Source organism: Pseudomonas sp. NPDC090755, assembly GCF_044769005.1.
Classification (GTDB): domain Bacteria; phylum Pseudomonadota; class Gammaproteobacteria; order Pseudomonadales; family Pseudomonadaceae; genus Aquipseudomonas.
The window spans coordinates 1-57,671 of sequence record NZ_JBIVXC010000023.1 but is presented as its reverse complement, the minus strand read 5'-3'; the positions used below and the strand labels follow the sequence as shown (position 1 = coordinate 57,671).

At 65.8% G+C, this 57,671-nt stretch carries 36 protein-coding genes, 1 tRNA gene and 1 pseudogene (1 of these 38 running past the window's edge); 17 read left to right on the top strand and 21 right to left on the bottom strand.

Annotation, left to right across the window (positions count from 1 at the left end):
- Both ACIQUS_RS24315 and ACIQUS_RS24310 read right to left on the bottom strand, forming a co-directional pair.
- On the bottom strand, positions 1 to 668 hold the 5' portion of the coding sequence (locus ACIQUS_RS24315) for a branched-chain amino acid aminotransferase (RefSeq protein ID WP_403052708.1). It extends 352 nt beyond the left edge of the window; 668 of the gene's 1,020 nt are visible here — the first part of the coding sequence; the start codon lies at positions 666 to 668; its stop codon lies off the left edge, out of view.
- A gap of 133 nt (positions 669 to 801) precedes the next feature.
- Positions 802 to 1,437, bottom strand: coding sequence for a LysE family translocator (locus ACIQUS_RS24310; protein ID WP_403052705.1), 636 nt, complete (start codon positions 1,435 to 1,437; stop codon positions 802 to 804).
- A gap of 143 nt (positions 1,438 to 1,580) precedes the next feature.
- Here ACIQUS_RS24310 and ACIQUS_RS24305 point away from each other — a divergent pair, with 143 nt between their 5' ends.
- A complete protein-coding gene (locus tag ACIQUS_RS24305) occupies positions 1,581 to 2,057 on the top strand; it encodes an Lrp/AsnC family transcriptional regulator (RefSeq protein ID WP_403052750.1) in 477 nt (158 codons plus the stop codon).
- A gap of 172 nt (positions 2,058 to 2,229) precedes the next feature.
- On the opposite strand, the gene ACIQUS_RS24300 is transcribed toward ACIQUS_RS24305, so the two are convergent.
- Positions 2,230 to 2,595, bottom strand: a complete 366-nt coding sequence (locus ACIQUS_RS24300) for a glyoxalase superfamily protein (protein ID WP_403052702.1) — start codon at positions 2,593 to 2,595, stop codon at positions 2,230 to 2,232.
- A gap of 241 nt (positions 2,596 to 2,836) precedes the next feature.
- Between ACIQUS_RS24300 and ACIQUS_RS24295 the strand changes: the two genes are divergently transcribed.
- From ACIQUS_RS24295 to ACIQUS_RS24285, 3 genes and pseudogenes are all read left to right on the top strand, one after another.
- On the top strand, positions 2,837 to 4,549 hold the full coding sequence (locus tag ACIQUS_RS24295) for an amidase (RefSeq protein ID WP_403052699.1): 1,713 nt from the start codon (positions 2,837 to 2,839) through the stop codon (positions 4,547 to 4,549).
- Positions 4,550 to 4,611: 62 nt separating this feature from the next.
- A pseudogene (locus ACIQUS_RS24290) lies at positions 4,612 to 5,175 on the top strand (HD domain-containing protein); the annotation flags it as partial.
- Positions 5,173 to 5,679 carry a GNAT family N-acetyltransferase gene (locus ACIQUS_RS24285; RefSeq protein WP_403052747.1) on the top strand — a complete coding sequence of 169 codons (507 nt, stop codon included), beginning with the start codon at positions 5,173 to 5,175 and terminating at the stop codon, positions 5,677 to 5,679. The pseudogene ACIQUS_RS24290 and the gene ACIQUS_RS24285, both read left to right, overlap by 3 nt.
- 170 nt (positions 5,680 to 5,849) lie before the next feature.
- On the opposite strand, the gene ACIQUS_RS24280 is transcribed toward ACIQUS_RS24285, so the two are convergent.
- Positions 5,850 to 6,749, bottom strand: coding sequence for a LysR substrate-binding domain-containing protein (locus ACIQUS_RS24280; protein WP_403052696.1), 900 nt, complete (start codon positions 6,747 to 6,749; stop codon positions 5,850 to 5,852).
- 151 nt (positions 6,750 to 6,900) lie between these two features.
- Here ACIQUS_RS24280 and ACIQUS_RS24275 point away from each other — a divergent pair, with 151 nt between their 5' ends.
- The 5 genes from ACIQUS_RS24275 (at position 6,901) to ACIQUS_RS24255 (ending at position 14,994) form a co-directional block, all read left to right on the top strand.
- Complete coding sequence (locus tag ACIQUS_RS24275; protein WP_403052693.1) at positions 6,901 to 9,921, top strand: FAD-binding and (Fe-S)-binding domain-containing protein; 3,021 nt, start codon at positions 6,901 to 6,903, stop codon at positions 9,919 to 9,921.
- Positions 9,922 to 10,114: 193 nt separating this feature from the next.
- Positions 10,115 to 10,780, top strand: coding sequence for an ABC transporter ATP-binding protein (locus ACIQUS_RS24270; RefSeq protein ID WP_403052690.1), 666 nt, complete (start codon positions 10,115 to 10,117; stop codon positions 10,778 to 10,780).
- Complete coding sequence (locus ACIQUS_RS24265; RefSeq protein WP_403052687.1) at positions 10,780 to 13,242, top strand: FtsX-like permease family protein; 2,463 nt, start codon at positions 10,780 to 10,782, stop codon at positions 13,240 to 13,242. Before ACIQUS_RS24270 ends, ACIQUS_RS24265 begins: the two co-directional genes overlap by 1 nt.
- Positions 13,232 to 14,296 carry a lipocalin-like domain-containing protein gene (locus tag ACIQUS_RS24260; RefSeq protein WP_403052684.1) on the top strand — a complete coding sequence of 355 codons (1,065 nt, stop codon included), beginning with the start codon at positions 13,232 to 13,234 and terminating at the stop codon, positions 14,294 to 14,296. The genes ACIQUS_RS24265 and ACIQUS_RS24260 overlap by 11 nt, the downstream gene beginning before the upstream one ends.
- Before the next feature lie 224 nt (positions 14,297 to 14,520).
- A complete protein-coding gene (locus ACIQUS_RS24255; protein WP_403052681.1) occupies positions 14,521 to 14,994 on the top strand; it encodes an NUDIX hydrolase in 474 nt (157 codons plus the stop codon).
- On the opposite strand, the gene ACIQUS_RS24250 is transcribed toward ACIQUS_RS24255, so the two are convergent.
- The 5 genes from ACIQUS_RS24250 to ACIQUS_RS24230 form a co-directional block, all read right to left on the bottom strand.
- A complete protein-coding gene (locus ACIQUS_RS24250) occupies positions 14,989 to 15,366 on the bottom strand; it encodes a GFA family protein (protein WP_403052678.1) in 378 nt (125 codons plus the stop codon). The genes ACIQUS_RS24255 and ACIQUS_RS24250 overlap by 6 nt on opposite strands.
- A gap of 98 nt (positions 15,367 to 15,464) precedes the next feature.
- Entirely contained in the window at positions 15,465 to 16,412 is a 948-nt protein-coding gene (locus tag ACIQUS_RS24245) for a Ppx/GppA family phosphatase (protein WP_403052675.1), read from the bottom strand.
- 115 nt (positions 16,413 to 16,527) lie between these two features.
- Positions 16,528 to 17,301 carry a ParA family protein gene (locus tag ACIQUS_RS24240; protein WP_403052672.1) on the bottom strand — a complete coding sequence of 258 codons (774 nt, stop codon included), beginning with the start codon at positions 17,299 to 17,301 and terminating at the stop codon, positions 16,528 to 16,530.
- Between the two features lie 125 nt (positions 17,302 to 17,426).
- Entirely contained in the window at positions 17,427 to 19,430 is a 2,004-nt protein-coding gene (locus ACIQUS_RS24235) for a U32 family peptidase (RefSeq protein ID WP_403052669.1), read from the bottom strand.
- Between the two features lie 224 nt (positions 19,431 to 19,654).
- Positions 19,655 to 20,035, bottom strand: a complete 381-nt coding sequence (locus ACIQUS_RS24230) for a RidA family protein (protein WP_403052666.1) — start codon at positions 20,033 to 20,035, stop codon at positions 19,655 to 19,657.
- A gap of 226 nt (positions 20,036 to 20,261) precedes the next feature.
- Between ACIQUS_RS24230 and ACIQUS_RS24225 the strand changes: the two genes are divergently transcribed.
- Positions 20,262 to 20,336 (top strand) — tRNA-Gln (locus tag ACIQUS_RS24225).
- A 340-nt stretch (positions 20,337 to 20,676) separates the two neighbouring features.
- On the opposite strand, the gene katG is transcribed toward ACIQUS_RS24225, so the two are convergent.
- From katG to ACIQUS_RS24205, 4 genes are all read right to left on the bottom strand, one after another.
- A complete protein-coding gene (katG, locus tag ACIQUS_RS24220; RefSeq protein WP_403052663.1) occupies positions 20,677 to 22,875 on the bottom strand; it encodes a catalase/peroxidase HPI in 2,199 nt (732 codons plus the stop codon).
- Positions 22,876 to 23,207: 332 nt separating this feature from the next.
- The gene (locus tag ACIQUS_RS24215; protein ID WP_403052660.1) at positions 23,208 to 23,600 is read right to left on the bottom strand and encodes a GFA family protein; all 393 of its coding nucleotides are present in this window, start codon (positions 23,598 to 23,600) and stop codon (positions 23,208 to 23,210) included.
- A 113-nt stretch (positions 23,601 to 23,713) separates the two neighbouring features.
- A complete protein-coding gene (locus tag ACIQUS_RS24210) occupies positions 23,714 to 24,103 on the bottom strand; it encodes a hypothetical protein (protein WP_403052657.1) in 390 nt (129 codons plus the stop codon).
- Between the two features lie 416 nt (positions 24,104 to 24,519).
- Complete coding sequence (locus ACIQUS_RS24205; protein ID WP_403052654.1) at positions 24,520 to 25,074, bottom strand: UPF0149 family protein; 555 nt, start codon at positions 25,072 to 25,074, stop codon at positions 24,520 to 24,522.
- A 213-nt stretch (positions 25,075 to 25,287) separates the two neighbouring features.
- Here ACIQUS_RS24205 and ACIQUS_RS24200 point away from each other — a divergent pair, with 213 nt between their 5' ends.
- From ACIQUS_RS24200 to ACIQUS_RS24180, 5 genes are all read left to right on the top strand, one after another.
- The gene (locus ACIQUS_RS24200; protein ID WP_403052651.1) at positions 25,288 to 26,319 is read left to right on the top strand and encodes a hypothetical protein; all 1,032 of its coding nucleotides are present in this window, start codon (positions 25,288 to 25,290) and stop codon (positions 26,317 to 26,319) included.
- A gap of 82 nt (positions 26,320 to 26,401) precedes the next feature.
- Positions 26,402 to 26,626, top strand: a complete 225-nt coding sequence (locus tag ACIQUS_RS24195) for an MbtH family protein (RefSeq protein WP_403052648.1) — start codon at positions 26,402 to 26,404, stop codon at positions 26,624 to 26,626.
- A gap of 10 nt (positions 26,627 to 26,636) precedes the next feature.
- Positions 26,637 to 27,356, top strand: coding sequence for a thioesterase II family protein (locus tag ACIQUS_RS24190; protein WP_403052646.1), 720 nt, complete (start codon positions 26,637 to 26,639; stop codon positions 27,354 to 27,356).
- Between the two features lie 65 nt (positions 27,357 to 27,421).
- Positions 27,422 to 27,973 carry a hydrolase gene (locus ACIQUS_RS24185; RefSeq protein WP_403052643.1) on the top strand — a complete coding sequence of 184 codons (552 nt, stop codon included), beginning with the start codon at positions 27,422 to 27,424 and terminating at the stop codon, positions 27,971 to 27,973.
- A gap of 78 nt (positions 27,974 to 28,051) precedes the next feature.
- Complete coding sequence (locus tag ACIQUS_RS24180) at positions 28,052 to 29,131, top strand: DUF1615 domain-containing protein (RefSeq protein ID WP_403052640.1); 1,080 nt, start codon at positions 28,052 to 28,054, stop codon at positions 29,129 to 29,131.
- Between the two features lie 93 nt (positions 29,132 to 29,224).
- Here ACIQUS_RS24180 and ACIQUS_RS24175 read toward each other — a convergent pair whose 3' ends face one another.
- From ACIQUS_RS24175 to ACIQUS_RS24140, 8 genes are read right to left on the bottom strand one after another with little or no spacing between them, the layout of a single operon-like run.
- The gene (locus tag ACIQUS_RS24175; RefSeq protein ID WP_403052637.1) at positions 29,225 to 30,127 is read right to left on the bottom strand and encodes a metal ABC transporter substrate-binding protein; all 903 of its coding nucleotides are present in this window, start codon (positions 30,125 to 30,127) and stop codon (positions 29,225 to 29,227) included.
- Entirely contained in the window at positions 30,124 to 31,023 is a 900-nt protein-coding gene (locus ACIQUS_RS24170) for a metal ABC transporter permease (protein WP_403052634.1), read from the bottom strand. The genes ACIQUS_RS24175 and ACIQUS_RS24170 overlap by 4 nt, the downstream gene beginning before the upstream one ends.
- The gene (locus tag ACIQUS_RS24165) at positions 31,020 to 31,772 is read right to left on the bottom strand and encodes a metal ABC transporter ATP-binding protein (RefSeq protein WP_403052631.1); all 753 of its coding nucleotides are present in this window, start codon (positions 31,770 to 31,772) and stop codon (positions 31,020 to 31,022) included. Before ACIQUS_RS24165 ends, ACIQUS_RS24170 begins: the two co-directional genes overlap by 4 nt.
- A complete protein-coding gene (locus ACIQUS_RS24160; protein ID WP_403052628.1) occupies positions 31,769 to 32,689 on the bottom strand; it encodes a metal ABC transporter substrate-binding protein in 921 nt (306 codons plus the stop codon). Before ACIQUS_RS24160 ends, ACIQUS_RS24165 begins: the two co-directional genes overlap by 4 nt.
- Positions 32,690 to 32,703: 14 nt before the next feature.
- Entirely contained in the window at positions 32,704 to 33,273 is a 570-nt protein-coding gene (locus ACIQUS_RS24155; protein WP_403052625.1) for a DUF6162 family protein, read from the bottom strand.
- Positions 33,270 to 33,593 carry a hypothetical protein gene (locus ACIQUS_RS24150; protein WP_403052622.1) on the bottom strand — a complete coding sequence of 108 codons (324 nt, stop codon included), beginning with the start codon at positions 33,591 to 33,593 and terminating at the stop codon, positions 33,270 to 33,272. Before ACIQUS_RS24150 ends, ACIQUS_RS24155 begins: the two co-directional genes overlap by 4 nt.
- A complete protein-coding gene (locus tag ACIQUS_RS24145) occupies positions 33,593 to 34,129 on the bottom strand; it encodes a thiamine pyrophosphate-binding protein (protein ID WP_403052619.1) in 537 nt (178 codons plus the stop codon). The genes ACIQUS_RS24150 and ACIQUS_RS24145 overlap by 1 nt, the downstream gene beginning before the upstream one ends.
- The gene (locus ACIQUS_RS24140) at positions 34,126 to 35,322 is read right to left on the bottom strand and encodes a PepSY-associated TM helix domain-containing protein (RefSeq protein ID WP_403052616.1); all 1,197 of its coding nucleotides are present in this window, start codon (positions 35,320 to 35,322) and stop codon (positions 34,126 to 34,128) included. Before ACIQUS_RS24140 ends, ACIQUS_RS24145 begins: the two co-directional genes overlap by 4 nt.
- A 235-nt stretch (positions 35,323 to 35,557) precedes the next feature.
- On the opposite strand from ACIQUS_RS24140, the gene ACIQUS_RS24135 reads away from it, so the two are divergent.
- Both ACIQUS_RS24135 and ACIQUS_RS24130 read left to right on the top strand, forming a co-directional pair.
- Positions 35,558 to 46,597 (top strand): amino acid adenylation domain-containing protein, encoded by an 11,040-nt coding sequence (locus ACIQUS_RS24135; protein ID WP_403052613.1) that lies wholly within the window; start codon positions 35,558 to 35,560, stop codon positions 46,595 to 46,597.
- Between the two features lie 2 nt (positions 46,598 to 46,599).
- Positions 46,600 to 57,671 (top strand): amino acid adenylation domain-containing protein (locus ACIQUS_RS24130; protein WP_403052610.1); only part of this gene is annotated, 11,072 nt, incomplete at its 3' end.

Here is a 57,671-nt window from a genome sequence, read left to right as displayed (position 1 = left end):
GCCGAGCCGACTTCCTCGATCTTGGTGTGGGTCAGCGGGTCCAGGTAGATGGCGTCGGCGAAGTGGGCTTTCTTGGCCTCGGCGCCCGGTTGCAGGCTGGCGGCGTAGTTGCCACCGACCTTGGCCGCACCGGTGCCTTGCGGGGCAGCACGGTCGAAGCTGGAGATCTGGAAGTTGTGTGGCTTCATGCCACCCTTGAAGTACGAACCGACCGGGATGGCGAAGATCGAGAAGATGAACTCGGGGGCGGTGCGCACGCCGATGTTGTCACCGGTGCCGATCACGAACGGACGCAGGTACAGGGCACCCTTGCCGTGCGGCGGTACGAAACGCTCGTTGGCCTTGACCACTTGCTTGCAGGCCTCGATGAACACATCGGTCGGCACGTGCGGCATCAGCAGGCGGGCGCAGCTGCGCTGCATGCGGGCGGCGTTCTGGTCAGGGCGGAACAGGTTGATCGAGCCATCCTTGCAGCGGTAGGCCTTCAGGCCCTCGAAGCACTGCTGGCCATAGTGCAGGGCGGTGGAGCCTTCACTGATGTGCAGCACGTTGTCTTCGGTCAGGGTGCCCTTGTCCCACTCGCCGTTGCGCCATACGGACAGGTAGCGCTTGTCGGTCTTGATGTAGTCGAAGCCCAGCTTGTCCCAGTTAATGCTTTCGTTACTCATGGCACCCTCGAATCGATTTGCATATGCCTGATCGCTCAGGCGTCTCTTATTGCGCACGCAGCCACGATAATACATCCCGTGCGGATCGGGAACGCCCAGTCATAGATTGGACCTTGGTCGCAGGTGAAAATCTTCAGCCAGACAGCTCGCGCAACAGGATCAGGCGCGCACCGAACCCGATCAGCAAGGTGCCGAACAGGCGATTCTGCAGCTTCTGTTTCCAGGGGCTTTGCGCCAGCCAGCGCCCCAGGCGGTCGCCGCTCAAGGCGTAGAAGCCGTCGAAGACCAGCCCGGTGATCACCAGCACGGCGCCGAGAGTGGCGAACTGCTGGCCGACCGGCCCTGCGGTCTGGCTGACGAACTGCGGCAACAGCACGGAGCAGAACAACAGGGCCTTGGGGTTGAGCAGGTTGGTCAGCAGCCCCTTTTTCAACGCCACCGCCCAGTGGCCGCGCTGGCGGGCGCCAGTGGGGACGCCGGGCAATGTCGCGACCGGCGCGCACAACAGTTGCCAGCCCATCCAGGCCAGGTACAGGCCCCCGGCGACACTGAGCAGTTCGAATGCCCAGGGATGCGTGCGCAGCAGGGCGGCCAGCCCCAGGGCCGCCAGGGTGACGTGGGCGGCGCGCGCCAGGGCCAGGCCCAGGGCGGTGATCAGGGCCTGGCGGCGGCCTTGGCTGGCACCGGTATTGAGCAGCAGGAACATGTCGGGCCCCGGTACCAGATAGACCACCAGCAGGGCAGCGCAAAACAAGCTGTATTGAGTCATCTGAAACGCTCCTGCAATGAACGGGCTGGAGAAAATTCTAAGCCCGTAGGGGCTGGCAGGTGCTTGCGATTGTTGCGTCTGTACCGGGTCTGATTGATATAAAGTGCCAGGATCAACAACAGAAAATTAAGATCATGCCAAAAATCACCCTGGATGCTTTTGACCGCAAGATTCTCGATGCCCTGCAACGCAATGCGCGCCTGAGCAATGTCGAACTGGCCGAACTGATCGGCCTGTCACCTTCGCCATGCCTGCGGCGGGTACGCCTGCTGGAAGAGGCGGGCCTGATCAAGGGCTACGCCGCCCAGTTGGATCGCGATGAGGTGGGATTGGGGCTGACGGTGTTCGTCGGGGTCAAGGTCGAGCGCCACCATGAGCCGGCGGCCCAGGCCTTCCAGCAGGCGGTGCTGGCCTTGCCGCAGGTGATCGCCGCGCACCTGGTGTCGGGCGAGTCGGATTTTTTGCTGCAGGTGGTGGTGCCGGACCTGCGCAGCTACGAGCGCTTTTTGATCGATACCCTGCTCAAGCTGCCGGGTGTCAGCGATATCCGCAGCAACTTCGCCATCCAGACGGTCAAGCCCCATGGGCCGTTGCCGTTGGGGCATCTGGGCGTAAGTTAACGCTGGACAGACCTGTGTAGCAGGCGCACCATGATCTCAATACATTTTGCTTGCTGACCTCGACTCGTACCGCTACCACCGCCAATCGCGACGCAGGTACGAGAAACCAATGACCAGGCAGCAAGTAAATCAAGGCCCTGTCGCAATGGACGGGGCCTTGTCATTTCAGGGCTCAGTCGTCGATCTGCTGGCAGAAGCGCAGACGGTTGCCGAACGGATCGGCAATCTCCATCTGCAGGCCCCAGCCCACATTCACCGCCGATGGGCGGGAATAACCATAGTGTTTGTCGAGCAGCTCACGCTGCAGCGCGTTGATGTCCTCGACCCGGGCGAATACCGTCGAGCCCGGCGTGGCATCGCCATGGTGCTCGCTCAGGTGCAGGATCAGGTTGTCGCGATGGATCTGCGTGTACAGCGGCAGGTCGGGCTCGAAGCGGTGTTCCCAGTCGAGGGTGAAGCCGAGGAAGTCCAGGTAGAACTCCTTGGCTTTTTCCACCGAGAAGATGCGCAGGACCGGGATGGCGGGGGCTAGGTGCATGGCAAGGCTCGCTTCAGGTGACGGGCTGGAATGGCTTGCAGCATAAACGATTCTTGTTCGTCTTTCCTCTGTGGGAGCGGGCTTGCCCCGCGATCGCTACACCTTGAACCTGCGCCTCTGTTGCTTTCAGTCCGCAGGCAAGGGAGCATTGTGCCCAATGCGTGAGCCTTGTCGCTTCACTGCAGTACTCGAGATCGGATATGAACAACTGCATCAACCTACAACAACCGGTGCCAACAGCATGATCGAAGTTACCGAGGTTTCCATTGCCGAGCTGCGCGCCGCGCTCGAATCCGGGGCCACCACAGCGGTCGAGCTGGTCAATGCCTACCTTGCGCGTATCGACGCCTATGACGGCGCCGATACCGCTACCGCCCTCAACGCCGTGGTGGTACGCAACCCCGAGGCGCTCGCAGAAGCCCGCGCCTCCGATGCCCGTCGGGCCGCAGGCAAGGTCCTGGGTCCGCTTGACGGCATTCCCTACACGGCCAAGGACAGCTACCTGGTCAAGGGTCTGACCGCCGCCTCCGGCAGCCCGGCCTTTGCCGAGCTGGTCGCCCAGCGCGACGCCTTCACCATCGAGCGGTTGCGCGCCGGCGGCGCCATCTGCCTGGGCAAGACCAACATGCCGCCGATGGCCAATGGCGGCATGCAGCGTGGCGTCTATGGCCGGGCCGAGAGCCCGTATAACGCCCAGTACCTGACCGCGCCATTCGCCTCGGGCTCCTCCAACGGTGCCGGCACTGCCACTGCGGCAAGCTTCTCGGCCTTCGGCCTGGCCGAAGAAACCTGGTCGAGCGGTCGTGGCCCGGCGTCCAACAACGGCCTGTGCGCCTACACGCCCTCGCGCGGGGTAATCTCGGTGCGTGGCAACTGGCCGCTGACGCCGACCATGGACGTGGTGGTGCCGTTCGCCCGGACCATGGCCGACCTGCTCGAAGTGCTCGACGTGGTGGTCGCCACCGACCCCGACACCCGTGGCGACCTCTGGCGTCTGCAGCCCTGGGTGCCGATCCCGAGTGTCGACTCGGTGCGCCCGGCCTCCTACCTGGAGCTGGCGGTAAGCGCCGACTCCCTGAAGGGCAAGCGCTTCGGCATTCCACGCATGTACATCAACGCCGACCCTGAAGCCGGCACCAGCGAAGCGCCGGGCATCGGTGGCCCGACCGGCCAGCGCATCAACACCCGCGCCTCGGTGATCGACCTCTGGGAGCAGGCGCGCAAGGCGCTGGAAGCGGCAGGCGCCGAAGTGATCGACGTCGACTTCCCGCTGGTGTCCAATTGCGAGGGCGATCGTCCTGGCGCGCCGACCGTGTTCAACCGCGGCCTGGTGTCCAAGGAATTCCTCCACCATGAGCTGTGGGACCTGACCGCCTGGGCCTTCGATGACTTCCTCCAGGCCAACGGCGATCCGAAGTTGAACCGCCTGGCCGATGTCGACGGCCCGCAGATCTTCCCCCACGATCCGGGCACGCTGCCCAATCGCGAGGGCGATCTGGCGGCAGGCATGGACGAGTACGTGAAGATGGCCGAACGCGGCATCACGCCGTGGGACCAGATCAGCACCGTGCCCGATGGCCTGCGCGGGCTTGAGAAAACCCGCAAGATCGACCTCGAAGACTGGATGGACCGCCTGCAGCTCGATGCCGTGCTGTTCCCAACCGTCGCCGATGTCGGCCCGGCCGATGCCGACGTCAACCCGGCCTCGGCGGACATCGCTTGGAGCAACGGCATCTGGGTCGCCAACGGCAACCTTGCCATTCGACACCTGGGCGTGCCGACCGTGACGGTGCCCATGGGCGTGATGGCCGACATCGGCATGCCTGTGGGGCTGACCTTCGCCGGCCGTGCCTATGACGACTCGGCCTTGCTACGCTTTGGCGCAGCGTTCGAATCGACCGGCAGCAAGCGGATGATTCCGCCGCGTACAGCGCCATTGAAGGCTGGCCACTAAGTGCCGGGGCGGGGTTGGGGCGCTTGCGTTCCGACTCCGCTCAAGCGCAAAGGGAATTGAAGATGAACATCGAAAAAATCCAAGGACGCCTGGCGTTTCTGCGTGAGGCCGAGCAACTCAAGAGCGTGCTGCGCAGCGCGCACACCTCGACGGGTCGGCCAGAAAGCACGGCCGAACACACCTGGCGCTTGTGCCTGATGGCAATCGCCTTCGCCGACGAGCTGGCCGATCTCGATCTGCTCAAGGTGCTCAAGATTTGCGTCATCCACGACCTGGGCGAGGCCATCCACGGTGATATTCCGGCGGTCAGCAAGGCGGCGTTTCCCGACAAGAGCGAGCAGGAGCGCAACGACCTGCTGCACCTGACCCGCACCCTGGACGAGCCGCTGCGCACCGAGATCATGACGCTCTGGGAGGACTACGAGCTGGCGTCGTCCCGCGAGGCGAGGGCGGTCAAGGCCCTGGACAAGCTGGAGACCCTGCTGCAACACAACCAGGGGATGAACCCCGAGGGCTTCGACTATGGCTTCAACCTGGGGTATGGCAAAAAGCAGACCGATGCCGAACCCTTGTTCAAAGCCATGCGCAGCCTGATCGACCAGGACACTCGAGAGAAGATCACGATGACGATCAGCATTCGCAATGAACAAACCGAGGATATCGACGGCATTGCCCGGCTCACGGAAGCGGCATTTCGCGACGCACCGCACTCCAGCCACACCGAGCAGTTCATCGTCGACGCCTTGCGCCGTCACCAGCAACTGAGCGTGTCGAAAGTGGCGCTGGCGGGCGACACCCTCGTCGGCCATGTGGCGGTTTCCCCGGTCGTGCTGTCGAACGGGGCGACCGGCTGGTATGGCCTGGGACCGATCTCGGTGGCACCGGATCGCCAGGGGCAGGGCATTGGCTCGTTGCTGATGAAGGCTGCCCTGGCCGAGCTTAAGGATCTGGGCGCCGCAGGTTGCGTGCTGCTGGGCGATCCGGGCTACTACGGGCGCTTCGGCTTCAAGGCCGGCTCCGGTCTGGAGCTGCCGGGCGTGCCGGCCGAGTACTTCCAGGCACTGTCCTTTACGGGTGAGCTACCCATTGCTGCGGTGAGTTATCACTCGGCTTTTGAGGCCACCGCCTGACGGAGTAGCCGCTGCCGCCAGGCTGCGATCGGCCGTGAAACGGCCGTAAAACCTGGCGACCTCAGTACGTCAGGTACAACGAGGTGACCGGGTTGCGACCGCTGCGCGGTCGATCGCAGCCTCGTTCCTCGGCAGCGGCTACCCCTGTAAGCGTCGTCGCACCGCCGCGCCTACAGTTGCCCATCTTCGGCCTTGTCCAGCAACCAGCCGCGAAACGCTTGCAGCGCCGGCAGCGCCTGGTTGCGCGGCGGATACACCAGGTAGTAGCTGCGGGCGCTGGCATAGGGCAGGGTGGGGCTGGTCAGCTCGCCGCTGGCCAGCTCCTCGGTGATCAGGATGCGCGGCACCAGGCCGATGCCGATATCGGCCCGTACGGCCTGGATCAGGTGCGAGGTCAGTTCGAAGCTCGGCCCCAGGCGCATGGCCTGGTGTGCCAGGCCGTGATGGGTGAACCAGTCGCCCCAGGCGTTGGGGTTGTTGGCGACGCTGAGCAGCACCTGCTGGCTGATGTCCTGGGGGCTCCAGGCCGGGCGCGTGGCTGCCAGGGTCGGCGACAGGATCACCATCAGCTCTTCGGCATGCAGGCGATGGCAGACCAGTCCCGGCAGATCGCTGGTGGCAACCACGATGGCGGCATCGATGCCGCTGGTGGCGAAGTCCACCGGCTCGATCCGCGAGTTGATGTGCACCAGCACCTCGGGGTGGCTGCGGTAGAACGCGTGCAGGCGCGGCAACAGCCATTTCGAACCGAAGGTCGGCAGGGTGGCCAGGCGCAGGCTGCCGCCTCCGGCCTGGTGGGCAATGGCGTGCAGGGTGGCGCTGCGTACCCGGCCCAGGGCTTCGCTGATTTCGCGCTGGTACAGGCGCCCGACGTCGGTGAGCTTGACCGTGCGACCTTCGCGACGAAACAGCATCACGCCCAGTTGCTCCTCCAGCGCCTGGACCTGGCGGCTGACCGCGCTCTGGGTCAGCGACAGCTCGACGGCTGCGCGGGTATAGCTTTCATGCCGGGCCGCGGCCTCGAACGCCAGCAGCAGGGACATGGATGGGGTGAGGTTGCGGTAATTCATTCGTAAAAGTCATCAAAGGCGGCGGGAATATCCGTTTGTGCCGGGCGCCAGGCTGCGGGATCATTGCATCATCCACCAGTAGACGGTGTGCTGACCATACCGTTTTCGCAAGTATTCCTGATTAGCCCGACCTGAAAGAGGCCATCCCCCGATGATCGCCCGACTGACCGGCACCGCACCGGCCACGCTGTACCCTGATTTCCTTGAAGCGCTGCGCAATGCCGGTTTCCGTGGCCAGCTCAGCGCCGACTACGCCACCCGCGCGGTGCTGGCCACCGACAACTCCATCTACCAGCGCCTGCCCCAGGCCGCCGTGTTCCCGATGGACGTCGAGGACGTGGCGCGCATCGCCACGCTGATGGCCGAGCCGCGCTTCAAGGCCGTCAAGCTGACCCCCCGTGGCGGCGGCACCGGCACCAACGGCCAGTCGCTGACCGACGGTATCGTCGTCGACCTGTCGCGGCACATGAACACCATCCTCGAAATCAATGTCCAGGAGCGTTGGGTACGGGTCCAGGCCGGTGTGGTCAAGGACCAGCTCAACGCCGCGCTCAAGCCCCACGGCCTGTTCTTCGCGCCGGAGCTGTCCACTTCCAACCGCGCCACCGTCGGCGGCATGATCAACACCGACGCCAGCGGCCAGGGCAGTTGCACCTACGGCAAGACCCGTGACCACGTGCTGGAGCTGTCCAGCGTACTGCTCGGCGGCCAGCGCCTGGACACCCGGCCGCTCAGCGATGCCGAGCTGGACCAGGCCTGCGCCGAACCCGGTCGGGCCGGCGAGGTGTACCGTGCCGCCCGGCAGATCCAGGAAACCCAGGCCGAGCTGATCGAGCGGATCTTCCCCAAGCTCAACCGCTGCCTGACCGGCTACGACCTGGCGCACCTGCGCGACGAGCAGGGCCGCTTCAACCTCAACAGCGTGCTGTGCGGTGCCGAAGGCTCGCTGGGCTATGTGGTCGAGGCCAAGCTCAATGTGCTGCCGATTCCCAAGTACGCGGTGCTGGTCAATGTGCGCTACACCAGCTTCATGGACGCCTTGCGCGACGCCAATGCGCTGATGGCGCACAAACCGCTGTCGATCGAGACGGTGGACTCCAAGGTGCTGATGCTGGCGATGAAAGACATCGTCTGGCACAGCGTCGCCGAGTATTTCCCCGCCGACGCCGAGCGTCCGACCCTGGGTATCAACCTGGTGGAGTTCTGCGGCGATGATCCGGCTGAGGTGAATGCGCGGGTAGAGGCATTCGTTACCCATCTGCAAGCCGACACCAGTGTCGAGCGCCTGGGCCATACCCTGGCCGAAGGCGCCGAGGCGGTGACCCGGGTCTACACCATGCGCAAGCGCTCGGTGGGCCTGCTGGGCAACGTCGAAGGCGAAGTGCGTCCGCAGCCGTTCGTGGAAGACACCGCGGTACCGCCGGAGCAACTGGCCGACTACATCGCCGATTTCCGCGCCTTGCTCGACAGCCATGGCCTGGCCTACGGCATGTTCGGTCACGTCGATGCCGGCGTGCTTCACGTGCGCCCGGCCCTGGACATGAAGGACCCGGCCCAGGCGGCGCTGGTCAAGCCGATCTCCGACGCCGTGGCGGCGCTGACCCACAAATACGGCGGCCTGCTCTGGGGCGAGCACGGCAAGGGCCTGCGTTCGGAGTACGTGCCGGACTTCTTCGGTGAGCTGTACCCGTCGCTGCAGGCGCTCAAGGGTGCCTTCGACCCGCACAACCAGCTCAACCCCGGCAAGATCTGCACCCCGCCGGACAGCGCCCAGGGCCTGATCAAGGTCAACGAGGCGCCGATGCGTGGCGACTACGACCGGCAGATCGACGAGCGCGTGTGGCAGAGCTTCGGCAGCGCCGTGCACTGTAACGGCAACGGCGCCTGCTACAACTACGACCCCAACGACGCCATGTGCCCGTCGTGGAAAGCCACCCGCGAGCGCCAGCACTCGCCCAAGGGCCGTGCCTCGCTGATTCGCGAGTGGCTGCGCCTGCAGGGGGCTGCCAACATCGATGTGCTGGCCGCGGCCAAAGGCAAGACCGCCTGGCTCAAGGGCCTGCCGGCGCGCCTGCGCAACAACCTGGCCCGTGACAAGGGCGAGGCCGACTTCTCCCATGAAGTCTACGACGCCATGGCCGGTTGCCTGGCATGCAAGTCCTGCGCGGGCCAGTGCCCGATCAAGGTCAACGTACCGGAATTCCGTTCGCGCTTCCTCGAGCTCTACCATGGGCGCTACCAGCGGCCGCTGCGCGACTACCTGATCGGCTCGCTGGAATTCAGCATTCCCTACCTGGCCCATGCACCCGGCCTTTACAACGCAGTGATGGGGTCAAAATGGGTGGGCAAGCTGCTGGAGCGCCATGTCGGCATGCTCGACAGCCCGCTGATCAGCCGCTACAACCTGCAGGCCACGCTGACCCGCTGCAATGTGCGCGTCGCCAGCATCCCGGCGCTGCGCGAACTCACCCCGGCCCAACGCGAACGCAGCATCGTGCTGGTCCAGGATGCCTTTACCCGCTACTTCGAAACCCCGGTGCTGGCGGCGTTCATCGACCTGGTCCATCGCCTTGGCCACCGCGTGTACCTGGCGCCGTACAGCGCCAACGGCAAGCCCCTGCACGTTCAGGGTTTCCTCGGTGCTTTCAACAAGGCGGCGATCCGCAATGCCCGCCAGCTCAGTGCCCTGGCCGACTGCGGCGTGCCGCTGGTGGGCCTGGACCCGGCCATGACCTTGGTCTATCGCCAGGAGTACCAGAAGGTGCCGGGCCTGGGCGACTGCCCGAAAGTGGCACTGCCCCAGGAATGGCTGATGGACGTGTTGCCTGAGCAACCGACCCGGGCACCGGCCAGCTACCGCCTGATGGCCCACTGCACCGAGAAGACCAACGTCCCGGCCAGCACCCGCCAGTGGGAGCAGGTGTTCGCCCGCCTGGGCCTGAAGCTGGTGACCGAGGCCACCGGTTGCTGCGGCATGTCCGGCACCTACGGCCATGAAGCGCGTAACCAGGAAACCTCGAAGGTGATCTTCGAACAGTCCTGGGCAGGCAAGCTGGACAAGGAGGGTGAAGCATTGGCCACCGGCTATTCGTGCCGTAGCCAGGTCAAGCGCCAGGCGGACCGCACCTTGCGTCACCCGCTGGAGGCGCTGTTGCAGCACCTCAGCGCCTGAGTTTGCGGCTGCTGCGCAGCCGATCGCAGGCTTCGCCAGCTCCCACAAAGGTGATCGCAGGGTATTCGTGGGAGCTGCCGCTAGGCTGCGATCGGGCGCGTAGCGGCCGTAAAGCCTGATCGCGCGATACGTGCAAACCCCGGGATCGCTGCTATTCCTATGGGATCAAGCGGTCCGCAAGGAATAGCCGTTGATGCTGGTCGTCGAGCAGCTGTGCAAGTCGTTCACCACTGCCCAGGGCACGCTGCCGGTGTTGCAGGGGGTCGACCTGTGCCTGGCGCAGGGCCGGAGCCTGGCGCTGATGGGCGAGTCGGGCAGCGGCAAGAGCACGCTGCTGCACCTGCTCGCAGGCCTCGACCGTGCCGACAGTGGGCGCATCCTGATTGACGGCCAACCCCTCGATGCTCGCTCGGAACCTGAGCTGGCGCGTTGGCGCCGGGAGGGTATCGGCCTGGTGTTCCAGCACTACAACCTGATCAGCAGCCTGGATGTCGCGGCCAACCTGGCCTTTCAGGCGCGGCTGGCGGGTCGCCACGACCGGCGCTGGGTGGATTACCTGGCAGGGCGGCTCGGGCTTGCCGAGCTGTTGCAGCGTTACCCGGAGCAACTGTCCGGTGGCCAGCAACAGCGGGTCGCCATCGGTCGGGCGCTGGCAGGGCGACCGCCGCTGGTGCTGGCCGACGAACCCACCGGCAGCCTCGACGAGGCGAGCAGCGACGAAGTGCTGGCGCTGATGTTGCAATTGGTCAGCGAGGTCGGCAGCAGTGTGTTGATGGTCACCCACAGCCGTCGTCTGGCCGATCGACTGGAGCAGCGCTGTTTCCTGCACGCCGGTCGGGTGCAGGCCGAGAAAGCCTGATGAGTCCCTTGCTGATCACCTTGCAGGCGCTGCTCAGTCATTGGCGGCGCCATCGCTTGCAGTTTTTCAGCATCTTCACCGGCTTGTGGCTGGCCACGGCATTGTGGACCGGGGTCCAGGCCCTCAACAGTCAGGCGCGCGCCGACTACGCCCGGGCCAGCGCGGTGCTGGCCGGCCCTGCGCAAGCGCAGCTGGTGGCGCGTGGCGGTGAGCGTTTCGACCAGTCGCTGTACCTGCAACTGCGCACCCTGGGCTGGCAGGTGACGCCGGTGCTGGAAGGCCGTCTGCCGATTGCCGGGGAGCCGGCGCAGAGTGTCCGGCTGATCGGGATCGAACCCTTGAGCCTGCCGCCGACCACGACCATCGCCGGCGCCGCGTTGCAAACCTTCGACCTGCGAGCGTTCATCGGCCCTGCCGGACAGGCCTGGGTCGGTCCGGATACCCTGCGGCAACTGGGCCTGCAAGCGGCGGATCGGGCCACAAGCAGCAGCGGCCAGCTGTTGCCGCCTTTTGTCCTCACGCCACAGTTGGCGCCGGGGGTCATTGTCGTCGACATCGGTCATGCGCAGGTGCTGCTGCAAGCGCCGCAACAACTGTCACGGCTGTTGCTGGCCGATGAGCCTGGGCCGTTGCCCGCCGACCTTGCCGAGCGCCTGAAGCGGCAGGCGCCCAGCGACGACGGCGACCTGCAGCGCCTGACCGACAGCTTCCATCTCAACCTGACCGCACTGGGCCTGTTGGCCTTCGTCGTCGGACTGTTCATCGCCCACGCCGCCATCGGCCTGGCCCTTGAACAGCGCCGGGGCCTGATTCGAAACCTGCGGGCCTGTGGTGTCAGCTTGAACGTGCTGTTGATCGGTCTGGGGCTGGAGCTGGGCGTCTTCGCGCTGCTGGGCGGCCTGGCCGGGGTTGCCAGCGGCTATGTGCTGGCCGCCCTGATGCTGCCCGATGTCGCTGCCAGCCTGCGTGGCCTGTACGGGGCGCAAGTTGCCGGGCAACTGAGCCTGCCGGCCTGGTGGTGGCTGGCCGGGCTGCTGGTGAGCGTGCTGGGGGCTTTGCTGGCGGGTGTTGGCAGCGTTCTGCGTGCCGCCCGTCTGCCGCTGCTGGCCCTGGCGCAACCCCAGGCGTGGCGCCTGGCCCAGGGGCCCTGGTTGCGCCGCCAGGCGCTGGCGGCGGGGCTGTTGCTGCTGGTGGCGCTGGGTTGTTGGCGCCTGGGCAACGGCCTGCCCAGCGCCCTGGTCCTGCTCGCGGCGCTGTTACTGGCGGCAGCGTTGTTGTTGCCCGCACTGCTCGACGGTGTCCTGGCCGCGCTGGCGCGCTTGTGCCGCAAGCCGTTGTCCGAATGGTTCATCGCCGACAGCCGCCAGCAACTGCCCGCGCTGAGCCTGGCGCTGATGGCCCTGCTGCTCGCCCTGGCCGCCAGCGTCGGGGTGGGCAGCATGACCGAGGGCTTTCGCAAGACCTTCACCACCTGGCTCGACCAGCGCCTGGCGTCGGACCTTTACGTCACCCCCCGGGACACCGCGCAAGGCTTGCAGATCAGTGCCTGGCTCACAGGGCAACAGGCCGTCAGCAAGGTGCTGCCAAGCTGGCGACTTGACTTGCGCCTTGAGGGCTGGCCCGTCCAGGTCCAGGGCATCGTCGATGATCGCGCCTACCGCACACGCTGGCCGTTGCTGGCGCAAAGCGCGCAGGCCTGGGAGCACCTGGCGAGCGGGCAGGGGGTGATGCTCAGTGAACAACTGGCCCGGCGCCTGGGCCTGCAACTGGGTGACAGTCTCCAGTGGCCGGACGAACCCACACCCGCCATGACGGTGGTGGGGGTATATGCTGATTACGGCAACCCCAAGGGGCATCTGCTGGTCAACGCCGACTGGTTGCGCGAGCACTGGCCCGAGGCGCGGTTGAGCAATCTGAGCCTTGGCCTGGTGGCCGACGCCGGCCCGGCACTCAAGGCCGAGTTGCAACAGCGCTTTATGCTGGACGACAGCCGGGTGGTCGAGCAGGCCAACCTCAAGCGTTGGTCGACCGAGGTGTTCAGCCACACCTTTGCCGCCACGGCCGCGCTCAACAGCTTGACCCTGGGCGTCGCCGGCGTGGCCTTGTTCATCAGCCTGCTGACCCTGAGCCAGAGCCGCCTGGGCCAACTGGCGCCGCTCTGGGCGCTGGGTGTACGGCGTATGCAACTGGTGTGGCTGTCGCTGGGCCAGACCCTGATGTTGAGCAGTCTCACCGTACTGCTGGCGATCCCCCTGGGCCTGCTTCTGGCCTGGTGCCTGGTGGCGGTGGTCAATGTGCAGGCGTTCGGCTGGCGCCTGCCGCTGCACCTGTTTCCCGGGCAATTGTTGCACCTGGCCTTGCTGGGGGTGGCGACCAGTCTTGTGGCCAGCGCCTGGCCGTTGTGGCAACTGGCGCGCCGCCAGCCGGGCGAGTTGTTGAGGCACTTTACCGATGAAGCCTGAAGCCTGTGTGCTGATTGCCTTGTTGTTGCTGGGCGGCTGCGATCCGCCTGCACCGCAACCGCAAGGCTTTGCCGGGTTGGGGCAGGAGCCTGGCGCCTTCGAGCAGGTGACACGCAATCATGAACTGGCGTTTCCTCGCGATCATGGTGCCCACGATGGTTTTCGTATCGAGTGGTGGTACATCACGGCGAACCTCAAGGACGCCGAGGGGCGCGAGTGGGGTGCGCAGTGGACCCTGTTCCGTTCGGCCCTGCGCACCGGTGCGGAAACGGCGGGCTGGGACAGCCCGAACCTGTGGATGGGCCATGCGGCCCTGACCGGCCCGGGTGGTCATCAATCCAGCGAGACACTGGCCCGCGGCGGCATCGGGCAGGCCGGCGTTCAGGCCCAGCCGTTTCGGGCCTGGATCAACGACTGGTCGCTACAGGGCGGCGCAGGCATCGACAACCTGCAGATGAGCGCCCACGGCAAGGATTTTGGCTACCGCTTGAACCTGGTCAGCGAGGGGCCACTGGTGTTGCACGGCGCGCAGGGATACAGCGAAAAATCCGGCAAGGGACAAGCCTCCTATTACTACAGTCAGCCGTTCTACCGGGTCAGCGGTGAAGTCGAACGCCAAGGCCGGCGCGTGGCGGTCACCGGCAACGCCTGGCTGGACCGCGAGTGGAGCAGCCAGCCGCTGGCGGCCGGGCAATCAGGCTGGGACTGGTTTTCCCTGCACCTGGAGGGCGGCGCGAAACTGATGCTGTTTCGCGTGCGCGAAACGCAAGGCTTGCCTTATCGCGCAGGGACCTGGGTCAGCGCCCAGGGGCAGGCGCAGACCCTGCAGGGCGAGCAGATCCAGCTCACGGAACTTGCCTGGACCCGCCAGGCCAATGGCCGTGAACTGCCGACCCGCTGGCGGGTGCAGGTGCCGGTGCACGGCGTGGATGTCGAGGTCCAGGCGCTGGAACCGCGCGCCTGGATGGACACCCGTTATGAATACTGGGAAGGGCCGGTGCGCTTGAGCGGCAGCATGGGCGGCCGGGGTTACCTGGAAATGACTGGTTATTAGGCGACTGCTGCGCAGCCGATCGCAGGCTTCGCCAGCTCCCACAGTTGTCAGGTGATCGCAGGGTATTTGTGGGATCTGCCGCCAGGCTGCGATCGGGCGCGCAGCGGCCGCAAAACCTGTCACCACCGAACATCCAGCGGCTATCGGCGATGCGCTGAATGCAATCGCATCGGCTGTTCTGGCATCATCGCCGGCCTTACACCATCAGGGAAGATCAACCTCCAATGCGCGAAAGAAAATCAGCCAGGCTCCTGGTCGTGAGCCCCGAGCAGAACGTCCTGTTGTTCAGGTTCGTCCACAAGGACGGTGCCCTGGCCGGTGACGATTACTGGGCGACGCCGGGCGGTGGCCTGGAAGAGGGCGAGACCTTCCACTGCGCGGCACTGCGAGAGCTGCGCGAGGAAACGGGAATCGAGGCCAGTGATGTCGGGCAGCCCGTGGCTCACCGCCGCTTTCCCCTGCAATTGCCCTGCGGCGAGTGGGTGTTCTCGGTCGAGCAGTTCTTTGTGGTGCGTGCGCAGTCCGAGGTGCTCTCTCGCCAGGGCTGGACTGCTCACGAAGTCCAGGTGATGGCGGATCATCGCTGGTGGTCTGCCGATGAGCTGCGCACCACCCGGGAGCAGGTCTGGCCGGAGTCGATCGTGACGACGCTGGAGAATGCGGGGGTGTTTACGGTGTCCGGCAATCCCGCGTCATGAGTCATACCAGGGGGCTCTGGATGCCAGATGGATGTGCCTGTGCTTTGGCGACGTGAAGTCGCTGTCCAGGGTACCTAGCGCCACCGAGATCCAGTCGGCGTACTCGCCCTGGCTTTTCGACCAGAACAGCGACGAGCCGCACCGGGAGCAGAACTGGCGCAGCACCGATTCGGAGGAGGGGTATGCGGTGATGGCTTCGACCCCTTGCGTCACCAGCAGGTCGCTGCGCCGCACGCTGGCATAGCTGGCGAACGCCGCGCCATGGCTTTTGCGGCATTGGCTGCAATGACAATGGGCAAGTGCCTTGGGTCGAGCGCGCAGTTCGTAGTGCACGGCGCCGCACAGGCAGCTGCCGTGGAAGGTTTCAGTCATTTGCTCAATCACCCGGCAGACAAGACGCGGCAATCTAACCTGCCTGTGGTTTTGCTGTCGACCGGCCGCCGTTGATCGATACGCGGCGCGCTTGTCGTTCAGGCGCTGCGTGCGTGCCTGCGCATCAGACTGTGCAGCAGGCCCAGGCGCAGTGCGGGCTCGGACAGTGTCATGCGCTCGATGCCGAACACTTTGAAGGCCGCCAGCATGATCGCAAGGCCCCCCGGCAAGGCGCCCAGCTTGTGCGGTTGCAGGCCCGCCAGCTTCAGGCGGCTGGCCTGTCCGGCCTGCAGCAGGTGCAGCGACAGGCGCAGCAGACCGGAGTAGGTGATGCTGTCGCTGTCGTCGTCATTGAAGTAGTTGGCCTTGAGCACCTTGGCCAGCATGCGTGCCGTACCCGAGGAGCCGATCGCCACTTGCCAGTCATGCTGGCCAATGCTGCGGGCGATGCTGGAGAACTGCAGGCAGGCAGCCTGTTCGGCCATCTGCAGGTTGCGACTGTTGACCTTGCCGTTGGCGAAAAAGCGAGTGCCGAAGGTGGCGCCACCGATCGCCAGGCTTTGGGAGTACAGGGCCTGGCTGGCACGCCCGACGATCAGTTCGGTGGAGCCGCCACCGATATCGACCACCAGGCGGGTGGTCTTCTTGCACGGCATACTGTGGGCCACGCCGGCATAGACCATGCGTGCCTCTTCCTGGCCGGACAGGATCGTGATCGCAAAGCCGAGCCGCTCCTGGGCGCCGGCGATGAAGGTCGCGGCATTGCGCGCCTGGCGTACGGCGCTGGTGGCCACCGCCCGCACGCGACATTCCTCGAAACCGCGCAGGCGCTTGCCGAAGCGTTCCAGGGCCTGCCAGCCGCGCTCCAGGGCAGGGTTGTCCAGGGCGTCGCCGTGCAGGCCGTCCGCCAGGCGAACCGGCTCGCGCAGGCTCTTCACTTTCTGGATCATCGGCCGCTGCTCGCACAGCACCGGCTGGCCGATGGTCATGCGAAAGGCGTTGGAGCCCAGGTCAATGGCCGCAAAGAGTGAGTCGTTGCCTTTCATGCGCGTATTCCTGATAAGCCTTCAGGCTGTGCCGGCAGCGGGCAAGGCCCGTGCCGATGCTGATTGACAGCCATGGTGCACGTCATCAATGACACTGCGATGACAGCGCGAGCGATCAGGCCGCCCGTTCCAGGCTGTCGAGCAGGTCGACAAACTCCCGCGAGAGCTTGTGGCGTGGCGCCAGATGAACCAGTGGCACCGACAGCTCGTGGGATTCGCGCATCTTGATGGAGCTGCTCAAGTAAACGGGCAGCACCGGCAGCCCTTCGGCGAGCAGTTCGTTGACCAGGGTGCGGTGCAGGGCGGTACGCTCGGTGAACAGGTTGACCACCACCCCTTCGACGATCAGCGATTCATTGTGATCCCGGCGCAGCGCCTCCACCTGGGCGATGACACTGTGCAGCGCCTGGCGAGAGAAACGGTCGCAGTCGAACGGAATCAACAGCCGGTCGGCGGCGACCAGGGCACTGTAGGTGTAGAAGTTCAGCGAGGGCGGTGTATCGATGTAGATGCGCTCGTAGTCCTCGGACAGTTCGACCAGCAGTTTGCGCAGCCTGTTGATCTTGAACTTGCTCTGCAGCTTGGACTGCAGGTCCTGCAGGTCGGGGCTGGCGGTGACCAGGTGGAGGTTGTCGTAGTGGGTCTGGGTGATCGCCACCCGGCTCTTTTTGCTGGCAGGGCCGCTGGACAGCGTCTGCCTGAAGAAGTCGGCGATGCCGGAAGGGATCTGGTCGTCGACAAGGCCCGTGAGGTAGTGGGTCGAGTTGGCCTGGGGGTCGAGATCGACCAGCAGCGTGCGGTAGCTCTCGGCAGCACTGGCCGCAGCGAGGTTGCAGGCGATGCTGGATTTGCCAACGCCTCCCTTTTGATTGAACACGACACGACGCATGAGGCAGTTAATCCCTGTAAAGGCCTGAAACATCATGTTATGACTGAAAAGTTTCAGTTTTAAGACAGGGGTGCTACGGGGAGCGGCAGGCGAGTGCGGCGCCAGGCGTCGCACTCGCCCCCGGATCAGTGAGGTGCCCGTGGAATGGTCTTGAGCAGATCTTCCGGGCTGATGTGGCCAACCACCTGCTGCTGAACCACGCTGCCGGGCTGCGGCAGGTCGAGGATGTGTCCCTTCATCTTGCCGATCACGTGCATTTCGCACGGCTTGCAGTCGAACTTCAGGGTCAGCACTTCGTCACCATGCACCAGTTGCATCGGCGCGACCTTGGTGCGCACGCCAGTGACGCCCTTGGCCTGTTTCGGGCACAGGTTGAAGGAGAAGCGCAGGCAGTGCTTGGTGATCATCACCGGTACTTCGCCGGTTTCCTCGTGGGCCTCGTAGGCGGCATCGATCAGCTTCACGCCGTGGCGGTGGTAGAAGTCGCGGGCCTTCTGGTTGTAGACGTTGGCCAGGAACGACAGGTGCGACTCCGGATACACCGGTGGCGGGTTGGTCTCGGCCTTGCGTCCACCCCGTGGATGGGCGGCAATGCGGGCTTCGGTCAGGGCTTCGATCACTTCGCGGCGCAGGGCCTTGAGCTGCGAGTTGGGGATGAAGAACGCCTGTGGCGCATCCAGCTCGATGGTGGTGGCGTGGTACTGGGTGGTACCCAGCTGGCCGAGCAGGTCGTGCAACTGCTCCAGCGCCTGCTCCGGCTTGTTGGCCACACCGAACGGGCCGTCGAGGGCGACGCTGGCGCTGACGCCTTCCTCGCTGGTGGCGGTCAGTTCCAGGCGTTCTTCGCGCAGGCGCGCGGTCCAGGCCAGGCCGACCCGGCGCTCGGCCGAGGTCTTCTGCAGGGCCTGTTGCCAGTTGTGGTCCAGGTTGCGGCTCAGCGGATGGTTGGGGCGCAGCTGGTGCAGGCCCTTGGGCATCTCGTTGGGCTCGACGCGGTAGCGGTAACGCTTCTCGCCGTCTTCATCGAACTCGCCCTTGGGCTCGGCGATGTTGGCGCGGAACCCCACCACTTCACGTTTGACCAGCACGTTGAGGCCGTCACCGTTGGACAGCGGCTCATGGGTGATCACTTGCAGGTCGCGCTTGCCGACTTTCTCCACCACACCCACCGGCAGGCCGGTGAAGGTCGGCGAGTCGAAGGCGCCGATGTCGATCTTGCGCTCGCTGACGAAGTAGTCGGTGCTGCCGCGGTGGAAGGTCTTGTCCGGGTCGGGCAGGAAGAAGTGCGCGGTGCGGCCGCTGGAGGCGCGGGCCAGGTCCGGGCGGCCTTCGAGGATGTCGTCCAGGCGCTGGCGGTAATAGGCGGTGATGTTCTTCACATAGCCCATGTCCTTGTAGCGGCCCTCGATCTTGAACGAGCGCACACCGGCATCCACCAGGGCCTGCAGGTTGGCGCTCTGGTTGTTGTCCTTCATCGACAACAGGTGCTTTTCATAGGCGATCACGCCGCCTTTCTCGTCCTTGAGGGTATAGGGCAGGCGGCAGGCCTGGGAGCAGTCGCCCCGGTTGGCGCTGCGGCCGGTCTGGGCGTGGGAGATGTTGCACTGGCCGGAGAAGGCCACGCACAGCGCACCGTGGATGAAGAACTCGATCGCCGCGTCGGTTTCATCGGCGATGGCGCGGATTTCCTTGAGGTTCAACTCGCGGGCCAGGACCAGTTGCGAGAACCCGGCCTGGTCGAGGAACTTGGCCCGGGCCAGGGTGCGGATATCGGTCTGGGTGCTGGCGTGCAGCTCGATCGGCGGGATATCCAGCTCCATCACCCCCAGGTCCTGGACGATCAGGGCGTCGACGCCGGCATCGTAGAGCTGGTGGATCAGCTTGCGCGCCGGTTCCAGCTCGTTGTCGTGCAGGATGGTGTTGATGGTGGTGAACACCCGCGCATGGTAGCGCCGGGCGAACGTCACCAGCTCGGCGATATCGCTGACTTCGTTGCAGGCATTGTGGCGCGCGCCGAAGCTCGGGCCGCCGATATACACGGCGTCGGCGCCATGCAGGATGGCCTCGCGGGCGATGGCCACATCGCGGGCAGGGCTGAGCAGTTCCAGGTGGTGCTTGGGTAGGGACATGTGTTTTTAGTCAGGCTTGTCACGGTCAAGGCGCGCATTGTAGCGCGAAACGCCTGACCGGCACCCGTTGGCTGCCAGGTGGTGGCCGCAGCCCTGGTAGTTGTAGCCGCTGCCGCCAGGCTGCGGCCTGTAGGAGCGGGCTGGTCCCGCGATGCGATATAACTGACCGATCGCAATCGCGGGGCAAGCCCGCTCCTACAGGACGTAGCCTGGCGGGGAGGGCGTCAGGCCTTGGCGGCCATCGCGGTGACTTCCACGCGCATGCCTTCGACCGCCAGGGAGGCCACGCCAACGGCGGCGCGTACTGGCCAGGGCTTGGCGAAGAAGCGCTGGTAGACCTCGTTGAAGGCAGGGCGGTCGGCCATGTCGGTGAGGTAGATGGTCAGGTGCAGGACCCGGTCCATGGAGCTGCCGGCACGCTCCAGCGCGACCTTGAGCGCCTGCAGGGTGCATTCGCTCTGCAAGGTGATGTCGCCCAGTTCCAGGCTGCCATCGGCGCGGGTGGGGATCTGGGTGGAGACCAGCAGGCCACCGAAACCGGTGACGTCGGAGGAGATGGACTCCGGGTCGGGATCAGGGATGTAGGTGATGTCGTTGTTGGCCATGGGACTCTCTTGTGCGAGGGGGTAAATGAAGCTGAAGGGTAGTGTACAACCTCCTCAAGGCCTTATCAGCGTACCTTGCACGGGCCGGGCTCAACAGTAAGTCGCTGTTTCTGCGAAAAAAAATCGGTGTTGGGGGTTTTCAGGCACGAGGAAAGTTGGTAAATTTGCGCCCACTGCCGCACAGGCAGCCATCAAAAGAGTGCCAGTCACTCGTCGCAACACCTACAGGGGCGTCGCCAAGCGGTAAGGCAGCAGGTTTTGATCCTGCCATGCGTTGGTTCGAATCCAGCCGCCCCTGCCATTTTCCTTTCCAATATTCCCAACGATTTGTCCGCACACTGCTGCATGCAGGCGCGAATTTGCCCCGCGATGCGGCAGAACGATCAATCGCGGGGCAGCTGCATCACAACGGCGAAATCGTCCCCAGCGCGCCAATGCCGATAGCCAGCACCAGAAATCCCACCACGAAAATCGCAAGCTTGGCCATATGTACTCCGAACAGAAAAAAAGTGCCTCGTAGGCGCTTCATTGTCGGAGTGTCAGGGTTTTCATTACAGATGCAGGTTGTGCAGAAAAATACGGATCAGATGACAATCGCCCCATTTGCGGGGCGATTGCATCAGTGACCTGCGGCGTGCCTGTCAGGCCAGGTCAAAACGGTCCAGGTTCATCACTTTGTGCCAGGCGGCGACGAAGTCCTTGACGAACTTGTCCTTGGCATCGCTGCTGGCATAGACCTCGGCCAGCGCCCGTAACTGGGCGTGGGAGCCGAACACCAGGTCGACCCGGGTGCCGGTCCACTTCACTGCACCGGTCTTGCGGTCACGGCCTTCGAAGGTGTCGTTGGCGCTGGAGGTGGGTTTCCACTCCACATTCATGTCCAGCAGGTTGGCGAAGAAGTCATTGGTCAATTGCTCCGGACGTTGGGTAAAGACGCCATGGCCACTTTGCCCGGCGTTGGCACCCAGCACCCGCAGGCCACCGATCAATGCGGTCATTTCCGGCGCGGTCAAGGTCAGTTGCTGCGCCTTGTCGACCAGCAGGGCTTCGGGTCTGACCCTGACCCCGGCCTTGACGTAATTGCGGAAACCATCGGCCACAGGCTCAAGGAAGCCGAAGGATTCCACATCGGTCTGCGCTTGCGAGGCGTCGGTGCGCCCGGGCGAGAAGGGCACGGTGACGTTGTGGCCAGCGTTCCTGGCAGCCTGTTCCACGCCTGCGCAACCGGCCAGCACGATCAGGTCGGCCAGGGAGATCTTCTTGCCGCCACTGTTGAAGTCGTCCTGCAGGCGTTCCAGTACGCCAAGCACCTTGGCCAGTTGCGCAGGCTGGTTGGCCTCCCAGTCTTTTTGCGGCGCCAGGCGCAGGCGTGCGCCGTTGGCACCGCCGCGCTTGTCCGAACCGCGGAAGCACGAGGCGGCTGCCCAGGCGGTGGACACCAGTTGCGAAACCGTCAGGCCCGAGGCGAGTACCTTGGCCTTGAGTGCGGCGACATCGGCGTCGCCTACCAGGGCATGGTCGACCTTGGGAATCGGGTCTTGCCAGAGCAGTTCTTCGTTCGGCATTTCCGGGCCGAGGTAGCGCGACAGCGGGCCCATGTCGCGGTGGATGAGCTTGTACCAGGCGCGGGCGAAGGCATCGGCCAGTTGCTCGGGGTTGTCCTTGAAGCGTCTGGCGATGGGCTCGTAGATCGGGTCCATGCGCAGGGCCAGGTCCGAGGTCAGCATCCGGGGTTCCTGTTTCTTCGTCGGGTCGAAGGCGTGGGGGATCTTGCCGGCGCCTGCGCCATTCTTCGGTTTCCATTGCCCGGCACCGGCCGGGCTCTTGGTCAGCTCCCACTCGAAGCCGAACAGGTTTTCCAGGTATTCGTTGCTCCACTTCGTCGGGGTCGAGGTCCAGGTCACTTCCAGGCCGCTGGTGATGGCATCGGCGCCCTTGCCGCTGCCGAAGCTGTTGCGCCAGCCCAGGCCTTGCTCCTCCAGGCCCGCCGCTTCGGGCTCAGGGCCGACATTATCGGCGGGGCCGGCGCCATGGGTCTTGCCGAAGGCGTGGCCGCCGGCGATCAGCGCTACGGTTTCTTCGTCATTCATTGCCATGCGGCCGAAGGTGACGCGGATGTCCTGGGCCGAGGAGACCGGATCGGCATTCGCTTCGGGGCCTTCCGGGTTCACGTAGATCAAGCCCATCTGTACGGCGGCCAACGGGTTTTCCAGATTGCGTTCGGTCGGCGGCGGGGTGCCTGCCGACTTGCCGTAGCGGGTATCGCCGCCCAGCCAGACAGTTTCGGCGCCCCAGTAGACATCTTCATCGGGTTCCCAGACATCGGCGCGACCACCGGAGAAACCGAAGGTCTTGAAGCCCATGGTTTCGAGGGCGACGTTGCCGGTCAACACGATCAGGTCGGCCCAGGAAATGTTGCGGCCGTACTTCTGCTTGATTGGCCAGAGCAGGCGCCGGGCCTTGTCCAGGCTGACGTTGTCGGGCCAGCTGTTGAGGGGGGCGAAGCGCTGCTGGCCGGAGCCGGCGCCGCCGCGGCCGTCACCGGTGCGGTAGGTGCCGGCGGCGTGCCAGGACATGCGAATGAACAATGGGCCGTAGTGACCGAAGTCGGCGGGCCACCAGTCCTGGGAGTCGGTCATCAGTGCCCGCAGGTCTTGCTTGAGGGCGGCGAAGTCCAGGCTCTTGAACGCCTTGGCGTAGTCGAAGCCCTCGTCCATGGGGTCGGACAGGGACGAGTGCTGGTGGAGGATCTTGAGATTCAGCTGGTCGGGCCACCAATCGCGGTTGGTGGTGCCGCCGCCAGCAGCATGGTTGAACGGGCATTTTGACTCGTTTGACATGACTGATGCACCTCTGGATGGACTCACCCCACTATCCGACCCGTTTTGCCAACCGGGTAGAGATGAGTGAAATCAATGGCATAGGTTCAAGGCCAGCGGTTCGATCAACGAATCGATGATGGCCATCACGGACAACTCAGCATAGCGGCAATCTCGTTATCGGTTGGTTGGCCCACTACGGGAAAGGCAGCTGTATGCCGCTTGATTAACGCCTTTCCAGATGCCATCCGGCCGGATCAGTGCAGCGATAAATATAGGCTAGACGTGGGGAAGGGCGAGGGCTAATAGAGGGAATATAGGGGAGCGATAGAGTGGCTCTGTCAAGCGGGCGACTATGCTTCGAAGCGACCCGTGGCCTTGCGATCGTGCGTGTATCGCCGGGTGAACGGAAACGCCGGCAGCCATGACTCGCGTCGCACGATCCAACTTTCATAGGTGGGCACCAGTTGATCCGGGGCATCCAGGGCGCCCAGGTGCACCTCGACTTCGTCGGCGCTGCGGGCAAACACCGATGAGCCGCAACGAGGGCAGAAGTGCCGGCCGGCGTAGTGATGGGTCTCACCTTCGATTTTTACCGCCTCCTGGGGGAACACTGCGCAGGCATTGAACAGCGCCCCATGGTGCTTGCGACAGTCCAGGCAATGGCACAGGCCGACCCGGTAAGGGCGACCCGAGGCTTTGATGCGGACCTTGCCGCACAGGCAACCGCCGGTGAATCGGTCCATGGTGCGCCTCCTCTGCAGGTTGGAGGAAACATAGCAGCCAGGCGACGGTGTCAGTCTGGCGGCTGATGAGCGGAGCTAGCTCGATCCCGGACTTGTGTGCGACCGCACGTTACTCAGTCGTCGTTTTCAGCCAGCGGGTCGTAGTATTTGCTTTGTTCCGGAGTGAAGGTCACGACCATGCCGGTGCGGCTGCACACCAGTGTCCGCTCCATCGTGGTGTCGATCTGCAGGTCTTCGCCGCGCAGGCCTTGCCATTGCGCAAGGTACTTGAGCGAGCCGTATTTCTCCCGCTTCTTCAGGGTGCGTTCGACGCCGCCTTTCCAGCCCAGCATCGGCAACTCGCCGTCCAGGCAGCGCCGGGCGAGCTCGGGGTGCTTGAGGGCTCGTTCGCGGCCAATTTCCCAACAACGGATCAGGCCATGGTCAGGGCCCTGCCAAGTGTCGTTCCAGCTGAGGATCGGGCGTGGGGCGAGGTGGATCGGACGGTGGACGGTCGTGTTCATACAGCCTCCCTGGCTGTGGATGATCGCTGTTATCCGGCGAATGCTACTAATTTGCCATCATTGGTGTCCAGCATTGCTATCACGAGGCTGCGGCTACCTCGCGGGGGCGTACAGTCAGCGGATTACTATAGCTAGCTCGGCGGGAGGTGGTAGCGTCGGGGGAGCAATCGCAGGCTACGTCAGCTTGTGTCTTGATTGCCTGACGGTGTAGCCGCTGCCGAGGAACGAGGCTGCGATCGACTGCGCAGCAGTCGCAACCCGGTCACCTCGTTGTACCTGACAGACTGAAGTCGCCAGGTCTTACGGCCGCTTCGCGGCCGATCGCAGCCTGGCGGCAGCGGCTACACCCTCAGGCAATCAAGACAGTTGTTACCACAATGACTGGGCATACCGAGAATTGCTGTAGGAGCTGGCGATCAGCGTTGCGTCAACCAGTATGCATGCAGCGCCCGCGCCGCCGGTTCGATCGCCGCCACCCGCTGGCGATGCAGCACCACGTCCAGGTCCACCGGCAACTCGAAATTGTCCTGCTCGGCGCAGTCGGCAATCGCCTGCAGGCGGCTCGCCTGTGGCTCGGGCAGTTCAGGCCACTCGCTCACTGCCGCGGCGCGCACATAGCCAAAGCACCATTCTTCGGCCAGGGTCAGTGGCTGGCCCCGGTGGCGGGTTTCTTCGAAGCGCGCCTTGAAGGCTTCAGGGGCGCTGGCCAGTTGCGCGGCCAGGGTGTTGAGGTGGCGCACGCACAGGTCGATGAAGCGGCGGCATTCTTCGGGTTTGCGCCAAGGCACATGCTGGCCGCCAAAGAGGGGTGGGAACCACACGGCGATGTCCACCTGGGTCGGGCCCGAGGCCATTGCCGTGAGGTAGCCATCCAGCTCGGACAGGTTCAGCACGCTGTGATCGTCACCATACCTGAGCAAGGTGTCTTCGATGAACTCGAACTCGTTGGGGGTGAGAGGTTGCGGGTGCATGGAGAGTTCCTTGTCCTGGTGAGCGTAAAAAAGCCGGGGAGGATGGCGTTTTTCCAAGGATTAATCCAGTCTGGCCCGGCATTGTCGTTATCGTCGTGCATCACCGACGAGTGGTGGCTTATTGTCATTGCGCTGGTTTGACAGTGTATTCACCGCAACTATGATCCACAGGCAGCTGCCAACATGCTCGCCATGCCAGGGAAGCAAGGTCATATGAGCACGGATTCTCGAGCGCCCATCGTCGACACCCAGGCGAGCCCAGGGTGTGACGATCATCTGGTCCAGACACAGATCGCTACCTGCGCCTTCACCGCGTTGATCAGGCCCGCCGACCCAGTGTCCGCACTGACCTACGTGAGTGACGGTCAGCAGAGCGCTGGCGCTGCGCCGGACCTGCGTGCAGGCTACCCGGTGATGACCTGCGCCCTGGGTCCGCAAGCGAACCAGCTGTTCCTGCAGCAGGTCGCCCAGCGCAGTGGCGGCCAGTACTTTTATGCGCCGCGCGCAGCCGACCTGATGAAGGTGTACAACAAGGTCCTGGCCCGCAGTGCCCAGGCGTCCCTGCTGGTCAATCAGCTCACGGCAATCGCCCACCATGAATGTCAGTTGATACCGCTGGTGGTGCCCCAGCGACCGGGCAGTGTGCAGGTGTCGGTGGTGTGGTCCGCCCCGGCCATCCGCTATACCGCCGACAGCGCGCAGAGCGACCAGCTTGCAGTCAATCTGGTCGAGCCTTGCGGCGCCATCAGTGCGCTGAAACCGAGTCGGGTCGGTGCGGGCTTTGTGATCTTCACCCTCGATGCGCCGACAGCGGGGCTGTGGTACATCCAGCTGGCCTACAGCGGCCGCGCCCCATCGCTGTTGTGCACGGGGGCGGCACTGCACTATCCCGCACCGGGGCGCAGCGGCCTGGCGCCGTTGTGGATGAACATCGAACTGGCCTCCCTGCACCGGGTCGGTCAGCCGTTGGCGCTGACGCTGCATGTGCAGGCCGGAGGTGAAGTGTTGAGCAATGTCCGCGCCCACGCCCTGGTCCTTGAACCGGACGACGGCGCGCTCGACAGCCTTGCCCCGCGCCAGCGGATCGTGCATCTGCAGGGCAGTGCGGGCGAGTATCGGGGCTGGCTCGATACACCGGTCGGCGGGTCCTACAGCGTGCAACTGCAGGTCGGCGGCGAGAGCCAGGCATCCGGGCCATTCCAGTGCAGCGACCTGGCCGGTGTGCTGGTACGGGCCGCGCATTAATTTATCAATGCCCTCGCTCGTTCTCTTGGTAGCCACCGTACGCCAGTTGCGCGTCGGGCCCATTCAATCCAGGAGACAGGCAATGACATCCGTATTCGACCGCGACGACATCGTGTTCCAGGTAGTGGTCAACCACGAAGAACAGTATTCCATCTGGCCCGACTACAAGGCCGTGCCGGCCGGCTGGCGCACCGTGGGCAAGAGCGGCCTGAAAAAGGAGTGCCTGGCCTATATCGACGAAGTCTGGACCGACATGCGTCCCTTGAGCCTGCGCCAGAAGATGGCCGAAGCCGCTGCGGCGCAGTGAGGGCGGGGGCGTGTCGTCACTGACCCTGTTGTGCCTGCCGTACTCTGGCGCCAGTGCCATGGTCTACAGCCGCTGGCGGCGCAAGCTGCCGGCCTGGCTGAATGTGCGTCCGGTGGAACTGCCCGGACGCGGCGCGCGCATGGGCGAGCCTGCGCAAACCGACATGCAGGCCCTGGCCCGGCAACTGGCCAGTGAGCAGCGCCTGGCTGCCAGCCAGCCTTATGCCTTGCTCGGTCACAGCCTGGGGGCCTTGCTGGCGTTCGAGCTGGCCCATGAGCTGCAGGCCCTGGGTTGTCGAGCGCCGCTGGCGCTGTTCGCCTGTGGTACGGCGGCACCCACCCGCCGCGAAGACTATGACGGTGGCAACTGGAGCGAGCCGAAAAGCGATGCGGTACTGATCGAGGAACTGCGCAAGCTGCAGGGCACCCCGGAAGAGGTGCTGGCCAACCAGGAACTGATGAGCCTGACCCTGCCGGTGCTGCGTGCCGACTTCCTGCTCTGTGGCCGTTACCGCTATCGTCAGCGCCCGCCGCTGCACTGTCCGTTGCATGTGCTGGGCGGCGAGGATGACCGCGCCAGCGAGGAACAACTGCTGGCCTGGCGTCGGGAGACACTGGGCGACTTCTCCCTGGAGGTTTTCCCGGGTGGTCACTTCTTCATCCATGAGCATGAAGACCGGGTACTGGGCGTGCTCAGTGCCACGCTTGCGCCCCATCGGCTGTCGGCCTAGCGATTGACGCCACGGCCCGTCGTGGGCGAGCCTTGAGCGTTCAACCCACGACACAGGTGCAACGGATGTTGATCATGCCCAACCAGGCCGGCTTGCTGGTCATCGACGTGCAGGAAAAACTCATCGGTGCAGTCAGCGACCCGGCCGGGACCCTGGCCCGGACCCGCTGGCTGCTGGCGGCCACCCACACCCTGGGCCTGCCCACGGTGTTTTCCGAACAATACCCCAAAGGCCTGGGCCCGACCGTGGCCGCCCTCAAGGAGGCCTCGCCCGGGGCCCTGGTGGTGGAAAAACTGCACTTCTCCTGCGTGACGGCCCAGTGCCTGCCGGCGTCCTTGCTGGCGCGTGAGCAGGTGATCGTCTGCGGCATGGAAACCCATATCTGCGTACTGCAAACCGTGCTCGGCCTGCGCGAGCTGGGCAAGCAGGTGTTTGTGGTCGAAGACGCCTGCGACTGCCGCGGTGCTCATAATCGCGACGCCGCCATCGCCCGCATGCGCGACGCCGGGGCACAGATCGTCACCCGCGAGATGGTGGTGTTCGAGCTGATGGGTAGCAGCGCCCATGAGCAGTTCCGGCATATCAGCAAGACCTACATGGTCGGCGAACAGCCCTGAGCCACGCGCACGCCGGATTGCAGACGGGTCCTGGCCTCGCTACTGTGCAGCTGTTGCGGATCGAGGCGAGGGAGAGGCATGCAAGTTCGAAGTCTGGTGTTGGCCGTTGTCGTGCTGCTGACGGTGCAGGGCTGTGTCACCCAGCGTGAACAAGTCGAAGGCGATCCGGCCAAGGTGCGGGCGCAGATCCAGCGCTTGCTGCCGACGGCCACCAAGGACCGCGAAGGCTGGGCCCGGGACATCCAGACCGCCTTCACCACCCAGAAGATCGCGCCCAGCCGCTCCAACCTGTGCGCAGTGCTGGCGGTAACCGAGCAAGAGTCGACGTTCCAGGCCGACCCGCAAGTGCCGGGCCTGGGCCGCATCGCCCGCCAGGAAATCGACCGCCGTGCCGCCAGCCTGCATATCCCGCAGCTGCTGGTCAACGCGGCCCTGCAGACCCGCTCACCGAACGGCAAGACCTACAACGAGCGCCTCGCGGCCGTGCGCAGCGAGAAGCAGCTCAGTGCGATTTTCGATGACCTGATCGGCAGCGTGCCCCTGGGCCGCACCTTGCTCGGCGACCTCAATCCAGTGCGCACTGGCGGGCCGATGCAGGTCAGTATCGACTTTGCCGAACGCAATGCCCGCGACTATCCCTACAAACACAATGGAACGATTCGCCAGGAAGTGTTCAGCCGCCGTGGCGGGATGTACTTTGGCATCGCTCACCTGCTGGGTTATCCCAGCCACTACGAGCGGCAGCTGTACCGCTTTGCCGACTTCAACGCCGGTTGGTACGCCAGTCGCAATGCGGCGTTCCAGAGTGCGCTCAGTCGTGCCAGTGGCGTAGAACTGGCGCTCGATGGTGACCTGATCGCCCCCGGTGCAATCATGCCGGGCAGCACCGAGAAAGCCGCGCGACGCCTGGGCGAGCAGCTCGACCTGCGCAACCCGGGCATCCGCAATCAGCTGGAGAAGGGCGACAGCCTGGATTTCGAAGACACCCGCCTGTACAGCGGTGTCTATGCCCTGGCCGAGGGCAAGGTCGGCAAACCGTTGCCTCGGGCGCAGTTGCCGGGTATCGAACTGAAAAGCCCGAAGATCACCCGCAAACTGACCACGGCCTGGTTTGCCAAGCGGGTGGATGAGCGCTATCAGCGTTGCATGAAGCGTTGAGTTGGTGGTGGCCCTATCGCGGGTCAAGCCCGCTCCCACAATATATCTGTGCACACCAACCTGTGGGAGCGGGCTTGACCCGCGATGAGGCCCTCAGCTATTACCCGCCACCAACGCCCCGACCACCTGTTCAACACTGGCCTTCAACCCCGCAAGTGAATCCTGCGCATCGGTCTCCACCACCAGCAACTTGGCCCCCGAGGCGGCAATCACCTCGGCCACGTCCTTGCTCGGCTGCTTGTGATGCAGCACCAGTGCCACGTCCTGGCCTTTTAGCTCATCGCCCAGACGCTTGAGCGCCGCCGCATCCCACTGCTCATCCGCCACCTGCGGATGATCGATCAGGTCCAGGTTCAGGCCGCTGACCAGGTAGTCCAGACGCTCCGACAGGTTGACCACGCTCAGGTTGTCCGCCTCGGCCAGGCGCGCTTCGCTGCCGGCGCTGAGCTCAAGCAACTGGCGCTTGAGACTGGCCAGGTTGCTCTGGATCTTCGCCTGGTCGGCCGGGCTCAGGCGCCCCAGGTCATTGGCCAACACATCGGCCATGCGCCCAAGGTTGGTCGGGTTGAGCCACGGATAGCCGGCGAAGCCGTTGTTGCCTTGCACGGCGATGCCCGGCAGGGCGCCGTCCACCGGCCGCGCAGCATCGATCTCGACGATGCGGATATTGCTGCGCCGGGCCACCGGATAGAGCGGGTCGTCGTTCCAGATCGAACGTAGGCCGATCACCGCGTCAGCCCCGTTCGCCGCTTTTTGCAGGCTGGCACCGCCACGGCCACTGAAGTACGAAGGCTGGCGCGACGCCGGAATATTCGCCGGGGCTGCGCGCTGCAGCTGCACCGAGGTGCCGTCGAGCAGGGCGCTGGCCAGGGTGTTGGTTACCGGCAGCGAGGCCAGTACGGTGACCTTGGCTGGCGCTGGCGTCTGGGCCAGGCTCAGGGTGGGCAGCCCGGCGAGCGCCAGGGCCAGGCACAGGTGCTGGAGTTTGAAGGTCATGCCGGGTTTCCTTGCAGGCGTGGAACAAGGCCGCGGGCGAGGGCCGCGAGGGCAAAAAAGGCGCCGGCGACGAGGATGATCGCCGCGCCCGAGGGCACCGGCAGGTCGAAGACGATCGGCAGCAGGATGCCGGCCAGGGTGCTCAGGGTAGCGATCAGCACCGAAGCCCAGAAAAAGCCCTTGAGTGACTGGCTGACCAGTCGCGCCGCGGCTGCCGGAATCACCAGCAGGGCGCCGACCAGGATCGCGCCGATGACCTTCACCGCCGCCACGGTGACCAGGGTCACCAGCACCACGAACAGGTAGTCCAGGCTTTTCACCGCCACCCCGCGCACTGCTGCCAACTGCGGGTTGAAGCTGGCCAGCATGATGCGGTTGTACAGCGGCAGGGCCAGGGCCAGCACCAGGCTGCCGACGATGCCGAGCACCAGCAGGTCCTGGGCGTTGACGGTGAGCACCGAGCCGAACAGCACGTTCTCGAGGATGTGCACGTTGATCTTGCCCGCCAGCATCAGCAGCAGGCTGGCACCCAGGGCCAGCGACACCGAGAGGAACACGCCGATCAGGGTGTCGGGTGAAAGCCCGGTGCGGTTGCGCAGGAAGTTGAGCAGGATGCCGAACAGCAGGCAGTAGCCGAACAGGCTGCCATAGGGGCCGGTGTAGGGTTCGCCGAGCAGGATGCCGATGGCTACCCCGGTCAGCGCCGCGTGGCCGACCGCTTCGGAGAAGAAGGCAAAGCGCTTGACCACCACCAGGGTGCCGAGCCCGCCCAGCACCGGGCCGATCATCAGGCCGGCGAGCAGGGCATTGATGACAAAGCCATAGGCCAGGGCTTCAGGCAGGTAGCCGGCGCTGGCCCACCCCTGGATCAGCAGGCGAAATTCTTCGTAGTTCATGACAGGCTGCCCTCGCTGCGCGGGTGGATGGAGAACAGGCTGAGCAGGCGTTCCGGCGTCAGTGCCTGCTTGGGCGGCGCATCGAACAGCACCCGCCGGCTCAGCCCCGTGACCCGGTCAGCCAGGCGGGTCACCGCCTGCAGGTCGTGCTCGATCCACAGCACCGTGGTGCCGGCGGCGCGCCAGTCCAGCAGCAGGTGTTCAAACACCTGGATGCCGGCTTCGTCCAGTGCCGACATGGGTTCATCCAGTACCAGCAGTTGTGGTGCCGGGATCAAGCCCTGGGCCAGCAGCACGCGCTGGCGCTCGCCACCGGAGAGGGCGCCCATGCGGCGCTTGCGCTTGTCGAGCATGCCGACCCGCGCCAGCGCCGCGTCGATGGCTGGCGCCAGCGTGCGCGACACGCCCAGAAAGGCCGGCCGGCGCTGGCACAGGGCGGCCATGAAATCGTCCACGGTCATTGGCAGGCCACGGTCGAACTCCAGGGCCTGGGGCACGTAGCCGATGACCTGCTGTTCGCCGGGCCAGGTCAGGGTCAGCTGGCCCTGGTGCGGCATCTGCCCCAGCAGGGTCTTGATCAGCGAACTCTTGCCGCCGCCATTGGGGCCGACCAGCGCATGCACGCTACCGGGGGCGACCTTGAAGCTGACCTGGTCGAGAATCCGCGTACGCCCCAGGGTCAGGTCGATACCGGCAAATTCGATGGCCGGCCCGCAGGGCAGGCTGACGACGGTTTCGGCGACGGTCATGCCCTGGACTCCTTGATCGCCTTGACCACGGTGTCGAGGTTGCGCTTCATCTCCACCTCGTACTTCTCCTTGCTGTAGTCACCATAGGAGATATGGGTCAGTGGGTAGATCTTCACCCCGGACTCGCGCTGGATGGTCTGGACATAGGCCGAGGGGAAGTCTATTTCCGAGAAGATCACCTTCACGTCCAGCTCGCGGAGCTGGTCGATGGTCTTCTTCAACTGGCTGGGGCTGGGCTCGATACCATGGGCCGGCTCCACCACGGCGGTGACCTCCAGGCCGAACTCCCGCACCAGGTAGTCGTAGGCGGCGTGGATGGTCGCTACGCGAAACTCCGCGCCCGGCGCTTCAGTGACCTGGGCCAGGGCTTCGGCGCGCAGCGCGCGCAGGCGCTTGGCGTAGGCGCGGGCGTTCTGGCTGTAGTACCTGGCGTTGTCCGGGTCGAGCTTGCCCAGCTCGCGTGCGATGTTGTTGACCTGGGCGATGCTGGCGCTGATCGACAGGAAGGTGTGCGGATTGACCACCTTGCCGGCACCCCGGGCGGCGACACCGGTGGCCGCCAGCAGCGGCACGTTGCTGTTGGACTCGATCACGGTGATCTGCGGTTTTTCGCTGGCGGCGATCATGCGGTCGGCGAAGTCGTCATGGCCGATGCCGTTGAGCACCACCACATCGAGGCTGCCGATACGCTTGATGTCCTCGGCCCTTGGCTCGTAGGCGTGGGGGTTGAAGCCGGCGGGAATCAACGGCACCACCTCGGCCTTGTCGCCGACGATGTTGCTTACGTAGCTGTAGTACGGGTGCAGTGTGATGCCGATGCGCAGCGGCTTGCCGTTGCTGTCGGCCAGGGCTGTGGCCGGCAGGGCCAGGGCGATGAACACACTCAGAAGGCGGCGGGCGAGGGCGGAGCGAAACATGGGGCGTCCTTGTATCAGTGGCGATGCTGGCGGGTGACGCCGGCGTCGTATTGAACGGCGATCTGTTGCCAGCCGGCGGCGATCAGGGCGTCGCGGGTCAGCTCGGCGGGCACGCGGGCATCGGCTTTGCGCTGCAGCCACACATCGGCCACGCCGTCATGGCTGCCAGGCAGCAGCAAGAGAAAGCTGCCGGCCACGTCAGAGGCCTGGCTCATGCCCAGGTAGGCCTGCTCGCCCAGCCGTTGCCACTGGTGCTCGCCATGGCTGGCACTGCTGGCGTCCCGGGTGAAGGGCGGGAAGCCTTCTTCGGCCAGCGTTGTCACTTCGACCGGCGCCGGGTCTTCCTCGCGGCGCAGCTGGATTTCTTCGAGGGCCACCCGCAGGTCGGCATACACCCCTTGCTCGGCGGCGTTCAGGTCGCGGCGGGCATCGAGCTGGTGAGCCTCGATGCGCACCTCGTCAGGGTCCTCGCCGCGCAGGGCGACGATGCCACCCGCCACCGCGAGGATGAGCAGGCTGACCAGCAGTACATAGAGGGTTTCGTGCCCGGCACCGGCCGGGCGTACCACCTGGACCCGGCTCATGGTTCACCGATGTCGGCGTGGTCGATTTCGACGACATGCCCGGGGCCGGCATCGAACAGCACATAGAACTCGCCCGCCGGGCGCTTGAAGGTCAGCCTGGAATCCTCGCCCAGCTTGCCGGGCACCAGGATTTCCTCGTTGTAGCCGATCACATCGAGGGTCACCCCCGGCGCGCCGCTGCCATCGGAAAAGCCGCCGGTGCACTCGATCTGCTCGCCGTCCACGGGCTTGCATTCGCACATCGGGTTGTGGGCCAGGGCCGGGCCTGCGGCGCCGAGCAACAGCAGGGGCAGGAGCAGCCTGCGGGCAGTGAACGTCATTACTTGCCTCCTTGTTTGTTCAGCCAGGCGACCGTGGCCGGCGAGGCCTTGGCCAGCGGTATGGCGGCCTGGTGCAGGCTGCCGTCCCAGCCTTCGAGGGTGATCCAGATCTCGGCGTCGGCGCGGGTCCTGGCCGGGATGGGCAGGTTGGTGCCCATGCGGTAGGGCGGGCCGAAGAAGATGGTGCCGGCGGCGCGCAGGCTGCGTGGCTTGCCGATGCGCAGGTAGGCGGCCTTGACCCCGCTGATGCAGGTCTGGCAAAGCGCTGCGTTGAAGGCCTTGAAGTAACCGGCTGGGCCGTCGGCGCGCGGTGCGTCTTCGCGCAACTCGGCCAGGCGCAGGCTCCAGGGGCCTACCTGGAACTCGCCGATTTCCCGTTCGCCCAGGCCGCTGTCACCGCGCGCCATCGCCGCGTCGGCAAAGTACTTGGGCATGAAGCCCAGGGGAATCAGCAGTAACAGGATATTCAAGTGGAAGCGCCACTTGAGCCAGAACTGTTTCAGCGGTGTAGCGGGTGCGGCGGCTGCTTTGCTCACAGGCTGGCCTCCGTGACGGTGTCGGTGACGGCGGGCGTGTTCTTGCGCGGTGCGCGCTCGCTGCGCTTGAGCGCGGCGGCGGTGGCCTGGGCGGTACGCTTGGTCCAGATCAACAGACCGCTGAGCACCATCATCGACAGCACCAGGCCGAAGAAGGCCCAGATCAGTTTGATGGCCAGGCCGCCGAAGTCGCCGGTGTGCAGCGGACGCATGGATTCGGTGACGAACTCCAGGGTCGAGCGGTCCTGGATCAGGAACTGCGACTCGATCTTGCTGTTGTACGGGTTGACGTTGACCGTCTGGAACATCAGCGGGTACCAGCCGCGCCCGCCCAGGTACAGGTGGGCATAGGCGTTGCCGGGCATCACCAGGAAGCTCACGTCCAGCCCGGGGATCTGCTCGCTGGCGATGCGGATGGCCTCATCGACGCTGATGCGCGGCGCCGGCGCCCCGGACTCGGTGCGCGGCACGTCTTCGCGGGCGATCACCGGGACCACCGGCTCGGTGGAAAGGGTGACGTGGTTGTCGGCCAGGATCGCCTGGATCAGGAACCAGGTGCCGGTGATGGAAATCACCGCGATGAACCAGATCGACCAGATCCCGCTCAAGCGGTGGAAGTCGCCCCAGAAGATCCGCGCGCCATGGTTCAAGCGCAAGGTCGGCTTGAAAAAGCCTTTCCAGAAACGTTTGTAGACCACAAGCCCGGTGACCAGCGAGGCCAGCATCGGCAGGCCGAGCAGCGACACCAGGTACCAGCCCCAGCTGTAGCCATTGGTGAAGGGCACCAGCCACCAGCCATGCAGGGCACGGGTGAAGGCCTCGAAGTTGAACGACGGCATTCGGCCCTGGATCGCCCCGGTGTAGGGGTTGACGTAGAGCGTCGGTGCGCTGCCATCGGCGAAGGTCACCGATGCGGTCAGGGCGAAATGCGAACCGTCCGGCTGGCTGAGAAAGTTCACCGCCATGTCCGGTTCGGCCTTGCGCAGGGCGTCGAGTACTTGCTGGTAGCTCAGCCGCTGGGCCTCGTCGGTCGGTTTGCTGGCGCGTACATCCGGGTTCGCCAGCCAGACGATCTCCTGGCTGACCACCGCCAGGGTGCCGGTGACGCACACGATCAGTACGAAGAACCAGATCGGCAAGGCAAGCCAACTGTGGACCAGGAACCAGATTTTTGAGCGTGACTTTTTCGACATGAGCCTGTCTTTTGTGGGTGGGCGGTCGGCAGCCCCACCGGGTCGGCAAGCTACTCGTCATTAGTAAGGACGAATGAGCAGGGCAAAACCCGTCCATTTATTTGAAAGAGAATGTTTCTAATTTTTACAAAGGTTGTTCTGCCCGCCGCACCCTGGTTAATTTTCCAAATGTTTCGTCCGTTTTACGGGGATAGCTGAGCCTTCGCTCCACGCCCACGTGCCCGGATGAACACCCATGAATGCCGAAAAATCCCTGAAACTCGCCCGCCGTTTCCTCGAGTTGCCCCTGGAGAAACGCAAGGTCTTCCTAGACACCCTGAGTGCCGAAGGGCTGGATTTTTCGCAGTTCCCGATCGCTTCGGCAGTGGATGCGCCGGGGCGTGAGGAGTTGTCCTACGCCCAGCAGCGCATGTGGTTCCTCTGGCGCCTGGACCCGCGTGGCAGCAGCTACAACATCCCCAGCGCCGCACGCCTGCTCGGCCCGTTGCAGCCCGCAGCGGTGGATGCGGCCATCGCCAGCCTGGTCGAACGCCATGCCACCTTGCGCTGCGTGTTCGAGCAGGACGAGGACGGTCGCGTGCTGTGTAAACCAGCCGCGCAACTGCCGCAGGTCAGTCATGAGGACTGCGGTGAACGGCTGCTCGATGATGCCGCCCTGGCCCGGGAGGTGGAGGCCGAATCGGCGCGGCCCTTCGACCTGGAAAAGGGGCCGCTGCTGCGCGTACGCCTGCTGCGCCTGGCCGACGAGCACCATGTGCTGCTGCTGACGGTGCACCATATCGTTGCCGACGGCTGGTCGATGGGCGTCATGCTCGAGGCCTTCAGTCGCTGTTATGAAGCCCATTGCCAGGGGCGAGCGGCCGACCTGCCGGCGCTGTCCATCGAATATGCCGACTACGGCCTGTGGCAACGGCGCTGGCTGGAAGCCGGCGAGCAGGCGCGGCAACTGGCCTACTGGCAAGCGCAGCTGGGCGATGAGCACCCGCTGCTGGAACTGCCGCTGGATCACCCGCGCAGCGCCGTGCAGGACCGTCGCGCCGGACGCCTGGAGTGGATGCTGGAGCCGCCGCTGGTGCAGCGCCTCAATGCCCTGGCTACCCGGCACGGGCTGACCCTGTCGATGGTGCTGCTGGCCGGATTCCAGCTGCTGTTGCAACGCTACAGCCAGTTGCGCGATATCCGCGTGGGCATGCCGATCGCCAACCGCAACCGGGTCGAGACCGAGGGCTTGATCGGCTTTTTCGTCAACACCCTGGTGGTGCGCAGCCAGATCGAGCCGCAGATGAGCGTGGCCGACCTGCTGGCCCAGGTTCGCGAGGCGGCCCTGGGTGCCCAGGCCCATCAGGAGTTGCCGTTCGAGCGGCTGGTGGAAGCGCTGCAGGTGGAGCGCCGCGCCGGGGTCAATCCGCTGTTCCAGGTGCTCTACAACCACCAGGCCGAAGGCGGCCAGCTGCAGGCGCTGAAGATGGCCACGGGGCTTGAGATCTGCCCGCTGTCCTGGCGCTCGCGGACCTCGCCGTTCGATCTCGGCCTGGACACTTACGAGCGCGGTGGGCAGGTGCACGCGGCGTTCAACTACTGCCAGGCCTTGTTCGAACCGGCCAGCATCGCGCACCTGCGCCGGCACTGGGAAAACCTGCTGCAGGCGCTGTGTGCCGGGGACGACACCCGGCTCGACGCCTTGCCGATGCTGGGCGCCCAGGAGCACGCAGCCTGCCTTGCCGATACCCGGCCGGCGCCACAGGCATTTGCCGGCGCAACCGTGCTCGACCTGCTGCGCCAGCGCGTCGACACCCCGGATCCGGCGGTCATCTGTGCCGGTGAAGCGCTCGGCGACGAGCAGCTTCAGCGCCAGGCCAATCGCCTGGCGCAGCGCCTGCTGGCGTCCGGTTGCGGTCCGGAAACCCGGGTGGGCATCGCCGTCGAGCGCAGCGCGCAGATGATCGTCGGCCTGCTGGCCGTGCTCAAGGCCGGCGCCGCCTACGTGCCGCTGGACCCGGAGCTGCCACGCGAGCGCCTGCAGTACATGATCGAGGACAGCGGCATCGGCCACCTGCTGACCCAGTCGCACCTGTTGGCGCAATTGCCCGGCTGCGAGTCGCTGGAGGTGCTGCTGCTCGACCAGGACCACGCCGACTGGCCGGACAGCGAGCCGCAGGTCCGGGTACTGCCCGAGCACCTGGCCTATGTGATCTACACCTCCGGTTCCACCGGGCGGCCCAAGGGCGTGATGATCAGCCATGGCGCCCTGGCCAACTACGTGCAGGGTGTCGCCCAAGTGCTGCCGCTGGAGCAGGTGCGCAGCCTTGCGATCGTCTCGACCCTGTCGGCGGACCTCGGCCACACCACGCTGTTCACGGCCCTGTGCGCCGGGCGCACCCTGCATGTGATCGATCGTGACACGGCGCTGGACGCCGAGTGCTTCGCCGCCTACATGAGCGAGCACGCCGTCGATGTGCTGAAGATCGTGCCCTCGCACATGGACGCCTTGCTCGGCGAGCATGCCGACCCCCGGGCCATGCCCCGGCACACCCTGGTACTGGGGGGCGAAGCCTGTTCGGCGACGCTGCTGCAACGCCTGCGCGAGGTGGCCGGTGACTGCCGGATTTTCAACCACTATGGCCCGACCGAAACCACCGTGGGTGTGCTGACCCACGATGCGCGTTTAACCGCCGAAGGCCAGCGACTGGCCCTGGGCCGGCCCCTGGCCAATGTCGCCTTGAGCGTGCTGGATGATGCCCTGATGCCGGTGCCGGCCTCGGTGCCTGGCGAGCTGTACCTGGGCGGGGCAGGCGTGGCCCGTGGCTACCTGGACCGTCCGGGGCTGACCGCCGAGCGCTTCGTGCCCGACCCCTACGGTGCGCCGGGCAGCCGTGCCTACCGCAGCGCCGACCTGGTGCGCCGCGATGCCGAGGGGGTGATCGACTACGTCGGGCGAAGCGATCATCAGGTCAAGATCCGCGGCTTTCGCGTCGAGCTGGGCGAAATCGCCGCCAGTTTGCAGGCCCAACCCCAGGTGCGTGAAGCCGTGGTACGGGTGGCCGGTAGCGGGGCGTCGGCACAGCTGGTGGCCTGGTTGGTGCTCGACGGCGATCAACCCGCGACCACGGCGCTGGCCGCGCTGCGCCAGCAACTGGCCCTGAGCCTGCCGGAGTACATGATCCCGGCCCAGTTGCTGAGCCTGCCGGCGTTGCCGCTGACCCTCAATGGCAAGCTCGATGTCCAGGCCCTGCCGCAGCCGACCGCCCTGGCCGGCGGCGCGTTCCAGGCGCCGCACACTGAGCTGCAGATCCGCCTGGCCGACGTCTGGCGCGATGTGCTGAAGGTGGAGCGGGTCGGGCTGGACGACAACTTCTTCGCCCTCGGTGGCCACTCGCTGCTGGCGACCCGGGTCATCGCCCGCCTGCGCAGCCGCCTGGCGCTAGAGGTGCCGCTGCGCAGCCTGTTCGAAAGCGAAAGCTTCGGCCAGTGGTGCGTCGCCGTTGAACAACTGGCGCCGGGCAGCGGACGCCAGCAGATCCAGGCACTGGATCGCGCTGCCGACCTGCCGGCGTCCCACGCCCAGTACCGGCAATGGCTGTTCTGGACCCTCAACCCGCACAACCCGGCCTACAACACGCCCATTGTGGTGCGCCTGCGCGGCGACCTGAACCTGGCGGCGGTGCAGGGGGCGTTCGATGCGCTGGTGGCTCGCCACGAACCCCTGCGCACCACCTTCCGCCTGGAGGGCGACACCTTGCTGCAGGTCATTCACCCGGCAGCAAGGGTCGCCCTGGAGATCGAATCGCTGCGCCATGCCAACGGCTGGGCCGACGAGGGCCTGGTGCGCCAGCGCGCGATCGAGGAAACCCAGCGCCTGTTCGACCTCGACAACGGGCCGCTGCTGCGGGTCAAGCTGCTGCACTGCGCCGAGGACGAACATGTGCTGGTGCTGACCCTGCACCACATTGTCTGCGATGGCTGGTCGATGGATGTCATGGCCCGCGAATTCGTCAGCCACTACCAGGCGCTTTGCCAGGGACGGGTGGCGGAGCAGGCGCCGCTGGCGGTGCATTATGCCGACTACGCCCAGTGGCAGCGGCAGTGGCTGGCCGAGGGTGAAATGCAGCGTCAGCTGGACTACTGGACCGCCCAGCTGGGCGGTGAGCAAGCGCTGTTGGAACTGCCCCTGGACCACCCGCGTGTGCCCGGCGCGGTGCTGCGCGAGGGGCGCCTGGACCTGCGCCTGCCGGATGACCTCGAAACGCAGCTGCGCCGCTTCCTGGCCGAACACAACATGACCCAGTTCCAGCTGTTCCTGGGGGTGTTCGGCCTGCTGCTGCAACGCTACAGCGGCCAGTCGGACCTGCGCATCGGCGTGCCGGTCAGCAACCGCAACTGTGAAGAGGTCGAAGGCCTGATCGGCTTCTTCGTCAATACCCTGGTGCTGCGCCTGCAGATCGACCCACGCATGCCGGCCCTCGAGCACCTGAGCCAGGTGCGTGACCGGGTGTTGGCGGCCCAGGCCCATCAGGACCTGCCGTTCGACAAGCTGGTCGAAGCCCTCAACCCCCAGCGCCTGGCCGACCACAACCCGTTGTTCCAGGTCATGTACAACCACCTCTCCAGCCGCGAGGGCGAGGTGGGCGGCAACAGCCTGGAAGGGGTGGTCGCCCAGGAGCTGCCGCTCGAGGGCATCACCGCCCAGTTCGACCTGACCCTGGAAACCCTGGAGACCCGCGACGGAATCCAGGTCTCGATGCTGTATGCCGCCGACCTGTTCGAGCGCAAGCGCATCGAGCAGATGCTCGGCCACTGGCTGAACCTGCTCCAGGCCCTGATCAGTGCCCCGGCCACGCACGTGGCGGAACTGCCGATGCTCGATGCCCGTGAGCAGCAAGCGCTGTGCGCGCAGGCGTCGAGGCCTGCGACCACGGCCAGTGTCATCGACCTGTTCGAATCGCGTGCGGCCATGATGCCGATCGAGGTTGCGCTGATCCTTGGCGAGCAGACCCTAAGCTACGGCGAGCTCCGTCAGCGCGTCGAGCACCTGGCCGCGCACCTGCAAGGCCTGGGCGCAGGGCCGGAAACGCTGGTCGGTATCTGCGCGCCGCGTGGTTTCGAGCTGATGGTCGCCTTGTTGGCGGTACACAAGGCAGGCGCCGCCTACGTGCCGCTGGACCCGGCCTACCCGGCCGAACGCCTGCAACACATGGTCAATGACAGCGGTCTTGCGGTACTGCTTTGCGACAACCCGGCACCCTGGATGCAAGCCCTCCCGACGGTCCGCCTGAGCCCGCTGTGTGCGCCGGAAAACGCTGTGTTCAGGCCGGTAGCGGTGCAGCCGCAAAACCTCGCCTATGTCATCTATACCTCCGGCTCCACCGGCCTGCCCAAAGGCGTGGCGGTCAGCCAGGGCGCCCTGGCCATGCATTGCCAGGCGGCGGCAGCCTTGTATGGGGTCGGCGCCGGCGATGGCGTGCTGCAGTTCGCCTCGGCCAGTTTCGACGCCGCAGCCGAGCAGATCTTCATGGCCCTGATCAGCGGCGCCCGGCTGCTGCTGGGCGAGGTGGCGCAGTGGAGCGGCGATGAGCTGGCCGACCAGTTGCAACGCCATCGCATCGACCTGGTCGACCTGCCGCCGGCCTACCTCGGCCAGTTCGACCAGGCCCTGGGCGCCAGTGGCCGGCAGGTCGCGGTGCGCACCTGCGTGCTGGGTGGCGAGGCCTGGGACGAGCAACTGATCCAGGGCCTGCGCCATGTCCGTTTCGAGCGCCTGTTCAATGCCTATGGGCCGACGGAAGCGGTGATCAGCCCCTTGATCGAGCATTACCGGGCGGGTACCGGACAGGGCGGCAAGCCTGCCATCGGCCGGGCGGTGGGGCAGCGTAGCGCCTGGCTGGTCGATGATGAGTTGAACCGGGTGCCGGAGGGCGTACGGGGTCAATTGCTGATCGGTGGCCTGGGGCTGGCGCGCGGCTATCTGCAGCAACCTGGCCTCACGGCCGAGCGCTTCGTGCCCGATCCGTTCGGTGCAGCCGGTGCGCGTCTGTACCGTACGGGCGATGCCGGACGGTACCTGGACGATGGCCGGGTGGTGTTCGCCGGGCGCGTGGATGAGCAATTGAAGATTCGAGGGTTTCGTATCGAACCGGGCGAGATCGAAGCGGCCCTGCTGGCGCTGCCCGGTGTCCGCGAAGCGGCGGTGCTCGCCCAGCCGGGGCCGTCTGGTGCCCGCCTGGTCGGCTATGTTGCGGGTATCGAGCTGGACCCAAGCGAATTGCAAGCGCTGTTGCGTGAACGCCTGCCCGAGCACATGGTGCCACGGCGCATCCTGCTTCTTGCGCAACTGCCGCTGACCCTCAACGGCAAGCTCGACCGCAACGCCTTGCCGCCAGTGGACGAGCAGGACGTCGTGCCACAGTACCAGGCCCCGGGCAATGACCTGGAGCGCGATATCGCCGAGCTGTGGGCGCAGGTGTTGCGCGTGCCTCAAGTCGGCGTGACGGAGAACTTCTTCGAACTGGGCGGTGACTCGATCATCTCCATCCAGGTGGTCAGTCGTGCCCGCCAGCTGGGCATTCAGTTTTCCCCGGCGGACCTGTTCAAGCACCAGACCGTGCGGGAGCTGGCGCGCATCGCCCGGCGCGGTGAACGGACCGCCGGGATCGACCAGGGACCGGTCAGTGGCGAGCAAGTGTTGCAGCCGGCGCAGCAGCGCTTTTTCGCCGAAGCCATCCCCGAGCGTCATCACTGGAACCAGACCATTCTCCTGAACGCCACGTCGTCGCTTGACGCCCAGTGGCTGGAGCAGGCCCTGCAAACCCTGGTGGAGCACCACGACAGCCTGCGCAGCCGCTTCAGCCAGGGAGCGTCCGGCTGGCAGGCGCAGATTGCCGACCTGCAGGCACCCCGGCACACGCTGTTGTGGCGCGCCAGCGTGGCTGAAGGCGAGTCGGTGCAAGCCCTGTGCGAGCACGCCCAGCGCAGCCTTGACCTGGAGCACGGCCCGCTGCTGCGCGGCCTGTTGATCGACGGCGCGGACGGCTCGCAACGCGTGCTGCTGACCGTGCACCACCTGGTGATCGATGGCGTGTCGTGGCGGGTGCTGCTCGAAGACCTGCAAAGCGTGTACAGCCAGTTGTGTGCAGGTCAGCCGGCGCAACTGCCGGCCAGGACCACCTCGACGCAACGGTGGGCCCGGCGCCTGGCCGAGCAGGCGCGCAGCCCTGCGTGGGCCGATACCGCGGCGCAGTGGCAGGCACTGTTGGCCGGGGTCGATGGCAGCTTGCCGGTCGCCAATCCCCAGGTGCCTTGCCTGAGCCGCGATGCCTGCAGCATCAAGGTCCAGCTCGACGGCGAACGCACCCGCCAGTTGCTGCAGCAGGCCCCGGCGGCTTACCGCACCCAGGTCAACGACCTGCTGCTGACGGCCCTGGCCCGGGTGGTCGCTGACTGGACCGGGCGCCCCGAGGTCCTGCTCGAACTGGAGGGCCACGGCCGCGAAGGGATGTTCGACGACCTCGACCCGAGCCGTACCCTGGGCTGGTTCACCAGCCTGTTCCCGGTGCGCCTGAGCGTTGCCGCAGGCCGGGTGGACAGCCTCAAGCAGATCAAGGAGCAGCTGCGCGCCATTCCCCATCGGGGCTTGAGTTTCGGCGTGCTTCGCTACCTCGGCGAGGAGGCTGTGCAACACGCCTTGGCGGCCTTGCCGGTGCCGCGCATCACCTTCAACTACCTGGGCCAGTTCGATGGCAGTTTCCAGGCCGACGAGGGCGCCCTGTTCGTGCCCTGCAACGATGCCTTCGGCCCGACCATGAGCGAACAGGCGCCGCTGGGCAACTGGTTGAGCATTGATGGTCAGGTCTATGGCGGCCAGTTGACCCTGAACTGGACCTTCAGTACCGCGATGTTCGAACCGGCGTTCATCGAATCGCTGTCAGCAGCCTATATCGACGAGCTCCAGGCGCTGATCGGCGATTGCCTGGACAGCCGTGCAGGCGGTGTCACGCCTTCGGATTTCCCGCTGGCCGGCCTGACCCAGGTCGAACTCGACCGCCTGCCGGTGGCCGCGCGCGACATCGAAGACCTCTATCCGCTGTCGCCGCTGCAGCAGGGCTTGTTGTTCCATGCCCGCTACGGCCAGACCCAGGGCGATTACATCAACCAGACGTGCGTGGACATTAAGGGGCTGGACGTCGAGCGCTTCGAGCAGGCCTGGCAGTCTGCCTTGCAGGCCCACCCGATCCTGCGCAGCGGGTTCATCTGGCAAGGCGAAATGCGCCAGCCGTTGCAGTTGGTGCAGCGCGATGTGCCCTTGCACATCACTCGCCATGACTGGCGTGGCCGTCCGGGTGTGGCGCAGGCGCTGGCAACGCTGGAGCAGCAGGAGCGCGAGCGGCCGTTCGAGCTGAGCCAGGCGCCATTGCTGCGCCTGGTCCTGGTGCAGGTGGCCGAGGACAGCTATCGCCTGATCTACACCAACCACCACATCCTGCTCGACGGCTGGAGCAACGCCCGCTTGATCGGCGAGGTACTGGCGCGCTATCGCGGCCAGGCCATCGCCAGCGCACCGGGCAGCTACCGCGACTACATCCAGTGGTTGCAGGCCCGTGATGTGCAGGGCGATCGGCAGTTCTGGCAAGGGCAGCTGGCGCGCCTGCCAGCACCGACGCGTCTGTCCCAGGCGCTGCAGGGCCTGGCCCGCGACAGCGGCACGCAGGCCTATGGCCATGGCGACCTGCGCAGCCATCTGGATGAACAGGCCACGGCGCGCCTGGTGCTGGCGGCGCGCCAGGCCAAGGTCACGGTCAATACCCTGGTCCAGGCCGCCTGGCTGGTGCTGCTGCAACGTTGCACCGACCAGCCGGCCGTGGCGCTCGGTGCCACGGTGGCCGGGCGTCCTGGTGATCTGCCGGGCATCGAGGAACAGGTGGGGCTGTTCATCAACACCTTGCCGCTGATCGCCGAGCCGCGCCCGCAGCAGGCCCTGGGCGCCTGGCTGAGTGAGCTGCAGGCGCTCAACCTGACCCTGCGCGAGCATGAGCACACCCCCTTGTACGAGATCCAGTCCTGGGCCGGGCAGGGTGGCGATGCCTTGTTCGACAGCATCCTGGTGTTCGAGAACTACCCGTTGGCCGAAGCCCTGCAGGGCAGTGCGACGAGCGATTTGCAGTTCGGCCTGCCGGTCAACCACGAGCAGACTCACTATCCATTGACCCTGGCCGTGGCCCTGGATGGCCGCTTGAGCATTCACTACAGCTACCTGCGCGAAGCCTTCGACGACCAGCAGGTGGCCTGCCTGAGCCAGTACCTGCTGGGCTTGTTGCAGCAGATCGCCGAGGCTTCGCTGGCGTTGCCGGTGGGTGAGTTGCAACTGCTCGATGGCACGCAACAGGCCGAGCGTCTGCACGCTGGCAGTGACTGCCCGGGGCAGTACCCCGGCAACCGCTCGTTGCCCGGCATGATCGCCGCCCATGCTCGCCAGCGACCGCAGGCAACGGCCCTGATCGCCGGTGAGCGGCACGTGAGCTTTGCCGAGCTGGAGCAGGCCTCCAACCGCCTGGCCCGCTACTTGTCGGGCCTGGGGGTAGGGCGCGGGGTCAAGGTCGGGGTGGCCCTGGCCCGTGGCGTCGAGGTGCCGATCGCCTTGCTGGCGATCATCAAGACCGGCGCCGCCTATGTGCCGATGGACGCCAGCTACCCCGCCGAGCGCCTGGCCTACATGGTCGAGGACAGCGGCATGACCCTGCTGCTGAGCCAGCGCGAACTGGCATCGCAACTGAGCTGTCCGGCGCGGGTGCAGGTGCTGTTGCTCGATGAGCTGGCCGCCACGCTGCAGGCGCTGCCGGATCAGGCGCCTGCCGTGACGGTCGAAGAACAGGACCTGGCCTACGTGATCTACACCTCCGGCTCCACCGGCCAGCCCAAGGGCGTGTGCGTCAGCCACGGCCCCTTGAGCATGCATTGCCAGGCGATCGCCGAGCGCTACGAAATGCGTGAGGACGACTGCGAACTGCACTTCTTGTCCTTTGCCTTCGACGGTGCCCATGAGCGCTGGCTGACCGCCTTGACCAGCGGCGCCAGCCTGCTGATTCGCGACGACAGCCTGTGGACCCCAAGCCAGACGCTGGAGGCCATGAAGCGCCACGGCGTCAGCGTGGCGGCGTTTCCGCCGCTGTACCTGCACCAGCTGGCCGAGTGCGCGCTGCAGCAGGGGCGTCCCCAGCGCCTGCGGGTCCTGTGCTTCGGTGGCGATGCGGTACCCCGGGCCAGTTTCGACCTGGTTCGCCGGGCGCTGGACCCGCAGTACATGATCAACGGCTACGGCCCGACCGAAACCGTGGTCACGCCGCTGATCTGGAAAGCCGGCCGCGAAGACAATTGCCCCACCGCCTACGCGCCGATCGGCAAGCGCATCGGCCAGCGCAGCGGTTATGTGCTCGATGCCTGCCTGAATCCGGTGGCCAAGGGCATGCCGGGCGAGCTGTACCTGGGCGGCGAGGGTGTTGCCCTGGGCTACCTGCAGCGTCCGGGCCTGACCGCCGACCGCTTCGTCTGCGACCCGTTCGACCCGCAAGGCGGGCGCCTGTACCGCAGTGGCGACCTGGTGCGCGAGCTGCCGTGCGGCAACCTGGAATACCTCGGGCGCCTGGACAACCAGGTGAAGATCCGTGGCTTCCGGGTCGAGACCGGCGAGATCGAAGCACGCCTGCAACAGTTGCCCGACGTGGCCGAGGCGGCGGTGATCGCCAGCGCCGGCGCCCAGGGGCAACAGTTGCATGCCTACCTGGTGGCGGTGGATGCCGCGCTTCCTGCCGACGAGCAAGCGGCCCGGCAGGCGCGCCAGCAGGTTCGCCAGGCGCTGGGCAAGACGCTGCCGGACTACATGGTGCCGGCCAGCTTCACCTGGCTTGGACAATTGCCGCTGTCGCCCAACGGCAAGCTCGACCGCAAGGCCTTGCCGCTGCCCGAGCCGGTCGCGTCCGGGCGCCCTTATGTAGCGCCGCAGTCGGAACTGGAGCAGCAGATTGCGCAGATCTGGCAGGACGTCCTGCAGCTGGAACAGGTGGGGCTGGACGATCACTTCTTCGAGCTGGGCGGCCATTCCTTGCTGGCCACCCAGGTGACTGCCCGGGTGGAGACCGAGCTGGGCGTCAGCGTGCCGCTGGACCTGCTGTTCAAGGCCGAATCGCTTAAAGACTACGTAGCGTCAACCGTCCCTTATCTGAGTCTGGGTTGCGAGAGCGATCTCAACGAACTGCACGACTTCCTCTCGGAATTGGAGACGATCTGAACATGCGCAATGAAGAACAACTGGCCCTGGTCCAACGCTTCGTCCGCTTGCCACTGGCACAGCGCAAGGCCTTCCTGGAAAAGCTCGCGGCCAAGGGCATGAGCCTGGCGCAGCTGCCGATCCCGGCGGTCAGTGAAGGGGCGCGGTGCCTGCCACTGTCTTATGCGCAACAGCGGCAATGGTTCTTGTGGAAGTACGAGCCCTCAAGCGTGGCCTACCACATTCCGGTTGCCCTGCGCCTGCACGGGCCGCTCGACATCGATGCGATGCAGGCAGCCTTCAATGACCTGGTCGCCCGCCACGATGCGTTGCGCACCCGCTTTGTCGAAGACCAGGGGCGCGCGCAACAGGTGATCGAGGAGCGCCTTACGCTTTCGATCGAGCGCAGCGAGGGCGGCTTTGCCGATGCCGATGAAACACAGGCCTTCGTCGAAGCGCAGACCCGGCGGTTGTTCGATCTGCAAACCGGTCCGTTGCTGCGGGTGCACCTGCGCACCCTGGGGGCAGAGGAGCACCTGCTGGTGTTGACGGTGCATCACATCGTTGCCGATGGCGCCTCGATGCCGGTGCTGGTGCGAGAACTGAGCGCCTGCTACGAGGCGCGTTGCGCAGGGCAGGTCGCCCGTCTGGCGGCGCTGCCGATCCAGTACGGCGACTATGCCCTCTGGCAGCGCAGCTGGATGGAAGCCGGCGAACAGCAGCGCCAGCTGGCGTACTGGTGCGAGCAACTGGGGGGCGAGCAGCCGGTGCTGGAGCTGCCCTTCGACCGCCCCCGGCCACTGACCCGCGAAGGCCTGGGCGACAGCCGCACGCTGCAGCTTGCGCCTGAACTGCTGGCCGGGCTTCGGCAACTGGCGCAGCGCCAGGGCGTGAGCCTGTTCGTGCTGATGATGGCAACGTTGCAGACGCTCCTGCATCGCTACAGCGGCCAGGACGAGATTCGCGTCGGTGTGCCCTTTGCCAACCGTAACCGGGTGGAAACTCAGGGGCTGGTCGGTTTCTTCGTCAACACCCAGATCCTGTGCGGGCGCTTCGATGCCCAGACGAATTTCAGCACACTGCTGGCGCAGATGGGCAAGACCGCCACCGATGCCCAGCGCTACCAGGACCTGCCGTTCGACCTGCTGGTCGACGCCTTGCAGCCGGAACGCAGTACCCGCCACAACCCGTTGTTCCAGGTCATGTTCAATTACCAGCATGACCAGGCCGGTGGCGCCAGCGGCCGCAGCTTCTCGGGCCTGCGGATCGAAGGGCAGGAATGGCAGAACCGCTCGGCACAGTTCGACCTGAGCCTGGATATCGTCGAGGCCGAGGCTTCGTTGCAGGCCTCGTTTATCTACGCCACCGATGTGTTCGACGGCGACACCATCGAACGCATGCTGGAACACTGGCAGGGCCTGCTGCGCGCCATCGTCGCCGAGCCTGCGTGCCGCATCGGCGAGCTGCCGTTGTTGTCCGGGCAGGAGCGCCAGGCGATTGTCCAGCGGCTGAATCCGCTTACCGTCAGCCATGACAGCCAGCGTTGCCTGCACGAGCAGATCGCTGAACAGGCGGCGCGCACGCCATTGGCGATCGCCCTGGTGTACGAGGACCAGCGCCTGAGCTACGGCGAGCTCAACGCCCGCGCCAACCGCCTGGCCCATCGCCTGATCGCCGCCGGCGTCGGCCCGGAAAGCCGCGTGGGCCTGGCCGCCGAGCGTTCGCTGGAACTGGTGGTCGGTCTGCTGGCGATCCTCAAGGCCGGCGGCGCCTATGTGCCGCTCGATCCGATGTACCCGGCCCAGCGTCTGGAATACATGATCCAGGACAGCGGCATCAGCCTGTTGCTGACCCAGCCGCATCTGCAATTGCCAGCGTTCTCGGGGCCGATCCTGAACCTGGATGAAGCACTGGACGGCTACAGCGAGGCCGATCCGCAGGTGAAGATGAGCCCGGCCAACCTGGCCTACATCATCTACACCTCGGGTTCGACCGGGCAGCCGAAAGGCGCCTTGCTCAGCCATCACAACGTGCAGCGCCTGTTCGCCGCCACCGAGCAGTGGTTCAGCTTCGATCAAGGTGATACCTGGACCCTGTTCCACTCCTATGCCTTCGACTTCTCGGTATGGGAGATCTTCGGCGCGCTGCTGCATGGTGGCCGTCTGGTGATCGTCCCTTACCTGGTCAGCCGTTCGCCGGAAGACTTCCACCAGCTGCTGATCGACGAGCAGGTCACGGTGCTCAACCAGACACCGTCGGCGTTCCGTCAGTTGATGCATGTGGCCTGTGCCGACTCGCGTGAACACAGCCTGCGCGCCGTGGTCTTCGGTGGCGAAGCGCTGGAGGTGCAGGGCCTGCGGCCCTGGTTCGAACGCTTCGGCGATGCGCCGACGCGACTGATCAATATGTACGGCATCACCGAAACCACGGTGCATGTGACCTATCGCCCGCTGTCCTGGGCCGACCTCGACAATGGTGCGGCCAGCCCCATCGGCCTGCCGATCCCCGACCTGTCCTGGTATGTGCTGGATGCCGAGCTGAACCCGGTGCCGGCGGGTTGCGTCGGCGAGCTGTACGTCGGCCGCGACGGCCTGGCCCGGGGTTACCTGAACCGGGGCGACCTCAGCGGGGCACGCTTCATCCCCGACCCGTTCGGCGGCCATGGCGGTCGCCTGTACCGCACCGGCGACCTGGCGCGCTACTGCGCCGATGGCGCGGTGGAATACATCGGGCGCATGGACCAGCAGGTGAAGATCCGCGGCTTCCGTATCGAACTGGGCGAGATCGAAGCCCGTCTGCAAGCCATGGCGCAGGTCCGCGAAGCGGTGGTGCTGGCCGAGGATGGCCGCCTGTTGGCCTATGTGGTGCCGGCGGTGGGGCAGGACGGTCTACGTGAAATCCTGCAAACGCAACTCAAGGCCGACCTGCCGGACTACATGGTCCCGGCGCACTGGCAGTTCCTCGACGTGCTGCCCCTGACCGCCAACGGCAAGCTCGACCGCAAGGCCCTGCCGCGTCCGGATGCAGCGCAGGCGCAGCAAGCCTATGTGGCGCCGGTCGGCGAGATCGAACAGCAACTGGCGGTGATCTGGCAGGAAGTGCTGGGCGTCGAGCAGGTCGGCGTCAACGACAACTTCTTCGAACTGGGCGGCGACTCCATCGTCTCCATCCAGGTGGTCAGCCGTGCCCGCCAGGCCGGCATCCGCTTCACCCCCAAGGACCTGTTCCAGCACCAGACCGTGCAAGGCCTGGCATCAGTGGCACAGACCGGCGAAGCGCCGCAACTCGTCCAGGCTGCGGCCGAGGGCGAGCTGATCCTGCTGCCGATCCAGCAGCAGTTCTTCCAGGACGTGGTTGCCACCCGGCATCACTACAACCAGTCGGTGCTGCTGCAGCCGCGTGAAGCCCTGCAGGTGGCGGCGCTGCAAACCGCCCTGGCCGCCCTGTGGAACCACCACGACGCCCTGCGCCTGCGCTTCAATGAAACGGTCGATGGCTGGCGTGGTTGCTACAGCGATGCCGTCGCCCCCACCGACTTGCTGTGGCAGGTCAGCGTCACCGATACCCAAGGCATCGAAACCGAAGGCGAACGGGCCCAGCGTAGCCTGGACCTGGGCGGCGGCCCGTTGCTGCGGGCGGTGCTGATGAACCTCGTCGACGGTGGCCAGCGCTTGCTGTTGGTGGTCCACCACCTGGCGGTGGATGGCGTGTCGTGGCGAATCCTGCTGGAAGACCTGCAAAGCGCCTACGAGCAGGCCTGCGCCGGCAAGGCGCCGCTACTGCCGCCGCGCACCAGCTCGGTGAAAGCCTGGGCCGAACGTCTGCAACAATACGCCCGCGAAGGCGCGTTGGCCGACGAACTGGCCTACTGGACCGCCCAGCTGGATGTCTCGCCAATCGACTGGCCGCACTGCAACCCCCAGGGCGCCCTGGACAAATGCCATGCCGCCAGCGTCGATACCTACCTTGACGCCCAGGCCACGCGCCAGTTGCTCAAGGAGGCCCCGGCGGCCTACCGCACCCAGGTCAACGACCTGCTGCTGACCGCCCTGGCCCGGGTCATCGGGCGATGGACCGGCAGCCCGCACACCCTGTTGCAACTGGAAGGCCATGGTCGCGAAGACTTGTTCGACGACATCGACCTGACCCGTACCGTGGGCTGGTTCACCAGCCTGTTCCCGCTGCGCCTGAGCGTGGGCGACGACCTGCGCGGCTCGATCCTGCAGGTCAAGGAACAGCTGCGCGCGTTGCCGAACAAGGGCATCGGTTATGGCGTGCTGCGTCACCTGGGCAGCGCCGCCCAGCAGGCGGCCTTGTGCGACCTGCAACCGCCACGGATCACCTTCAACTACCTGGGCCAGTTCGATGCCAGTTTCGAGGGTGGCGGCAATGCCCTGTTGCGCCCGGCCAGCGAGGCCCGTGGTTCGGAAATCGGCAGCGCGGCGCAGCTGGGCAACTGGCTGTCGATCAACGGCCAGGTCTATGGCGGCGAGCTGACCCTGAGCTGGACCTTCAGCCGCGAGATGTTCAGCGAAGCGACCATCCAGCAACTGGCCGATGCCTATGCCGCCGAGTTGCGTGCACTGGTCGCGCACTGCTGCGATCCGGCCCAGGGTGGTGTATCGCCTTCGGACTTCCCGCTGGCGCGCTTGAGCCAGCCGCTGCTGGACAAACTGCCGCTGCCGGCGCGGGCGATCGACGATGTCTATCCGCTGTCGCCGATGCAGCAAGGCATGCTGTTCCATTCGCTGTACGAACAGGCCGCTGGCGACTACATCAACCAGGTGCGCGTGGATATCCACGGTCTTGATCCGCAGCGCTTCCAGCAAGCCTGGCAGGCGGCGGTCGACCGACACGATATCCTGCGCACCGGTTTTGTCTGGGACGGGCTGGAACAACCGCTGCAAGTGGTGCGCAAGCAGGCCACGGTAGCCTTCGAACTGATCGAGGCGCCTGGCCTGGACGAAGCCGGGCTCGTCGCGCTTGCACAGGCGCAGAAGCAGGGCCTGGACCTGGGGCGCGATGCCCTGTTGCGCCTGTTGCTGGTGCGCACCGGCGAGCACACGCATCACCTGGTCTACACCCACCACCACATCCTGATGGACGGCTGGAGCAACGCACAGTTGCTGGGCGAAGTGCTGCAGCACTACCACGGCCATGCCGTGGCGGGCAGCGGTGGTCGCTACCGTGATTACCTGGCCTGGCTGCAACGCCGCGATGGCGAGGCGGCCCGCAGCTTCTGGCAGGCGCAGCTTGGCCCGCTGGACGAGCCGGTGAAGCTGGCCGAGGCGCTGGCGTCGCAGATCCAGGGCGAGGGGCAGGGCGACTGGGTGCATCAGGCCAGCGAGCCGCTGTTCCTGCAGTTGCAACAGTTCGCCCGCCAGGCACGCGTCACCCTCAACACTGTGCTGCAAGGCGCCTGGTTGCTGCTGTTGCAACGCTACACCGGCAAATCCAGCGTGGCCTTCGGCGCCACGGTGGCCGGGCGGCCGACCGAGCTCAACGGCATCGAGCAGCAGATCGGGCTATTCATCAATACCTTGCCGATCATCGACCAGCCTTCGGCCGAGCTGGGTGTGCAGGCGTGGCTGGAACGTCTGCAGAACCTCAACCTGGCCTTGCGCGAGCACGAGCACACGCCGTTGGCGGACCTGCAGCGCTGGGCCGGTCTGAGCGGCCAGCCACTGTTCGACACCAACCTGGTGTTCGAGAACTACCCGGTCTCCGACGCCCTGAATGCCAGCGAAGGTTCCACTGTTCGCTTCAGCGGCCTGCGCAGCCATGAGCAGAGCAGCTTCCCGCTGACCCTGATCGTGACGTGCGACGATTCGCTGCGCCTGCACCTGCGTTACCTGCGCGAAATGTTCAGCGAGAACCAGATCGCCACCCTGGTGCTCAACCTCGAACAACTGCTGCACAGCCTGGTGCATGCCAGCGCCACTACGCCGCTGGGCGAACTGGACATGCTCGGTGCGCGCCGTGAAGAGCATCTGCGCACGCTCAATCCGCTTACCGTCAGCCATGACAGCCAGCGTTGCCTGCACGAGCAGATCGCCGAACAGGCGGCGCGTACGCCACTGGCGATCGCCTTGGTGTACGAGGACCAGCGCCTGAGCTATGGCGAACTCAACGCCCGCGCCAACCGCCTGGCCCATCGCCTGATCGCCGCCGGCGTCGGCCCGGAAAGCCGCGTGGGCCTGGCCACCGAGCGTTCGCTGGAACTGGTGGTCGGTCTGCTGGCGATCCTCAAGGCCGGCGGCGCCTATGTGCCGCTCGATCCGATGTACCCGGCCCAGCGCCTGGAATACATGATCCAGGACAGCGGCATCAGCCTGCTGCTGACCCAGCCGCATTTGCAGTTGCCGGCCTTCAGCGGTCCGATCCTGAACCTGGATGAAGCACTGGACGGTTACAGCGAGGCCGATCCGCAGGTGAAGATGAGCCTGGCCAACCTGGCCTACATCATCTACACCTCGGGTTCGACCGGGCAGCCGAAAGGCGCCTTGCTCAGCCATCACAACGTGCAGCGCCTGTTCGCCGCCACCGAGCAATGGTTCAGCTTCGATCAAAGCGACACCTGGACCCTGTTCCACTCCTATGCCTTCGACTTCTCGGTGTGGGAGATCTTCGGTGCGCTGCTGCATGGTGGCCGTCTGGTGATCGTCCCTTACCTGGTCAGTCGTTCGCCGGAAGACTTCCACCAGCTGCTGATCGACGAGCAGGTCACGGTGCTCAACCAGACACCGTCGGCGTTCCGCCAGTTGATGCACGTGGCCTGTGCCGACTCGCGTGAACACAGCCTGCGCGCCGTGGTCTTCGGCGGCGAAGCGCTGGAGGTGCAGGGCCTGCGGCCCTGGTTCGAACGCTTCGGCGATGCGCCGACGCGGCTGATCAATATGTACGGCATCACCGAAACCACGGTGCATGTGACCTATCGCCCGCTGTCCTGGGCCGACCTCGACAATGGTGCGGCCAGCCCTATCGGCCTGCCGATCCCCGACCTGTCCTGGTATGTGCTGGATGCCGAGCTGAACCCGGTGCCGGCGGGTTGCGTCGGTGAGCTGTACGTCGGCCGCGACGGCCTGGCCCGGGGTTACCTGAACCGGGGCGACCTCAGCGGGGCACGCTTCATCCCCGACCCGTTCGGCGGCCATGGCGGTCGCCTGTACCGCACCGGCGACCTGGCGCGCTACTGCGCCGATGGCGCGGTGGAATACATCGGGCGCATGGACCAGCAGGTGAAGATCCGCGGCTTCCGTATCGAACTGGGCGAGATCGAAGCCCGTCTGCAAGCCATGGCGCAGGTCCGTGAAGCCGTGGTGCTGGCCGAGGATGGCCGCCTGCTGGCCTACGTGGTGCCGAGCGTGGCGCAGGACGGTCTGCGTGAAATCCTGCAAACGCAACTCAAGGCCGACCTGCCGGACTACATGGTCCCGGCACACTGGCAGTTCCTCGCCGTGCTGCCACTGACCGCCAACGGCAAGCTCGACCGCAAGGCCCTGCCGCGTCCGGATGCAGCGCAGGCGCAGCAAGCCTACGTGGCCCCGGTTGGCGAGATCGAACAGCAACTGGCGGTGATCTGGCAGGAGGTGCTGGGCGTCGAGCAGGTCGGTGTCAACGACAACTTCTTCGAACTGGGCGGCGACTCCATCGTCTCCATCCAGGTGGTCAGCCGTGCCCGCCAGGCCGGCATCCGCTTCACCCCCAAGGACCTGTTCCAGCACCAGACCGTGCAAGGGCTGGCCTCGGTGGCGCAGACCGGCGACGCAGCACAGGTCGTCCAGGCTGCCGCTGAAGGTGAACTGGCACTGCTGCCGATCCAGCAGCAGTTCTTCCAGAACGTGGTCAGTGGCCGTCATCACTTCAACCAGTCGGTGCTGCTGCAGCCGCGTGAAGCGCTGCAGGTGGCGGCGCTGCAAACCGCCCTGGCCGCCCTGTGGAACCACCACGACGCCCTGCGCCTGCGCTTCAATGAAGCGGTTGATGGCTGGCAGGGTCGCTACAGCGATGCCGCCGCGCCCAGCGACTTGCTGTGGCAGGTCAGCGTCACCGATACCCAAGGCATCGAAACCGAAGGCGAACGGGCCCAGCGTAGCCTGGACCTGGCCGGCGGTCCGTTGCTGCGGGCGGTGCTGATGAACCTGGCCAATGGCGGCCAGCGCCTGCTGCTGGTGGTTCACCACCTGGCGGTGGATGGCGTGTCGTGGCGAATCCTGCTGGAAGACCTGCAAAGCGCCTACGAGCAGGCCTGCGCCGGCAAGGCGCCGCTGCTGCCGCCGCGCACCAGCTCGGTGAAAGCCTGGGCCGAACGTCTGCAGCAGTATGCTCGCGAAGGCGCGTTGCAGGCGGAGCTCGATTACTGGCTTGCCCAGGCCCGCGATGTCGACACCGCGCTGCCGTGCGAGCGACCGGACGCCGGCCTGCAGATCCGCCACGCCGCCAGCGTGCAGAGTCGCCTGGATGCCCGATTCACCGGCCAGTTGCTGCAGGACGCCCCGGCGGCCTATCGCACCCAGGTCAACGACCTGCTGCTGACCGCCCTGGCCCGGGTGATCGCGCACTGGACCGGGCGCGGCGAGGTCATGGTGCAATTGGAAGGCCACGGTCGCGAAGACCTGTTCGACGATATCGACCTGACCCGTACCGTGGGTTGGTTCACCAGCCTGTTCCCTGTGCGCCTGAGCGTGGGCGACGACCTGCGCGGCTCGATCCTGCTGGTCAAGGAACGCCTGCGAGCCGTGCCGAACAAGGGCATCGGCTACGGCGTGCTGCGTCACCTGGGCAGCGCCGCCCAGCAGACCGCCCTCGGCGAACTGCAACCGCCACGGATCACCTTCAACTACCTGGGCCAGTTCGACAGCTCCTTCCAGGGCCAGGACGGCGCGTTCATGCCTGCCGGTGAAGCCCATGGCCTGGAGGTCGGCGACGATGCACCGCTGGGCAACTGGCTGTCAGTCAATGGCCAGGTCTTCGGCGGTGAACTGAGCCTGAGCTGGACCTTCAGCCGCGAGATGTTCAGCGAAGCGACCATCCAGCAACTGGCCGACGCCTATGTCAGCGAGTTGCAGGCGCTGGTTGCTCACTGCTGTGATCCGGCCCAGGGCGGCGTATCGCCTTCGGACTTCCCGCTGGCCCGTTTGACCCAGCCGCTGCTGGACAAGCTGCCGCTGCCGGCGCGGGCGATCGACGATGTCTATCCGCTGTCGCCGATGCAGCAGGGCATGCTGTTCCACACCTTGTATGAACAGGCCGGTGGCGACTACATCAACCAGGTGCGCCTGGATATCCACGGCCTCGATCCGCAGCGCTTCCAGCAGGCCTGGCAGGCGGCAGTCGATCGGCACGACATCCTGCGCACCGGTTTCGTCTGGGAAGGGCTGGAACAGCCGCTGCAAGTGGTGCACAAGCAGGTGCAGGTGCCGCTGCGCCTGCTCGAGGGGCGTGGCGAGGCGGATCTGGCGCAGTACCAGGACAGCATCGCCCGGGAAGAACTGCACGCCGGTTTCGACCTGGCCGTGGCGCCCTTGCTGCGCCTGGTCCTGGTGCGCAGTGCAGAGGATTGCTGGCATGTGATCTACACCAACCACCACATCCTCATGGATGGCTGGAGCAATGCGCGGCTGCTCGGCGAGGTGCTGCAACGCTATGCCGGCGGCGAACCGCCGCGCCATGCCGGACGCTATCGCGACTACATCCACTGGCTGGCCGCCCAGGATGTCGAGCAGGATCGCCAGTTCTGGCAGCAGGAACTGGCTGGCCTGGGCGAGCCCGCCTTGCTGGTAGCGGCGCTTGGCGGCAAGGCCACGGGTGACAGCGGCTATGCCGAGCACGCTCTGCGCCTGGGTGTCGAGCAGACCGCACAGCTGGCCGACTACGCCCGTGGGCTCAAGGTGACGGTCAACACCCTGGTGCAGGGCGCCTGGGCGATCCTGCTGCAACGCTACCTGGGCCGCGAGCAGGTGGTCTTCGGTGCCACGGTGGCCGGGCGACCGACCGAACTGCAAGGGGTCGAGGAGCAGATCGGGCTGTTCATCAACAGCCTGCCGGTGCGCTTCGGCCACAGCGCCACCACGCCGCTGCAGCAGTGCCTGGTCGAGTTGCAGGCGCGCAACCTGAGCCTGCGTGAGCACGAGCATTCGCCGCTGTTCGATATCCAGCGCTGGGCCGGGCAGGGCGGTGAGGCGCTGTTCGACACCTTGATGGTGTTCGAGAACTACCCGGTGTCCCAGGCCCTGGCGGCCGGTACGCCCGGTGGCTTGCGCTTCGGCGAGGTCGCCAACCGCGAACAGAGCCACTACCCGTTGACGCTGGTGGTCGGGCTCAGCGATCAGTTGTCGGTGGAGATGCGCTACGACCGTGCCTGCTTTACCCAGGCCGTGCTGGAGAATCTTGCCCGCCAGTTGGGGCACCTGCTGATGGCGGTGGTCCGCGCCGACGCCAGGACGCCGGTCGGTCAGCTCGATCTGCTCGGTGATGAGCGTCAGGCATTGATCGAGGCGCTGAATCCGGCGCTGGTTAGCCACGGCACCCGGGCCTGCCTGCATGAGCAGATCGCCGAGCAGGCGGCGCGTACGCCGCAGGCGACCGCCCTGGTGTATGAGGGCCAGCGCCTGAGTTACGGCGAGCTCAACGCCCGCGCCAACCGCCTGGCCCATCGCCTGATCGCCGCCGGCGTCGGCCCGGAAAGCCGCGTGGGCCTGGCCGCCGAGCGTTCGCTGGAACTGGTGGTCGGCCTGCTGGCGATCCTCAAGGCCGGTGGCGCCTATGTGCCGCTCGACCCGATGTACCCGGCCCAGCGCCTGGAATACATGATCCAGGACAGCGGCATCAGCCTGCTGCTGACCCAGCCGCATCTGCAGTTGCCGGCCTTCAGCGGCCCGATCCTGAACCTGGATGAAGCACTGGACGGCTACAGCGAGGCCGATCCGCAGGTGACGATGAGCCCGGCCAACCTGGCCTACATCATCTACACCTCGGGCTCGACCGGGCAGCCCAAGGGTGCCTTGCTCAGCCATCACAACGTGCAGCGCCTGTTCGCCGCCACCGAGCAATGGTTCAGCTTCGATCAAAGCGACACCTGGACCCTGTTCCACTC

Coding starts and splice junctions, on each gene's coding strand:
- ACIQUS_RS24205 (WP_403052654.1), bottom strand. CDS start 25,074: ATGCACCCGCAACCTCTCACCCCCAACGAGTTCGAGTTCATCGAAGAC.
- ACIQUS_RS24270 (WP_403052690.1), top strand. CDS start 10,115: ATGCTGGTCGTCGAGCAGCTGTGCAAGTCGTTCACCACTGCCCAGGGC.
- ACIQUS_RS24275 (WP_403052693.1), top strand. CDS start 6,901: ATGATCGCCCGACTGACCGGCACCGCACCGGCCACGCTGTACCCTGAT.
- ACIQUS_RS24170 (WP_403052634.1), bottom strand. CDS start 31,023: ATGAACTACGAAGAATTTCGCCTGCTGATCCAGGGGTGGGCCAGCGCC.
- ACIQUS_RS24140 (WP_403052616.1), bottom strand. CDS start 35,322: ATGTCGAAAAAGTCACGCTCAAAAATCTGGTTCCTGGTCCACAGTTGG.
- ACIQUS_RS24300 (WP_403052702.1), bottom strand. CDS start 2,595: ATGCACCTAGCCCCCGCCATCCCGGTCCTGCGCATCTTCTCGGTGGAA.
- ACIQUS_RS24160 (WP_403052628.1), bottom strand. CDS start 32,689: ATGTTTCGCTCCGCCCTCGCCCGCCGCCTTCTGAGTGTGTTCATCGCC.
- ACIQUS_RS24265 (WP_403052687.1), top strand. CDS start 10,780: ATGAGTCCCTTGCTGATCACCTTGCAGGCGCTGCTCAGTCATTGGCGG.
- ACIQUS_RS24310 (WP_403052705.1), bottom strand. CDS start 1,437: ATGACTCAATACAGCTTGTTTTGCGCTGCCCTGCTGGTGGTCTATCTG.
- ACIQUS_RS24285 (WP_403052747.1), top strand. CDS start 5,173: ATGACGATCAGCATTCGCAATGAACAAACCGAGGATATCGACGGCATT.
- ACIQUS_RS24235 (WP_403052669.1), bottom strand. CDS start 19,430: ATGTCCCTACCCAAGCACCACCTGGAACTGCTCAGCCCTGCCCGCGAT.
- ACIQUS_RS24185 (WP_403052643.1), top strand. CDS start 27,422: ATGTTGATCATGCCCAACCAGGCCGGCTTGCTGGTCATCGACGTGCAG.
- ACIQUS_RS24150 (WP_403052622.1), bottom strand. CDS start 33,593: ATGACGTTCACTGCCCGCAGGCTGCTCCTGCCCCTGCTGTTGCTCGGC.
- ACIQUS_RS24195 (WP_403052648.1), top strand. CDS start 26,402: ATGACATCCGTATTCGACCGCGACGACATCGTGTTCCAGGTAGTGGTC.
- ACIQUS_RS24245 (WP_403052675.1), bottom strand. CDS start 16,412: ATGAAAGGCAACGACTCACTCTTTGCGGCCATTGACCTGGGCTCCAAC.
- ACIQUS_RS24200 (WP_403052651.1), top strand. CDS start 25,288: ATGAGCACGGATTCTCGAGCGCCCATCGTCGACACCCAGGCGAGCCCA.
- ACIQUS_RS24250 (WP_403052678.1), bottom strand. CDS start 15,366: ATGACTGAAACCTTCCACGGCAGCTGCCTGTGCGGCGCCGTGCACTAC.
- ACIQUS_RS24230 (WP_403052666.1), bottom strand. CDS start 20,035: ATGGCCAACAACGACATCACCTACATCCCTGATCCCGACCCGGAGTCC.
- ACIQUS_RS24135 (WP_403052613.1), top strand. CDS start 35,558: ATGAATGCCGAAAAATCCCTGAAACTCGCCCGCCGTTTCCTCGAGTTG.
- ACIQUS_RS24295 (WP_403052699.1), top strand. CDS start 2,837: ATGATCGAAGTTACCGAGGTTTCCATTGCCGAGCTGCGCGCCGCGCTC.
- ACIQUS_RS24215 (WP_403052660.1), bottom strand. CDS start 23,600: ATGGACCGATTCACCGGCGGTTGCCTGTGCGGCAAGGTCCGCATCAAA.
- ACIQUS_RS24240 (WP_403052672.1), bottom strand. CDS start 17,301: ATGCGTCGTGTCGTGTTCAATCAAAAGGGAGGCGTTGGCAAATCCAGC.
- katG (WP_403052663.1), bottom strand. CDS start 22,875: ATGTCAAACGAGTCAAAATGCCCGTTCAACCATGCTGCTGGCGGCGGC.
- ACIQUS_RS24210 (WP_403052657.1), bottom strand. CDS start 24,103: ATGAACACGACCGTCCACCGTCCGATCCACCTCGCCCCACGCCCGATC.
- ACIQUS_RS24180 (WP_403052640.1), top strand. CDS start 28,052: ATGCAAGTTCGAAGTCTGGTGTTGGCCGTTGTCGTGCTGCTGACGGTG.
- ACIQUS_RS24155 (WP_403052625.1), bottom strand. CDS start 33,273: ATGAGCCGGGTCCAGGTGGTACGCCCGGCCGGTGCCGGGCACGAAACC.
- ACIQUS_RS24280 (WP_403052696.1), bottom strand. CDS start 6,749: ATGAATTACCGCAACCTCACCCCATCCATGTCCCTGCTGCTGGCGTTC.
- ACIQUS_RS24260 (WP_403052684.1), top strand. CDS start 13,232: ATGAAGCCTGAAGCCTGTGTGCTGATTGCCTTGTTGTTGCTGGGCGGC.
- ACIQUS_RS24255 (WP_403052681.1), top strand. CDS start 14,521: ATGCGCGAAAGAAAATCAGCCAGGCTCCTGGTCGTGAGCCCCGAGCAG.
- ACIQUS_RS24175 (WP_403052637.1), bottom strand. CDS start 30,127: ATGACCTTCAAACTCCAGCACCTGTGCCTGGCCCTGGCGCTCGCCGGG.
- ACIQUS_RS24165 (WP_403052631.1), bottom strand. CDS start 31,772: ATGACCGTCGCCGAAACCGTCGTCAGCCTGCCCTGCGGGCCGGCCATC.